We start from the raw sequence: 57,671 nt of genomic DNA on the forward strand, positions 1-57,671 counted from the left end.
ATGGACGGCCTGAATATCGATTTTGATAGCGCTCAACCAAATTCTGTTCTAACCTTTGGTTTCGAAGATCAGTGGATGTACTCTGCAGGTTTGACTTATGTCTATTCTGATCAGTTAACGCTCCGAACTGGTGTGGCTATGGATAATTCTCCTGTAACCGATAAATACCGCTCAGCACGTACACCTGATGGCGATCGTAAGTGGATATCCGTTGGTGCGACGTATGACTTTAATGATATGACATCGGCTACGTTCGCTTTTACTCATGTGATGATCGACGATGTGTCAGTTAGTCGAGATGGTACTGGTGAGGACCGCGCTCGTGGTAAGTTAAGTGCTGATTATAGTTCCTCTGCGAATGTTGTTTCTGTTGCGATGAACATGGCGTTCTAGCGTTTTCAGTTCACTCATTTGATTTGATTCAAAAGCCAGTGTTCTATTATGAATGCTGGCTTTTTTGTGTCTGAATTAAGAAAGGCATAGATAAACGGAAAAGGACTGATGGCGTCAGTATACCATGCGAAGTTCTTTTGCTTTGGCATTATCTTTGGCTGTCCAATCCGACATTGGTGACGGTTTGGCGAAGTAGTAGCCTTGCAGTGTATTGCAGCCGAGTGCAGCAAGAAGGTTGGCCTGCTCTTTGGTTTCTATGCCTTCAGCAATAACGGTCATACCAAGAGACTCTGCGAGCTGAATGGTGGATTTTACAATATCAACATGGCGCTGATCTCCAGGTAGTGGAGAAACAAAGCGACGATCTATTTTGAGTATGTTGGCAGGGATATCAACAAGCTGGCCTAAAGACGCTTGGCCAGTGCCAAAGTCATCTATGGCTATTGAGTAACCATATTGTGACAAACTCCTTAGGCGTTTGTGGATAAGTGGATGCGTCATAACAGAACTGGTCTCTGTTATTTCTAACTCCAACATGTCTTTTAGCCAAGGATTATCGGCAACTAGCGTCATTAACAGTGCAAAAAAAGCATCGTTCATCAATTCTTGACCGGCTAGGTTAAAAGCAATCGGAGTGTAAATGTGTTCTTTGTGCCATGAAGATAGTGTGTTAACGAGTTCTCGAACGAGATTTTCCGCAAGCAGTGGTAATAATCCCAATTTTTCGGCAATTTTAATAAAGGTGGTCGGGGGGATAAATTGCCCATCATTTTGCCAGCGAGCCAGTGCTTCAAATGAGCAAATTTGCCCGTTTGGCCTTACTTGAGGTTGCAACCATATACTAATTTGTTTGTTCTTAATGGCCGTACTAAGTTTTAGGCCGAGTTTGTGTTCTTCTATGAGCTTGTTTTCTAGGTTGCGGTTGTAATAGGAGAAACGCTCAGAGCTACTGGAGTATTCTAATGCCATTTCACAGTGTTCTAGTAGTTCCTCAGCTGTTTTACCATCCGTTTGATAGTAGGCAATGCCTACTTGGTAGTCCATATTCAATCTATTGCCGTCAACGGTTATCTGGCTAGGCAGAACAGAATGAATGAGAGCGGAGAGGTTTTTTTGAATGAGGTAAGCCTGACTCAGTGGCACGAAGCACGAAAACTTAACGCCACGTAGTCGACCAATAATGGTGTGTTCTGAGAGCTTTTTTTGCAGCATTTTGGCAAAATTGAGAATGACTTTGTTAGCATTGTCTTTACCATATTGTTTATTAAGCAGTTTGAACTGACTAATGCGTATAATGAACATGGCGCCAGTTAGATGTCGGTCTTGTTCATTAATACGTTGATTGGTTTGACTGCAAAAATGCCTGTAATTAGGCAAGAGAGTGAGTAAATCAAAATGGGCGAGGCGACTATTGGTTTGTTGTGTGCTTTCGAGTTGTTGCTGTATGGCTTTTAGTTGCGTGGTGTTTTGTAAGTGCAAAACATAGTAACCATGTTGTGTTAATGAGGCTCGACGTACCTCAATATGAACGTTGTTTTTTTGTTTTAGGGTGCATTCTACGATGTTAGATTGCCAAAAAAATTTTCCCGCTTCGCCTGTTGGAGATAGCCAATTCGCGATAGTGGAGTTGGTAACAGTATTTTCTTCCGAATCAGATAATAGCTCTCGAGCGAGTTGATTGGCTTTTAGTATTTTTCCGCGCTGGTCACAAAGTAAGGTTGGTGTGCCTGTATTCTCAAAGAACTCTTCATATAGCGCATAATTGTCATTGAGTTTTTGGTAAAGCTGTTGCATGTGCGAAGCGTTGTCTTCAAGAGTCTGAATAATACGAGAAACGGCAAGTGGCAAGCCAATATTGAGTGTGACAAAGGTGAGCAGTTGAAAGTAAAAAGACGCGGTAAGATCGGTTTGTAGGCTGCTAAGGTTGTCTGTTGTGATCAAATAAAAAGGGTATATATTGATCACCATTGCTACCAGCGAGGCTCTAAAACTAAAGAGCAGTCGTGTGATCAAGGGTAACGAATAAAGAGAGATTAGAGCGTACTTTTCAGCGTTAAATTCGTTACTTAGAGTCAACAACAAAAAGCTGCTAGTAATTAATGTAAGCAGAAATAAGATGGCGGTGAGTTGAGTGTACTTTCTACTAAAGTACAGTAAGCCAGTGAGTAAGCAGAGGTAGCCTGCGTTTATCGTTAGAAAAGACGTATCGTTAATAAAATAAAGAGTGTGCAGCTCAGAAACAGCAAAGATAAAGATAGTAAGGGCGAGTAAAATCCTTAACGCGCTTTGCTGGAAGACTTTTTCGTGTCCTTCAGCCGCTGAGTCAGAATTAAGTAAAAAATATCGCTTTAGAAAATGAATAAACATTAATCAACTTCATAATGTCAAAAAAGAAGCCGCAGTTATTTGCGGCTCTAAAATAGACATTACCTAAAAAATATAAATTTCACCATGTTAGTTTTTAATTTTTGATGAAAATTTATATATTAATGTGCCTAAAGTGGTTATCCCACTGGATGTTGGTATGATTTTTGACCATTTTACTGGTGTTTTGTACTGGGTTGCTTTTTAGTTGTGCCCCAGTGCCACTGGTTAATAGAAACTCATGGGCATTGCTTGTTGCCACAAGGCCGCAAACATCACGGCAATTTTCAACGCCTAAGAAGGTTTTCGTATCCACATGCCAATAGGCGACTAAGCCACCTCTGGGGGTACTGATAGCCAAGATATCACCAGACTTATCGAAACAAACGCTTCCACAGTACTGCTTAAAACGAATTCTAATGTCGTCCGGCATAGAAAGGTAATCCAGTTCGGGGTGCTCTAGTCGAGATAAAGCCACCAATGGAACTTGATCCCATATATCGCCTTGATACTGAAAACCCAGTGCAACCGTACCTTTTGCGTTCACATCAAGATGCCGAATACTCAATTGGTGTAATTCGTCACGATGGGAAGCTTGATTTAAAATACGACCATCTTTCAAGGAAAGGTAAGTGACATTGGGTTGCATGGTATCAAGGTTTAAAATATCTCTGTCTTCTCTTGGGTGGGTCATGAAGTCCACCGTTGGCGATAATCAACACTTGGTCATTTAAAAAAACAGACTCATGGGGGCCTATTCCATTGCTGTTGAACGATTGTAAAATGTTTCCACTTGGCCAATCCCGTATAAAGATCCTTCCTTCGCCAGTTGGATAGTAATTTTCCTGTGTGATTAGCTGAGTCCCATCAGCGGAAAACAGTGCATGACCATAGAAATGATGGTCTTTACTTGGTTCAATACGTTTTATTCTCTGGTTGCTTGATACGTCAAAGAAATCTATAAAAAAACCTGGTCGTCTACCGACAATACCAACGATGCTCTGGTTAGGGTGGACAACTGGCGCATGGGACCGATGCGGCAATGGTGCTGTCCAAAGGATCGTACCTTCATCGTTAAATAAGCCAAAAAAATGCGTATTTTTGTCGAGTGAGTAGGCTGAAGCGTATAGTGTATCGCCTGTTTTTTGCTGACTAAGAGCCGCCCACGATGATGTAGTTATAAGAGCGCCACTCAACAGTAAAAATGATCGTCTCGATAACATGCTTAATCTCCGTCCCTACTGTTAAAACCAATTTGAAAGCCAAGTTTCGTTACGAGACTGGATAAATAAGATTGGCTGTTTGAGATGGATTTTACGAGAGGTTGTGCAAGATCAAAGCGTTGCTCTTTTGTGTAGTTACCGTGAAAAAAGTCATCGGGCAACTGTAGCGCTAATTTGGTGTTTTCCGTTAACTGCTGCTCTAATTGCTCGGCCAGATTTGCATCGCTTTGTTTGGCAAGGTCAAACAAAGAAGGCGAACCCGTGTGATAAATTTCTCGGTAGGTCTGCACGTTTTTTTGTATAGCTTTCAAAGAAAGGTCGCTACGATAAAATTCAGCAAGTTTGAGATTTTCTCGGCTATTATAACCAATAGGAGTTTCAAGCTTAGCGTCTTTTACTGCCGACATGTGTTCTAGCCATTGTTGTAAAAATTGCTCTAATGCTACTTTTTCTGGATCAAAGCCCATGCCTTCTTCGTCGAATACCCAGTCTTGTGCCTTACCTTCTTGCCATTGTTTAAATACAGCTTCAGCGCTCTTTGCGTGATGTGCTGTGATTTTCTCAAGTAGCAGGCAATGGCTGGTTGATTGTACTGGCGTAAAATCAGGATGATAAAGTAGGCTTTCGATGGCTGTTAAACCTCTTACCGCTATGCTAGCGGATGTCCAAAATTTTGGCGCATCCATGACAGATGGATCTCCTTGTGCCAGCGCTCTTAACTGACGTTGAGTAACCCCTTTTTTATCTGGCCAATATTCGAAGGCGTAATAGCGCATGAAATACGTAACAGGACCGAAATTCAGCCACTGTACCTGCTGCCAGTCTTGAGCGTTGATTTTAAAGGCGGTCTTTGCTGCTTCTAATGTTTGTGCTGATGGCGAAGCACACAAGGCGCTACTAAGATCTTGTAATGACTTTGAGGACGCTGAGTAGGCTTGATAACCTTGGGTAATAACCTGAGACGTGATGCCAGTAAGAGGGCCTTCCCACGTACCGGCTGAGGCAAACAAAGGTGTAATTGTACTAATGGTGAATGCCATTAGTTTTGACAGGTGTTTCATTAGAGAGACTCCAGAAAATAAATGAGTTTGTTGCGATGCTCTTTGTGTAAGCTTTTATAAAATTCTTGACTGTCTTTGGCTTCACCGCCATGCCATAAAATGGCTTCTTCAATATTTCTCGCTCGACCATCATGAAGAAAGCCCACTCTGCCGGACACTTTTTCAGACAAGCCGATTCCCCATAAAGGTGCTGTGCGCCATTCTCTCGGACTGGCTGAAAAGCTAGGAAACCCGCTAGCAAGACCTTCTCCCATATCGTGCAGTAGCATGTCCGTAAAAGGGTAAAAGGTACGGTGGTTGAGCACAGCAAAGCTTGAATAGCCTCCAGTTTGCATTTTGGGAATATGGCAGCTGGCACAGCCACCGTCGTCAAAAAGACGTTTCCCATCTAAAAAGTCTGTGCTGGTTAGGTTTCTCATTGCAGGGGGGAGGAGAGGGAAATGAAAAGATCAACGAGTCTGGCTTGTTGCTTGTCAACTTCTAGGTTGTCTAAATGTATGCTATTACCGTTTGCGCTAGTCATGCAGTCTGTTTGGAATTCGGTACAGTCACCTGAGGCTGACGGATTTAGTGGTGTTGATAGTCCCAAATCGGTATTAAAAGCGGACTGGTTTTGCGCGCTGATATTGGCCACAGACGCCTTATAGCCAAAACGACCAATCACTTTTTCTTGGTTATTAGAGATCCAACTTACTCGGCCACTAATACCATCGTTATTTTTATCATCAGGATCAGCATTTGCCATAATCGTTTCGTCTGGAATGTTATTCAATAATCCCATTCCAACGAGGGCTGGTGATACCAACATAGTAAACCCCGTATCGGTTTCGAAATCGCCATAGTGAAGCGTATTCCAGTGCAGGTTAGGTTGTCTCAGTGTGACTTGGGTGCCATCTTTTAATGTTTCAATATGCGTGCTGTAGGTAAGAGAATAATCACCTTCAGCTAAAACGCCAAGGGTGCTTTGGCTTTGAAACTGATGGCCGTAACGTTTGTCGCCTACGTGGGGATAGATCGTGTTTTCATCCAATACGGGATAGCTCTTGCCTAGTCTAATTAAAAAAGACGGTACGGATAGGCCGCTAATATTCGCTTCTGGGGCGTGTCCTCGACCATTGTTGATGTGACAATTGTTGCAAGAACGAGTATTGAATAGAGGACCTAATCCATCGCTGGCTGTTGTCGAAGATGGGGCGGGCACCCAAAATTTTGAAAAACACCTTCACCTATATGAAATTCAAATTTGTCTTCTACTCGAATACCTGACAACGGCGTGGAATAATCACTGGCCATTGCCAGGTTCTGAAAGCTAAAAAAAGCCAGCGCACGCGCCAGCAACGAAAAACACACAAGCCTTGAAATTTGCTGTCATAAACAGACGAATACCACAACTTAATATACAGAGACCTTTACCTTACGGCAGTAAAGGTCTCATATTACACATTTTATTCATCCATGTTTTAAATGCAGAGCCGTTTTTATTGCAAGCGCATAATTAATTGCCAAAGACAGCACTTGGGTTATCCAAGCTGTCTGAACCTTCTAGTGCAATGCCTTCAAGGTTGAGTAGGTGGATAATGTCTTCGGTAGTGCGAGTTTCATCGACCAATGAATCGACAAAATTTTGCACAAGTTGGTTGCCTTTGGTGTTGTTCATGGCAATCAAGACATCAAAGGTTTGGCCTTTTTCTGCGGCATCAACCATTGCTTGTGCTGCGGCCTCAGTATCATTAAGTTTTTGCTTCATTTCGTTGTCGAGCTGTTTGTTTTGCTTAGCAACGAGGTTAGACAAAGACGCGCCTTTCACCCAGCTACCGTCGACACGCTGATATTCGCCTAAGTACGCATTTTTGATGCCTTTTGCATCATAGTAATGTGACCAATGTGTGTTATCAGAAAAACAATCGTGCTCTTCTTCAGGGTCGTGTAGCATCAAACCAAGTTTCGTTCTTTCGCCGCCCAACTCACCGTACGCAAGGCTTCCCATACCAGTAAGAATAGTCGCAAGGCCTTGCTCTGGCGTTTGCTCTAATAAAGCAACACGAGCAGCACCACCTTGTTTCCAATTGTTTGCCATTTCTTCTAAGTCTGAAATAAGCAAATCGGTAGCCGCCACTAAATAATCTCGGCGACGATCGCAGTTGCCATTTGTGCAGTTATTTACATCAAAATCCGTTGCAGGGCGTTCGCCAGCGCCTGGATTGGTGCCGTTTAGATCTTGCCCCCACAGTAAAAACTCAATAGCGTGGTAACCGCTAGCAACGTTGGCTTCTACACCATCGGCTTCCTGTAAGCTTTCGGCAATAAGCTCAGGAGTAATATTAGTGGTGTCTACTTTTACGCCACCAATGACTAGGCTAGTGGATGCGATAACATTGGCTGCGTAAAGCGGGTTTAAGTCGGATTCTGTGCCGTAGCTATCAGCTGCTACATAATCAATCAAGCCTTCGTCTAGAGGCCAAGCATTCACCTTGCCTTCCCAGTCATCTACGATCGGATTACCGAAACGGTAAACTTCACTTTGCTGATAAGGTACACGAGCAGCAACCCATGCCGTACGCGCCGCTTTTAGGTTTGCTTCATTAGGGTTGGCTAATAAGGTGTCGATAGCAGTACGCAGAGTCTGCGCTGTTGTGAGTGAATCGGTGTAAACCGCTTCGGCAATGTCTGCATAATGAACAACAACAGAATTGGCAGTAACAGTCGCAGATTCATTTTTTAGGGCAGCAGGACTGCAAGCTGTGAGCATCGCACCAGTCACACAAATTGCGATAGGGGTTAACAATCGTTTCATCTTGGAGGCTCCAATATTTTTATGTGCCAACATAGTATTAGAAATGAAAACGATTATCAACTGTGATATTTGCGCATTTTTTACAATTTATTGATTGTTTGTCATGGCACAGTCTTCAGTGGCACTGATATTGAAAGGTATTGCCAGCAGAGCTTGCTAAATCATATTCACAAGCTTTGTAGCGCATTAAGCTTTGTCCTTCCCACGAGACACTCATACTAACAGGTGACTTATTTTTGTAGCTCGGAATAAAACGATAGGCCGCGATAACTTCGATTGTGCTGTTTGGGCCTAGTTGTACAGATTGGCCGATAAGTCTCTGACGTGTTTCAGTGTTATAGAGAGTGTAGTCAGTGGTGTATTCTTGGTCGCCGTTTTCATGAGAAAAGTTTAACCAGATTTTGCGATAAGTTTGTGGTTTTTGCGTTGGATTACTAAAGCGTAACTTTGTGTAGATAATCTGTGCCCGAGACAAACTCGTTTGTGCGTTTTGGCTGACTTTGACGTAAGAGGTGCTGTCTTCTTGCCAAGGCATGTTGGTGCCAAACGATGCATCCACAATTTGAATTGTCTCTTTTGCAAAAACGGATTCTGTATATTTTAGTAGGTCTTTCACGGGGGCGTATAAAGCCAATGCAACAACACCAAATAGTGCAATTTTATGAATAGTATGAGTGGGGCTTAGTAGCTTGATCATATACACATCCTTTAAGCTATCTTTACTGTTTATTTATACAGTACTGTATATCCGAACAGTATAAGCTTACAAGTTATTTTTTCAAAAATAGTTTGCATTTTTTAAAAAAATTACTGGGATTTTGCGAATCGGCGCTTTTTTAAATTATTGAAAATAATGTTTGATTTTATATAGTTGATTGAATTTAAAGGGAATATTCATGATTCCCACAGCCTTCTTAACGGTTTCTGTGGACAAGATTTTAATTTTCTTTTTCCTAAGGATCGTTAACCAGCATTTGATGGTAATTAAAGAATCAGACACTATAATGCAGCCACTAATAAGTGATGAGGTAGGTTGTGGATAAAGTGGATGTGATCGTCATTGGTGCTGGTGCGTCAGGCTTAATGTGTGCGGCAACGGCAGGTTATCGTGGTAAAAAAGTGATGGTATTGGATCACGCGAATAAAGCAGGGAAAAAAATTCTCATGTCAGGTGGTGGTCGCTGTAACTTTACCAACATGGATGCATCCCCCAAGCATTTTCTATCTGACAATCCATATTTTTGCATTTCTGCACTACGTCGTTTTTCACCACAAGATTTTGTTGATCTCGTTGATCGTCATGGCTTGGATTATGTTGAAAAAACGCCTGGACAATTATTTTGCGAGCATTCTGCAAAAGACTTGCTTGATATATTACTGACAGAGCTTGAATGGTCCGGCGCAGAGTTAAAGTTAAACACCAAAATTCACCATATTGATTTTCAAGACGGACAGACTGTCCTTAAAACCAATCAAGGGGATTTTGCTTGCGAATCTCTTGTTATAGCAACGGGTGGTTTGTCAATTCCAACCATGGGTGCGACAGGTTTTGGCTACGACATCGCCAAGCAAGTCGGTCATGACATATTACCGACTCGTGCTAGTCTCGTTCCTATTACCATTCAGCCTGATCGGAAAGCACAGCTTGCTGAACTCTCTGGTATTGCTTGTGAGATAGCAGCAACAGCAGGGGGCGTCACTTTCCAAGAACCAATGTTGTTTACTCATCGCGGTGTCAGCGGCCCTTCCATTTTGCAAATTACCAATTTTTGGCAACCAGGCGAAATGCTTGCCATTAATATTGCACCGACCTTATCACTAGACGACTTACTCGACGTTCGACAAAGCACTCCGAAAAAAAGCTATGAAGGTGTTTTATCTCATCTCCTACCAAAACGCTTAGTAGAACTGATTAAAATAGAGTTCCCTTGGCTCAGCGAACGCAGCGCACAAACATCCAATGAACAGATCGACAGTTTGTTTCACTACCTGTCTCATTTTGATATAAAACCCAATGGCACAGAAGGGTACCGAACCGCGGAAGTGACGCTTGGCGGCGTAAACACCAATGAAGTGTCTTCGAAAACCTTCGAATCACAAAAACAAAAAGGGCTTTATTTTATTGGTGAAGTGCTCGATGTGACCGGTTGGCTCGGCGGCTACAACTTCCAATGGGCGTGGGCCAGTGGTTATTGTGCTGGGCAGTATGTCTGATCGAGTTAATTACATAAGCGTTTACTGAACCTATATTGGTGCTACTGCGTACAATCAATAACGATTACGAGGATGGTGCTGATGAAAGGGTTTTTGTGGTTAATGTTATGTGTTTGGTCTGCCGTCAGTTGGGCGGACGCTGCGGCTTGGCAGGCGTGGCGAGATGGCAAGGCGGTGCTGATTATGCGTCATGCTTTGGCTCCAGGTGTTGGTGATCCTGTGGGCTTTGTGCTTGAAGACTGCAACACACAACGCAATCTAAATGACGTAGGGCGGTCGCAATCGTTGGCTTGGGGCAAACACATACGTGAACAGTATTCTGGCTCCATTGAGGTTTACAGCAGTCAATGGTGTCGTTGTTTGGAAACAGCGAGATTATTGTCTGGAGATGATGTAACGCCTTTGCCGATATTAAATTCATTTTTTGCCGGTCAGGGAGATCGTGTAGAACAAACTCAATCACTATTGCAAATGTTTTCTCAGCAATCGGTCACTAAGCCAACCCTATTGGTAACACACCAAGTTAATTTTACCGCCCTCACACAGGTGTATCCAAGCTCAGCGGAAGCCGCTATTTTATCTCTGCCTTTGACTCTGCCAGCAAAGATACTGGCGCGCATTCAGTTAGAGTAAAAAGCGCGTATTTAAACAACAAAAAAACCAAGGCTCATGAAGGTATTTTCATGAGCCTTGGTTTTTTGAGCATTCAAGGGTTGTGGCTATTATTGATGAAGCATATTGCGCAATACGTATTGTAATATGCCGCCGTGTTTGTAGTAGTCCCATTCTTTCGGGGTATCAATACGCAGATCGACGCGGGTGTTGATTGTTTCCCCATTGTCTTTTATTGCGACTAAGGTGACTTCAGTCACTTTGTCTTGCAAGCCATCGATAGAAAATATTTCCTGTCCGGTTAATCCTAGAGACTCATGGCTTTCCCCATCTTTAAATTGCAATGGCAAGATACCCATTCCGATCAAATTGGAGCGGTGAATTCGCTCATAACTTTGCGCAATAACGGCCTTGACGCCCAGTAGTAACGAGCCTTTTGCGGCCCAGTCGCGAGATGAGCCAGTACCATATTCTTTGCCCGCCAAAATAATTAGTGGAGTGTTTTGATTTTGATAGCTCATGGCGGCGTCATAAATGCTAGCGAGATTGTTATCTGGTTGGGTGCGTGTCACGCCGCCTTCTGTACCGGGTGCGAGAAGGTTTTTTAAACGTATGTTGGCAAAGGTGCCTCGCACCATGACATCGTGATTACCACGACGAGAGCCATAAGAGTTAAATTGCGATTTTTCAACACCATTCTCCTGTAAATACAGGCCTGCGGGTGAATCTGTTTTAATCGCCCCCGCTGGAGAAATGTGATCGGTCGTGACAGAATCGCCGAGTTTCGCCAAGCAACGGGCGCCTTTTATGCTTGGTATGCCGGGAGGATCGATCGTCATCGTATCAAAGAAGGAGGCTTTTTTAATATAGGTTGAGGTGTCATTCCAGTCATACAGTTTGCCATCGGGTACTTGGATTTGTTGCCAGCGATGGTCGCCTTGATAGACATTGGCATAGTTTTTTTCAAACATGCTTTTGGTGACGGTGTTTTTAACCAAGTCGCTGACTTCCTTAACACTTGGCCAAATGTCTTTTAGATAAATGTCATTACCTTGTTTATCTTGCGTTAATGGCTCTTTGTAGACATCAATATCGGTTCGACCGGCAATGGCATACGCCACGACAAGGGGCGGTGAGGCCAACAGATTCATTTTTACATCTTGGTGAATACGGCCTTCAAAGTTTCGGTTACCTGACAAAATAGAACTGACAATGAGTTGATGTTTTTGAATCGCGTCTGATATTTCGCTTGCCAATGGGCCAGAGTTGCCGATGCACGTAGTACAACCGTAACCCACTAAGTTAAAGCCAAGGTCGTTTAAATCGTCCATCACACCGGCTTTTTGCAAATAATCAGTGACGACTTTAGAGCCAGGGGCGAGGAGGTTTTCACCCAAGGTTTAACATTAATTCCAAGTTGCTTGGCTTTTTTTGCCACCAAACCTGCTGCCAAGATAACGCTTGGGTTAGAGGTGTTGGTACAACTTGTGATCGCAGCAATCACGCAAGCGCCGTCGGTTAGCTCAAATTCTTGTCCTTGAAATGTCACATTGGCAGCGCCTTTAAATGAGGCTTCATTAAATTGCTCGTCGGTATCAGTGACTGGGCCTTCACTCTCGATAACCACTTGCTGCTGATCGCTTTTCTCGCGGCGCTCAATGCGCTCGTTTTGAAACGCTTTTAGATGCTTGCGTAACACGTCGCCAGCTTGATCAAGGGCAATTCGGTCTTGCGGTCGTTTTGGTCCTGCTAGGCTAGGCACCACATCGCCTAATTTTAACTCAAGATAATCCGTGTAGTCGGCTTCGTCGCCATGATTACGCCACAAGCCTTGATGTTTGGCATAGGCTTCCACAAGGTTAAGTTGTTCTTCATCGCGATTGGTTAGGCGTAGATAATTGATGGTTTCGTCATCAATGGGGAAAAGGCCGCAGGTCGCACCGTATTCTGGCGCCATATTGGCAATGGTGGCTCTGTCGGCCAGTGGTAAATCAGCAAGGCCATCACCATAAAATTCGACAAACTTCCCAACGACACCGTGTTTTCGCAGCATTTCAGTCACGGTAAGCACCAAATCGGTTGCGGTTGTGCCTTCTGGTAATCGGCCACTTAATTTTACCCCAACCACCTGCGGTATAAGCAAACTAATCGGTTGGCCTAACATAACGGCTTCGGCTTCAATACCACCGACGCCCCAGCCAAGAACCCCTAAACCGTTAATCATGGTGGTATGAGAGTCGGTCCCCACTAGTGTGTCAGGATAGGCGAATTTTTTGCCATGACTGTCTTTATGAAAAACAACACGCGCCAAGTACTCTAAATTTACTTGGTGCACAATACCTGTTGCCGGCGGCACGACTTTCAAATTATCAAATGCGGTCTGTCCCCAGCGCAAAAACTCGTAACGCTCTTTGTTACGGTCGTACTCCAGCTTAGCGTTTAAATCAAATGCCCCATCATTACCGTAACCATCCACTTGTACTGAATGGTCGATAACAAGCTCAACGGGGGAAAGTGGGTTTATTTTCGCTGGGTCGCCACCCAGTCTTTCCATGGCATCGCGCATGGCGGCTAAATCTACAATGGCTGGTACGCCCGTAAAATCTTGCATGACGACACGGGCCAGGGTGAAGGCGACTTCTATGGTGGGTTTGGCTTGAGGATGCCAATCGAGTAAAGCCTGAATGTCTTCTGTCTTAACATTGACACCGTCTTCATGACGAAGCAAATTTTCAAGTAAAATTTTCAAAGAAAAGGGCAGTCGTCTTGCCTTGTTACCAAGCTCTTTTAAGGAATGAATATGAAACGCTTCGCCATTCACAGTGAGTGGTTGATGGGTGTTGAAACTGTTGTTCATTATGTCCTCCTGCCGTATTGATAAGGATGATTAAGGCCTCTTCAAAAAATTAAGTATAGATTATCTTAACCTGTTCAGACGGTCGTGAAGCATGGGAAGTGGTCAAATCTAATTGGCTGGACTTTATTTCCTTATTCTATAAGGGGGTTTCATAATACAGTTGATTCAAATTACTTAAGTGACCATTAAGAGAAACACAAGGTTTTCTCTTAATGGTCTTGTAGAAATTACTTTATCACTTTATAAACGGCGGCCATGTCTTCCTCTCCGAAGCCTGCTTTGATCGCTTGTTTAAAGGCTTCGTTAGCAATAGCGGCGGTTGGAAGAGGCTGGTCAAGCTGATCACCCAGTGCGACGGCCAAACGCATATCTTTTTGCATATGTTTGAGCGGGAAGCTGGTGGTGTAGTTTTCATTTAATAGCATCGCGCCTTTGCCTTTAAACATCGGATTCGACATGGCGCCAGCGTCAACAATGTCTAAAATCTGCTGACCGTCTAAACCGGCTTTTTGCCCCAGAGACAGGCCTTCGCTGAAAATGCTCAACATGCCACCCATCATCATATTTACGACCAGCTTCATATTGGCGCCTTGACCTACATCGCCAAGGTAAGGTGACATCTTACCCATCACCTCAAAAGCAGGTTTGACATCGTCATAAAGGGATGGATCGCCCGCAGCGAGAATAATCAACGTACCGTCTTCAGCGGGCTTCTTAGTACCAGAAACGGGCGCTTCCAAAAAACGTCCGCCAGCTTGGGTGATTAATCCCGCAATGGTTTTAGAGGTTATGTCGTCCACGGTGGACATATCCACATAACCACGGCCAGTACCAATGCCTGCTGCAACACCATCTGGGCCTTGGCAAAGGGCGAGGGCGGCTTCGGGATCGGACACCATGGCAAAAGTAATATCGCAATGTGCCGCCACGTCTTTGGGTGTCGCTCCTTGGCGAGCGCCCAGCGCGACTAACTCAGCGCATTTTGCTGCATTACGATTCCAGACCGTCACATCAAATCCCGCTTTTATTAAATTCGCAGCCATGGCTTTGCCCATGATGCCTAACCCTAAAAATCCAATACTTTTCATAAATTACTCTCTTAATCGGTGTTATTTTCTATATGTGAATGGCAGCAGTTATAGCAGATAAAAATGGCAATATCGTAGCGCTCGTTTTAACCATAGAGATGGTTATGGCAGCAGCTTCACCACAATAAAACCAGTGAATAAAGCGATGCTTACTGAAAATAGTGAGCTTCAGCATGACGTATTCGGTGAATTTTCTATCGTGGGCTTCCCGTAGATCCCCCATGCGGAAAATGGATTTCGCTGCGAGTACAAAGCCGACTGCGGTGTATTGGCCGTTTAGTATAAAGGTCAGCACTAAGACGCGTTCAAGGTAGCCCAAATACTGGCCGGCATTCGGTAAGGATTGAGCTTTCTTGTTTTGTGAGTCGCACACATCGGCTTCCAAGTCCGCCGACCATTTAGATAAAATTTCACCGATGATAATAGACGCCGGTTTGAGCATCATCACATACGCCAGAGTGACGAGGAGAGGCGCGCTGTAATCTATGTCATTGATGAGCGTTTTGATTTGTTCTATCGCGGTATCAAAGAGATAAAACCATAAAAATAGGATGCTTAGGACATGAAGTAACTGGTCGATAATAAACCACAAAAAGCCTTGTCCAACTTTCACTTTTGCATAATCGATTAGGCTATGAATAACGGCGAATAGTAAGCCGATAAAGAGCGAGACTAACAAGCTGGCGGCGGTTGCGAAACTAATAATCACTAAGACAATGGCGCCATGAACCAGCCCATGATAATACAAAGCGCTCGAACGGCCTTGGTGCGTATTTTTGTCTTTCACCCATGAGTTTGGCTGTAAAAAGAAATCGCCAATCACATGTCCGAGTAACAACATAAGCAACACAGGCAAACCATCGAGCTGAAACATCACGACATACTCCTTATTAACGTGGTTTCTAATGCATCCAAGGTGTCTAGTATCAAGCTGGCATTTGCCCGTTGCAAGCGTGAGGCTAACGAACGGCGATGAATCCCGGTCTTAGCTGATAGCGCATCTTGCGTTAATTCAGGGTAGAGTAGGCGAGGGAACAACACCTCAGCCTGTTTTTCACTGAGGCCTGTCATCATAAAATCTAAGTGACGAATCAATAAATCACGGCTGGGGTTGGCTTCAACTGTATCTTGCAAAGACAGCTTAAGGCGTTCTTCATCCATGTCTTTTAAAGCGCGCCCAGAGAGTTGAAAAGCTTCACCTTTGGCGGTTTTTCTCAGCTCAGTCTCGATCTGTTTATACTTGCCAATACCAACAGACACCCGAGCATCCGCGCCTTTTACACACTTCATCAGCGCGAGCCTTAGCAGCACAGCACAGCGTAGAGCGTCTTTCGGGTTGGGCACAAACACCTGAAACTCGTCACCACGGAACACATCGCCCTGAGCATGGAATTCATCTTGGAAAATGGCAATGGCTTGCTCAACCTGCTGTAAACAGGCTTGATGCTCAGCATCCGACAAAGCACTGGAGTTGACAATGTCTCCAGTGATAACACCGCCTGTATTCATATCATTAGCGACATTATTAATAGATGTCATTGAATTATCCTCCTTCACCACAACATACGGCTTTCATATATGATATCAAAGCATAATTTATTGACCAAAGCTAATTTGGTCAATAAAAAGTGACCATTTTATGTTTGGTCAGTATTTTAAATCATGCTTTTTCGTGAGAGAGTTAATACTGTAAGACGGTTTGCTTGTGCAATTTGTTGGTACAGACAATATTTTATCGACTTCAGCAAACAATGATTCATTAAATATAAACCAACCTTCCTTAGCTGATACCGAATTTACAAGTAAACGACGTAAAACTCGTAAAGAACTTTTTCTTGGTCATATGAATGAGTTGATTCCATGGCAGTAGCTTGAAGTACAGATTGAGCCTTTTTGTCTCAAGCTAGGTAACGTCTGTTGTCCCCAGCGGCTTGGTACTATGTTTCGCCTTCATGGTTTTACCACCACAATTGCCACTATTTATTTCGCGATAATCAGTGCGGCTAAAGATACGCCACCAGTTCCCAAACTAAAAAAACCAGCCACTTTTTAGAGGGGCTGGTTTTGGTTTAGCACAAATACTGAAGGGATCAGTTTTTATTCAGTGCTGTATTGTTGAGGCTTTGATCTACGCTGTAAATAGTCCAGCGTTGGTTGGCAAACTGTTGTTTGGCGAACACTTCAGCAACGACTCGGCGGTTTTCTTTTCTACCGTCTTCAGTTTCATTGCTGGCGACAGGACGAGTTGCGCCATAGCCTATACCTTTTACTCGATCTGGAGCAATCCTGAAACTGTCTACCAAAACATTAGCGATAGCGGTTGCCCGTTGTTGAGAGAGTTCTTGGTTTAATTCCGCTGAACCTTGACTGTCAGTGTGGCCTTCGATAACTACATTGCTAGTTGGGTTATCTTGTAAAAATTTAGCAAGTTCTTTTAGTTCAGTGTAGAAGCGGGGTTTGATATCCGCTTTGCCCGTATCAAATAAGACGTTAAGTTCGACGGACAGCAACTTTGATGTTTGGTCAGGGCAGCCATAGTTATCTACTGCTGCTCCTTCCGATGTATCTGGGCAAAGATCTCGAGCATCAATGACGCCATCTCTGTCTGCATCCGCTAGGCGAGACTGTATATTTGTTGCATACAAGCTTTCTGCAAAAACAGAATGGCTAGAGGCCAATAATGCCCCAATCAAGCCTATGGTGCTTATAACAGTCTTCATGACACTATTGCCGCCCTTTTTAGCTCTATGATGTTCACAGCTTAGAAAAAATTAGCCAATACTACTATTGGCTTTTTGTAGCGTTGTTTAATCAAATGAATGTTTTGTAATGAAATGTAACTACCAGCTGCCGACATTTTCCATAGAAGCCCATGGTTCTACGATTTCAAGAGAGCCGTCTTTTTGTAGAAGTTCGATTGAAATACCATTAGGGTCTTTAATAAATGCCATGTGACCGTCGCGTGGTGGACGCAATATGGTGACACCTAAAGATTGCAGTTTTTCACACACTTGATAAATATTTTCTACTTCAAATGCCAAATGGCCAAACTGATCACCACCTGTATAGGTTCGATCGCTCCAGTTATGGGTTAGTTCGACTTCTGGGGCGCCTTTTTCAGTAGCGTAGTAGATAAGAGAAAACTGACCTTTTTCACTGTCCATACGTCTGGTTTGGATGAGTTCCTAGACCTTCTGTGTAAAAGGTATGACTTTCTTCTGGTTTGTCTGTTCTTATCATGGCGTGTAGGTATCGAATAGACATGATAACTCCCTAATCTGGTGAATAAATGTAGTGGCATTATTACAGGATCAGAGAGGTAATTCAAAGCGAACGCAAAAGACTCACTTTAGATTCTTATTCTTCCCATACCCAGCGAATAGGGTCGCCAAAGTCATCATAGATGATTTTTTTCTTAGGGCGTTTTTTAGGTGAGGATGTGATTGCTGGAGATTTGCTGTGTTTTCGCTGTTGAATAGCCGCAACAACGTGATTTAATGGTGTGCGATCTTGTTTTGGCTCGTTAAAGCCTATGTGGCTCGTGTTATACTTGCCATCGACCAAACCAGATTCACCCATGTCGACTTGTTGGATGGTTCCATTCTGCTTGATAAATTGATCTACCAGAGACTCCAGTTCTTTTCGCGTGTCTCTCTTTGTGGTTTTGGGTTTTATCATAGTGTTTTGGTTTGGGAAGATCCTATACTAGTAAATGGGTTAAAAAATGATCGTAATCGTCCATAATAAACGTAAGAGGTAGCCGGTGTCTATTAGCAACTTAATTGTGCATGAGATTCAAAAGCATGAAGGTGAGCGTAAAGCGATACTGATTGCACGTCCAAATGAAAATCCAGTTGACGGTCAAGCTGAAGCCTTGTCTGCTCAGGTTACGAATCTCTTTAACCGTTCTGGAATGAACACCGGACGTTTTGTGAACCCTCAGGGAAGCGAAGAGGGGGCACAATTACCAGCCTTGCTGTTTAAGCATTTTAAAAACGATACTTTTGTGGATTTTGCCAGTTTTACAAAAGAGTGTGCAGCTGAATATCTTAAGTATTTAGAGCAAGTGGAAGAAGCGGAAGGCGGTCTGTTGTGGTTCAATCATTATGAGCTTCATGATACGCATTTTTTGTACATAGTGATGTTAAAACGTAAAAAAGGCATTGGTCTTGGTGCGGATCTTAGTTTGTCGCAAATCGAGCAAATTGAGATGGAAAAGTTACACATGTCGTTGCGTATTAATTTGACCGCGTGGCAAGCTGGCGATGAAGGGCGTTATATTTCGTTTCGCTTTGGGCGTGCACCCAAATCTGAAAGTGAATATTTTACGCAGTTTATTGGTTGTGATGAACCGAAGGTGGCAGCCAAGGAAACCCGCAAGTTGGTGGATTTGACGTCTGCTTTTTGCCAGTCCGAAGGTTTGCCGTCTAAACAAGCGAATGAATTTAAGAAAGTCGTATCCGAGCACTGCCAAGCGAAAGCGCAAGATCGTGAACCTTTAGCCATTAAGGATATTGCCTCTCAAGTTGAATCTCGGTTCTCTATCGAGCAAGCGAATAAGTTTTTAGAAATCGCTGACTCTGACAGTTTTAAGATGGAAAAAGAGATTTTCGTCGAAAAAGCCGCGCTGAAAAAGCTGACTCGCTTATCTGGAAGTTCTCGTGCGTTGACAATTAGTTTTGACAGTGACTTACTTGGAGAGTCCGTTGTGTTTGATGCAGACTCTGGCACGCTGACCATAAAGGAGTTGCCTAAGAGCCTGCTAAAACAGCTGCAATCTATGTCTAATTAGAGAGTTGCGTGCTCTCTATCTATAACTAGAAGGCTTGTTAAATGCCTAGTAAGTCTTCTAGTTCTTTCATTGTTTTGAAGCACTCTGTTGCACCTGCAGCCAGTTGCATGTTGGCATCGAGTGTTTCGCTGAAAGCGAGAACCCGCATTCCAGCGGCTCGCCCTGCTGTGATACCTGCAATAGAATCTTCAATAACCAAACAATCTTTGGGGGCAACATTCAGCGCTTTGGCGGCAGTTAAATAAAGGTCTGGCGCGGGTTTGCCATTTTCTACGTCTTCGACACAGAAACGAGTAGAGAATCGGGCAGACAATTGAATTTTGTCTAATTTGAAGTTCATTTCTTGGCGTCGTGCATTCGTCGCCATGGCAATAGGTACGGAAATCTTATTGAGTAAGTCACGAACACCAGCAATAGGTTCAAGGTCTGCTTCGATAATCGCGTGAAAACGCCGTCTGTAATCTTCATCAAAAGTAGCGGGTAACGGCTTACCAAGAAGTTTTTCTGCGTTAATTAGGTTTTCTTTGTTCGTGAACCCGGTAAATTTCGCGTGTAATGTCTCATTATCGAGTTCAAGACCGCATTCACTTAACATGGATTTTAAAATGGAATTAGAGATGTTTTCTGTATCGACAATAACGCCATCGCAATCAAAGATTATTGCTTTGTAAGAATAGGACATAAATAAAATAGTTTCGTTGTGAATGAAGGTTGATCATAACGAATTTTGAGGAGGTTAAGGAAGGGAGGGAGGTTTTATTATTTTTCTCCCCTTAAAAAAACTAACACTTTACGCTATACTAGCACCCCATTGTTGTGGGGGTTATTCTTTTTGCACTTAGTTACTTGCTTGACTAAGTTGCTGTGGGCGAGCGCTTTCTTTTTTGATCGCTTTGAATGCGTTTTTGAAGAAAGTGACAACGGCTTTGATGCGACGAGCACGTCTTTGACGGCGAGCGTGATCTTCAACAGTTGTGTCGGCATAGCCCCATTTTGCTAGTAATGCTTCGTATTGTTGTTGAGAGTCCATAGTATTCTCCAAGTTGGTTATTTAAGAAATGTTGTTTTATTACAACAATACTAATATTAGAGAAGCTTGACCGATTGAACAAACGATCCTTTTTCACTTGTTAGGTTAGTTTTTTTCATCATTTGATTTGTTGGCGTTTTCATTCACTAAAGGACACTTCCTTGTACCAATCGTTAGAACATTTTTCAAAAAATTGGATTTTTAAACGTAACGATCCAAAAGTAGAGCCAGAAGATTTACAGGCTATTCGCTTGCTAAGTGAGCAGCGTGCAGGGCAGATTTGGCGAGATTACATTAGTGATGAACAAGTGCATCCAGATCATTTTACCGAGCGCGATTGGTTGAAAAAAACCACGTCACAGCTGCCTGTGACTAAGCTTCAATGGGAAAAAGCGTGGGACAGTGATCGGGCTGAATTACCTGATGAGCTTTTAGTGCATTTCTCTGCTTGGGGTGACGATACCACGGTGTATTTTTGCTGTCATAATGAGTTGGTGTTTGAACTTTCTTGGGGCGTATTTAAGCGGACTTGGAAGGCGTTTTTGTTTTTGGATAATGGGCCGATTTTAGTCGGTAAAAAGAAAAAGCAAGCCGCACAGTTTTATTCAAATGGTTGGGTGAATCTACTTTTCAGAGAATCTTGATGTCGATTGAAATAAAAAAATCTCGTCATTGCGTTTTAGATTTGGGCGTTTCCGCCACGTTGTCGACTGATCAGGCAGTGCTGGTTAAACGCTTTATAATAGTTGAGTAGTTGTTGGCTGTGTTCTTTGTGCCCTAATGTGTCCAAGAGCATGGCTGTTACCTCCGCTGTGGCAAATTGCATTTCATGACTGGAGTGTCGAACAAGAAAAGAGCGTTGTGCTTCACTGTTAATTTCAAAGTGTGGAATGTTTTTTAGCCAATTGCTTTGGTGAAACATTTTGCTAGCTTGTTTCCAGTGTTCCGTCCAAGATAATAAAAGTGTGCTTGTCATCGCCCTTGGCGCTTGATGGGATCACGCTTCGAAACGGTCTTTTCTGTTCTTTTGCTTTTTCCGTGTTGGGGAACAATATTGTGCAATTGCCTTGCTTGTTTGCTATGTGATCAAGCAATGTTTGTTGCGGCTCAGTTCTACTCCAAAGATAAGCTTGAGTGTCATCTGGGAATAAATCGGCAATGAGCCGACCGCTGTTGGTCGGTTTGTGAATTTCGTCGCGATGGATAAGCAAAATAAATTCTACAGGAGAAGTTTGGTTCTCCCTTAAGTGGCAAAAACAAGCAAACTCTGTCATTAGACAGTGGGGGCAGCGAGCCGCCCTTGAACCTCTTGCTGTGAAGGGGCGAATCGATTCTGTTTTACATAGCTCACGTAACAAATCGACACAATGCTTGTTGGGTGATGTTTTCATGGATAAGATCTTTTATTCTGACGGCGCGCTATTATCGATTTTTTGCTTTGGATGTCTAGGTAAACTTTTTCGGGTTTTGTTCGGTGGCGCCATGATAGGGAATAGGGCAGATTGATGACGAATAGTGGCTTAATTGTTTAAATTTGTAACTAAGGATTGCTAATCTTTAGTCTTTGTTGGCGAAAAGTTTACGGAAAATATGCAAATACAAAGGAATGCGTTGAAACAGGCTTGTTGCTTCTGTTCGTTGTCATCAAGTCGCGATATGGTGTGAGATATTATTTTTCCGTTATGAGCTGTCTATGAGTCGTTATATCTCTCCGGTCTTATACATTCTTCTCATGCTAGTAGGGTGTGTTGCATTTATCTCCATTGCCGGTGTTCGTGTTGGAATTTTTGAACCAATAACGGGCTTTTCCATGTTGCGAAAAAGTGTGGTTGCTTCGTTACTTTTATCCTTGCTTGCGGCTTTATCGTTGGGCGCTTGTCGTAAAGAGTGTAATCTCGCTAGTCGACGTTTTTTTATTCTCGTACTCCTCGTTTCGCTGGTTTACAGTCTTATGTGGATTGGCTTTTATTTACAGCGTGCCAGCCTACCCGATATCAATGACATCACAACTGATACAGAAGTTCCTCCTACTTTTCTTAACGTGAATTTTATCCGCAGCTCCCAAGAGAATGAATTAAGCTACAACAGTGAATGGGCACCGATTCAAGCCAAATATTATCCCAATGTTCAACCTTTGTTTTCTTCAAAAGAAAAATCAGTGGTTTACAGTGCTGCGGCAACGTTAGTGGATGAGCGTGGTTGGGATGTTGTTGCTGTGTATGCTGGAGCAGGCATTATTGAAGCGACGGCCCGTACGCCAATTTTTGGGTTTCGTGATGATGTTGTTATTCGTATTACTCAGGTAGAAAATGGACTGGTTCGTGTCGATATGCGCTCTTGCTCAAGAGTTGGAAGTGGTGATTTTGGCGTGAATGCTGAGCGTATTGAATCTTTCATGAAAGACCTGTCCGATGCTTTGAATAAACCCAGTATGCCTAGTGTGAATTCCTTGCGCTAACGTTTCATATAGTAAATTGCACTCGTCATTGAAAATCAGACAGGCTAGACTCTCCTAACTTCTTACTTGGGGGAACGTGAAAGTGAGTCTTCGTCAACAACAAAAAGCCAATACCCGATCCAAAATCAAAACCATTGCTAAGCAAGCATTTCTAACCCAAGGCATTGAAGCCACCAGTACGCGTTACTTAAGTGATCAGGCTGGTATTGCTGTAGGTACCTTGTTTGTTCATTTCCCAGATAAATTGGCGTTGGTAAAAGATATTTTTTTTGATGAGATGGATGCGGCGCTGCGTGCGGCAGTGGTTGCTCAAAAAGCCAGTGCTTCCCCAATTGATTACCTGTTGCAAATGGCACAAGTGTTGTTTGATTTTTACGATCAGTATACAGAATTTACACGACTGGTGCTTTTAGATAGCTTGGCTAAAGGTGGATTTCACACCAAGCAGATGACGGTGATTTCAGACGGTATTATCAAGCGATTTAAGCAAGTTGGCGTGGACGACAAGACGGCAAGTATTTTTGCAGACAATATGATTGCTAATTATTGGTTTGTTTTATTAAACGCTGTGCCGAAAGGTATTTTGGGGCAGGAGGCCATTGAGCATTTGAAAAAATTGAACTTACCCTTTGAGATGTCTTATCGAAGCGCCTTAAAAATCGCGGTTAATTATGTTTTAATTGAGATGGTTGGCTTTGCGATATGGACCTTGATAATCAAACAGCCTTTCAGTGACTTGCCAATGTTGTGTTTGTTTTTTAGCGATTACAAAGTCGGGTATTGGTAAGTAAGGTAAAAAGCGTTCTACCTCTTCAAGCGTTTCAAACTCAATAGATTGGCTGCCATTGGCTATTCTGCGTGCAAAGACATCATTAAACATTTTTCGTGACTTTTTAAAGTTAAAACGAAATGTTTCCGATAGAGTTAAGCCGTCTTCATCATGGTAGGTGATTTTAAGACTCTTATCTTTGCTGTCTATTTTGGGTGTGATGCCAGCACAGCGCAGTACTTTGTTGTCTTTTAAGTTGAGCGCGCTTCTGAGTATGTCGTCGGCGTCGATCAGTTTTTCAGCGCAATGTTGACACTGTCGTGCGGCGATATCATTTTCTTCATTGCAATAGGGGCAGCGCTTAAATCGAAAGTGGTAGGTGCACTGTTCTTCTATACCGTCCACTTCGATTAAGCCATGGCAGCGGCGCCCAAAATGTTCAAGGATGTTGCCTTCAGCGTCTTTTCTCCCCAGAAGGTGTTGGCAAAATCGCAGGCAGGACAGTGAATTTGTACCGCAACGGAATCTTGAGTGGGACGCTTTTCGCCAATTTCAGGCTGAAAAATATTGTAGCCGTTGTTCGTGTAATCCAAGACGAGACAGTCTGTTTTATCTGGGCTTAAGCGTAGCCCTCGGCCAACGATCTGTTGAAATAGGCTGATGGATTGTGTTGGACGTAAAATAGCAATAACGTCCACATGTGGCGCGTCAAATCCAGTGGTTAATACCGATACATTGACGAGGAATTTAATCTCTTTGGCTTTAAATGCTGAGATCAAGGTGTCCCGTTGCTTTAGCTTGGTTTTGCCTGTCACGAGCGCGGTTTTGTCGGCAGGTAGGTACCCGGCAATTTCTTTCGCATGATCAATCGTCGCGGCAAAAATCATCACACCTTGTCGATCGGTACTAAGCTGAAGGATCTGTTCGGTGACGGCTTGTGTCACACGTGGGTGTTTGTGAATAAGTTCATTTAACGCGATATCGTCGGTATTTTGCTCACCATCCAGGCTTTCTGTTAGAAGGCTAAAATCATAATGAGCGATGGCCGCGTCATAATGAATTGGCGGTGTTAAATAGCCTTTCTTCACCATGTGTTGCAAGGGGAGTTCAAAAATGCATTTTTTGAAAAATCCATCAGGGCAATGTCGAGTGTAGCCATGGTAATGATGTTGGTAGATCCATCCGCTGCCTAAGCGGTAAGGTGTGGCGGTTAAGCCAAGAATTTTTACTTGTGGATTCAGTGTGCGAAAATGCTCGATGGTCTTGAGGTATTGACCTTCGTCTTCTATGCCAACGCGATGACATTCGTCGATAATAATTAAGCTGGCTGGAGCGTTGAAATCAGAGAGATTGGCAGATAAGGATTGAATGCTGGCGAAAGTGGTTTTTTCTGTGCTGTTTTTGTGTCTTAGCCCGGCTGAAAAAATGCCCGCCGACGTGCCTGTTGCGACAAATTTTGCGTGATTCTGTTCGACAAGTTCTTTGACATGAGCCAAACAAATGACACGACCTTTTGCCAATCTACTGAGTTCTGCTATGACCAAACTTTTTCCTGCGCCAGTAGGAAGTACAATAACTGCAGGATCATTAGTATGACGAAAATGCGCCAAACAGGCGTCTACGGCTTGTATCTGATAGTCGCGTAATTGAAAGGTTTGGGTCATAAAAGGGCGAAATCTTGGTGTTTTGTGTGTGTGGCTACAGTATCATAACAGCCTACGTTATTTTGCCTTTTTAGAAGTGATTAATCTATCTATGTCTACCCATGTGTTTCCAGCCCCCCATCTTTATGTTGAGAATTCTATTCCTGCTTTTAGCCGTGAAGAACCGTTTGAAAATCTATTGATGGATTTGCAAACGAAAGGTTGGAGTGTTCAAGATGAATTTTTTTCTACTAACTTCACCCAAGCGCTTATGGATGAAGCAGAAAGCATACAAAATGCTTTTATGCTTCAAGCGGGTGTGGGTCGAAAACAAGACCATCAAATTGTCTTGGATGCGCGCCGTGATTACATTCAATGGATTGATCCTGATAAGCCAATCCGTAAAGATTTTTTAAAAATGATGGCGGAATTGCGTGTCGCGCTCAATCGTCGTTTGTTTCTTGGGTTGTTTGATTATGAGGCGCATTTTGCTCGTTACGAAGAGGGTGCGTTTTATGAAAAGCACATTGACGCGTTTAAAGGCGAGAGTAATCGTATTTTATCTACGGTGTTGTATTTGAACGAGGAGTGGCAAGAAGGCGATGGTGGTGAGCTGGTGATTTACGACGAAAATGACCCATCCATTGAAGTCGGACGGTTTTTTCCAAAGAAAGGCCGCTTGGCGGTGTTTCTCAGTGAGTGCTTTTATCATGAGGTAAAAGTGGCTAAACGTACTCGACACAGTATTGCTGGCTGGTTCCGCGTGAACAATACCACGGGTACGGTGTTAGATCCGGATCAATAGAGTCTTGCTTTAAGCTATTTATGTATTTTTCCTCGAAAATTGCTCTATAAATCTCTATAATGCGCGCCGTGTTTAATTGCTCTGGTTTTACGTTCCAGATCGCATAGGAGAAAAATATGTCAAAAGTCGTAGTGTGTGCCTTGTATAAGTTCGTTGAATTGCCGAACTTTGAATCCCTTCGTGCTCCCTTACAAAAGACCCTAGAAGATAATGGTATCCGTGGTACTTTGTTGCTTGCCAGTGAAGGTATTAATGGTACGGTTGCGGGGAGCTCGTGAAGGTATTGATGCCATGTTAGCTTGGTTGGATCAACAGCCTGGTCTTAAAAACATTGTTAGTAAAGAATCTTACGATGACGAAATGCCGTTCTACCGTACTAAGGTAAAACTGAAGAAAGAAATTGTTACCATGGGTGTAGAGGGCATTGACCCGAAACGCGTGGTCGGCACCTACGTAAAACCAAAAGACTGGAATGCGCTGATTTCTGATCCAGATGTCGTATTGGTCGACACACGAAACGATTACGAAGTGCAAATCGGTACGTTTAAAAACGCCATTAATCCAAAGACAGAAACCTTCCGTGAGTTTCCATCCTATGTGAAAGAGAACATGGATCCGACTAAACATAAGAAAGTCGCTATGTTTTGTACTGGTGGTATCCGTTGTGAAAAATCCACCGCTTATATGCTAGAGCAAGGTTTCGAAGAGGTGTATCACCTCGAAGGTGGAATCTTAAAGTACTTGGAAGAAGTTCCAAAAGAAGAAACCCTATGGGAAGGTGAGTGCTTTGTTTTTGATAATCGTGTGTCTGTCAATCACGATCTGAAAAAAGGTGAGTACGACCAATGTCATGCGTGTCGTATGCCAATCACAGAAGCAGAAAAACAAGATGAACGTTATGTTCAAGGCGTAAGCTGTGTGCATTGCTTTGATAAATTCACGGACGAACAACGCCAACGTTTTATTGAGCGTGAGCGTCAGGTTCAACTTGCTCGTGCGCGAGGCGAAGAGCATATTGGGGCTGAAGTACTGGATGCCGTTGAGAAGCATCGTCTAGAAAAAGCCCTAGAAAAAGAGCGTCAGCGCAAAGTGCGTGAAGCAAAAGCAAATTAGAGATGTTAAACATTTTGCCTGACGTGGTCGGGCAAAATGGTTTCTAAATCCAAGCTGTTGATCTTTATAGTGAAGTTTTTTTGGTTATTTGTCTCGATTACCTGTCATCCTGTGCATCAAGAGTGGTTTCGAAATTGCTCGGACTGCCGTACAATAAAAAATCGCTTTTTATTAGCCAGTATCCATCATGAGTTATCAAGTTTTAGCACGTAAATGGCGCCCACAGACGTTCCTTGAAATGGCTGGGCAAGACCATGTACTCCAAGCGTTGGTGAATGCTTTACGCCAACAGCGTTTACATCATGCCTATTTGTTTACCGGAACTCGCGGCGTCGGTAAAACCACGATCGCGCGTATTTTCGCTAAATGCTTGAACTGTGAAACCAATGGCATTTCGCCAGAGCCTTGTGGCACCTGTGATAGCTGTAGAGAAATCGCTGAAGGTCGTTTTGTCGATCTAATTGAAGTGGATGCGGCATCACGCACAAAGGTAGAAGATACTCGTGAATTGCTTGAGAACGTGCAATATGCACCGACTCGCGGTCGCTTTAAAGTCTACCTGATAGACGAGGTGCACATGTTATCTACGCACTCGTTTAATGCCTTGCTAAAAACCCTTGAAGAACCACCCGCTCACGTTAAGTTCTTGCTGGCGACGACCGATCCTCAGAAGCTTCCTGTTACTATTTTGTCTCGTTGTTTGCAGTTCAATTTGAAGAACATGTCTGCGCAACGCGTGGTGGATTATTTACAAACCGTCTTGACCACCGAGCAGGTTAATTTTGATCAACCTGCATTGTGGCAGATTGGTCAGGCTGCCAATGGCAGTATGCGTGATGCATTGAGTTTGACAGATCAAGCCATTGCTTTTGGTAACGGTACGATTACCGAATCGGGCGTCACCGCCATGTTAGGCTTGGTTAATCAGGCGCAAGTCTTGGATTTGCTAGAAAGTGTGGCGTCTAAAAATGCGGCACAAGTTTTGACTCGAATAGAACAGCTTGCCGATTACCAGCCCGATTTTACAGCGATTTGTGGCAGTTTATTGGATGTGTTGCACCGTGTGGCGATAGAGCAGCAAGTGCCAGGCGCATTAATGGATCAGCTGGGTGATTTGGCTCGGATTCAGGGTATTGCCGCCAGTGTTAGCTCTGAAGAAATACAAATCATGTATCAGAGCTTATTAATTGGTCGCCGTGATTTGCATTTGGCGCATTCTGCCCGTGCAGGCTTCGAAATGCTGATGTTAAGATTGATCGCCTTTCGACCTGCGCCACCTATGGTGGTCAGTCATGAAGTGCCACCAGTGGTTTCTTCAGCGACAACGCGCTCGCCAGACACAATGAGTTCAACGTCAGAACCCGACTCTACGGCGGCGTCGAAGGCAGAAAAAAACATCGGCCGTTGACATTGAAGTCCCAGCGGTAAAGTCTACTGAGTCTATTCCTGAACAAGTGTCTTCAAAGCCGATGTCCGCGGCGGAACGCCCGCCGTGGGAAGCGTCGCCAGAAGAAATGGCCATATCTGACGATGTACTGGATACCGAGGTTGAGAGCGCTATCACGGATCAGGAAAGTGTCTATAATGATGAGATGGCGCAAGCGGTTGTTACAGAAGAAGTTGAGTCGTTTCATACAGCGGATGTTGATCCTCAGCATGATGCGCCACTAGATCAGAACGAGCCATCTGAATCGATGTCCGTTGCTGCGCAGCAGATTAAGGCAGACAAGGAGAGTCAGCCAGAGCCTAAACCTTTTGTCATCGCAGACGATTCATTCTTAGCATCTGACGATGTGATGGAAGATGAAGACGATGATGAGGAAGCCGAAGAGCGTGCTATTGCGGATGTCATTGATCCATTTAACCCCGCAGCAGATTTAGTGGACGCTTTAGGTGTGGAACCAATCGAGTCACCTGCCGTCGAAGCAAGCAAAGAGCCGGATACACGTTTGTCAAAATTGCCTGATACCATTGCCCAGCCCGCATTAGGTATGCCTTTGCCCGAGTTAAACCACTATAATCAGCTGACGATGAAGCTTTGGTGGTTGGTGGCACCGCGATTGCCTTTGACAGGCTTGGTACAGAATATTTTAATGAATTCCAGTTTGGTGGATGCCAGCGATCAAGGCATACGTCTTGAAGTGCCTTTAGAGTATGGGCACATGCTGAACCAAGTACGTTACGAACAAATACAAGGTGCCCTGAGCGATTTCTTTGCCATGACGGTGCCTTTGATAATAGACACAGTGGAAGATACCACAGGCGTGACTGCAGAAGAATTTGCCGCCAGTAAGCGCGCAGAGGCCCTGCAGGTAGCCATTGAATATTTGAATACACATCCGGTTGTACAAGCCTTATCGACAACGATGGGTGCACAATTGGTTTACGATACAGTTAAAGTTAAAGCTTAATTTGGAGAGCAAAGATATGTTTAAAGGTGGAATGGGTAACATGATGCGTCAAGCGCAGCAGATGCAAGAGAACATGCAGAAGGCGCAGGAAGAAATCGCCAACATGGAAGTCGAAGGTCAAGCGGGTGCTGGCTTGGTGAAAATTCTGATGACAGGTCGTCATGATGTGAAACGTGTTTCTATTGATGATTCTTTGTTTGGTGATGATAAAGAAATGTTAGAAGACTTGATTGCCGCCGCCGTTAATGATGCTGTGCGTAATATTGAAGTCACTCAAAAAGAAAAAATGGCCGCAGCGACAGCGGGCATGTCTTTGCCACCAGGCTTTAAGATGCCTTTCTAGGAGCAAGCTTTGTTTAGTCCCTTAATTAAAGAATTGATTGAATCGTTGCGTTGCTTGTCGGGTGTCGGTCCAAGATCAGCGCAAAAGATGGCGTTGTATTTATTAGAGCGTGATCATCAAGGGGCGGATAGACTGGCAAATGCATTGCGAGAGGCGTTAGATAAAGTGGGGCGCTGTTCCAGCTGCCGCACTTTGACGGAAGAGTCAGAGTGCGGTATCTGCAAAGACACTGAACGCGATGCCAAGCGCTTGTGTATTGTTGAGACACCAGCCGATGTGATCGCCATTGAGTCAGCAGGCACCTATACTGGCCGCTATTTTGTTCTCTTGGGACATCTGTCGCCAATTGATGGCATAGGTCCAGAAGAGTTAGGCTTGGATCGTTTAGAAAGTTTGGTACAGCATAACGAAGTGGACGAAGCCATTATTGCCACGAACTCAACGGTGGAAGGTGAGGCTACTTGCCATTATATCGCTGAAAAATTAAAAACATTGAACATCAACGTCAGTCGTATTGCCCATGGCGTGCCCATGGGTGGGGAACTGGAATACGTTGATGGTAACACTCTGGCTTTAGCGCTAGAGGGACGGAAGAAGCTCTAGTATGAATGATCAAGATGATGCTCTGAATATTGTTTGGGTGGCGGATAACGAATCGTTGGCAAGTTGGTGCGATTACTGAGCTCAATTGCCTGTAATCGCCGTTGACACAGAATTTATCCGACGTTCTACCTATTTTCCGATTACGGGGTTGATTCAAGTGAGTGAGGGTGAAAAGGCTGTGCTTATTGATCCATTAACGATTGATGAGTGGCAACCGCTTCGTGACTTAATGGTAAACCCATCTGTGATGAAGGTTTTTCATGCTTGTTCTGAAGATATGGATGTTTTTGATCGTTTATTGGGGGTACTGCCAACGCCTTTTTATGATACGCAGATCGGTGAAGCCTATGCCAGTGCACAATGGTCACTGAGCTATGTGAAGCTGATCCACGAATACCTGCAAATTGAAGTGGCTAAAGACGAAACACGTTCAGATTGGATTCAGCGACCATTGACTGACGCCCAGAAGCGATATGCAGCGCTGGACGTGGTGTATTTGGCGAAAGTGTATCCGTTGCAAATAGCGCGTTTAAACGCCAAAAATATGCTCGACTGGGCCATGGAAGACTGTGAATCGCTGAAATGGCAGTACCAAATGAACGCCGACCCAGAGCAAAACTGGGATGGCATCAAAACCGCTTGGCGTTTGTCTCCTGAGAGCTTAACTCTTTTGCGTTTGTTGTTTATTTGGCGTGATGAGCAAGCTCGAAAAGAAGATGTTCCAAAAGGGCAAATTTTAAAAGATAGAACGCTTTGGTCGCTAGCGAAAACATTGCCGTCTCACCACAAAGCCATCTCTGAAGCAGAAGAAATAACGGGGCGTCAGCATCGTTTGTATGGTGAGGTAATTCTGCAAAACGTAGCGTTAGTAAAGGAATTATCACCGGATGAGTATCAATTGCCGTTAGAAATTCCCCTGCCATCTCAAGCGGGAGAGCTAACGAAAGCCGTTAAAGCTTTTGTACGTGAACGAGCAGAAGCTTTAAATATAGCACCAGAGGCCATGATGAAGCGCAAACTGCTTGATCCATTAGTACGTCATTTGTTTGATGGTACTGAGATTGATTGGCAGAACCCAGCACTAACGGGCTGGCGCCGTGAAGAAATAGTCAACCCTGTGTTAGAAAAATTTAAAAAGTCCTAATATGGCGTGATATCGCCAAGAGAAAATTATGAAGCAACATTTAATTGTCGAAGTATTTCGTTCATCCAAGCACGATGGTATGTACTTGTATGTGGAAAAAGCAAAGGACTGAAAGACATTCCAGAAGCGCTTATGGAGCGTTTTGGTAAAGGCATTAGTGCCATGACAATGCTGTTGACGAACGAGAGCAAACTGGCTCGGGCAACACCCGAGAAAGTAGCCAGTGAGATTCGAGAAAAAGGCTTTTACCTACAATTGCCGCCAGTCAAAGATGATTATTTGCTGGATTTGTATAAAACGCCGACGCAAGCCGTGTACTAATTAGTTGGACTCAGAGAATGATTGCCAAGCGTTACGAACCTTTTTGGAAAACCACTGCGTTGGAGCAAATGTCACCTGCGGAGTGGGAGTCTATTTGCGATGGTTGTGGAAAATGCTGCCTGCAAAAATTGCAAGATGATGATACGGAAGAGGTTTATTATACTAATCTTTCTTGTCATCAACTCAATATCGCGACTTGTCAGTGTAAAGTGTATGAGACTCGACAAGAAAAAGTGGCAAGCTGTATAACGCTTACGCCAAACCAAATAGATGATTTTCAATGGTTGCCTGATACGTGTAGTTATCGTGTACTGCATGAAACCAAAACTTTGCCTAATTGGCATCCGTTGGTAGTAGGAAGCGATAAAGAAATGCTTCGTCAAGGTTTAACGGTTCGACATTATGCGGTCAATGAGCATAATGTTGAAGAAGAGGAATGGGAAACTCATATTATAAAATGGGTACATGGAATGCCGGAACCGTATGATCTAACGTGATAGCGGTTGCTAATTTCAACAAAGTAAATTGTTCAAGGAGTTCGCAGACGTGAAATGGTTGAAAATAAATACTGTGTTGTTATCAGCTGCCCTGTCTCTTTGAAACCTACTTAGTCAAGCGGATACCCAATTTCGTGTTATTGTGGATGCCTCTGGTAGTATGCTGATCAGTGATCCTGATAAGCTGACATCGGAGGCGTTGCGCCTCATGTCGAACCTCGCTCCTGAAGAGCAAGCAACGCTAGGTATCTGGCTATTTGGCGAAGAGCCTCGCGTATTGTTGCCAGAAGCGAATGTTAATAAAGTCACTAAAGCGAAACTGGCTAGCTATGTCGACAGTTATGTTACCCAAGACGTCGAAACCGATTTAGAAGCCATTATTAAGTTGTTGTTAGAAACACCAGATTCGGGTGATTTGGCGTCGGGTTTCAATCGTCATTGGATATTGGTGACGGATGGCATGGTAGATATCAGCTTAGATGAAGCAATTAATAAAGCTTCCCGTGATCGTATTCTCAATGAGTTGACCGCCAAATTAGAAGAACGTGGGATTCACCTTCACACTATTTCCATGACGGGTTACACAGACAAAGCGCTGTTGGAATCATTGTCCCTAAGAACAAATGCCATTCATACAGAGGTTGCCCTTCCTGAAGACCTATTGGATGTTTTTGAGCGTATTTTTACGCAAGCGGCGCCAGTGGATGAGCTACCCTTTGATGGCAATCGCTTCTTAGTGGATGATGCTATCAAAGAACTGACGCTCGTTGTCTTTCATGAAAGCAATGTAAAACCACTCATTACCAAGCCTGATGCCAGCACCTTGTCCTTGCTTAATGCTCAGAATGTATCCGTTTCCACATCCGATCATTATACCTTAATTACTGTTCGCGATCCTGATGCAGGGGAGTGGCAGGTCAGTAATGTTGATTTAGAGCGTAGTAGTGTCAGAGTTATCACGGATTTAAGCGCACAAGCCACAAAAGTGGCCCCCGTTATTTTTGTGAATGAACCTATTTATTCAACGATCGGATTGTTTCAGAGCGATGTCATGATCAAAGATGATGACGTGCTGAATCTGCTAAAGGTAACTCAAACTTTAAAACAATTAAGTGGCGAAACAGAAGAGTCCATCTATAGCAATGAATTGGCCCGAACAAATGGTCAGTTCAAACAGCGTATGGTAGGTATTACTGAGCCAGGCAATTATGAGTTGGTGACCTTGGTGGATGGCAAAACCTTTTCACGTCAGCTGAGTCAGTATTTTACAGTTCATCCAGCGATTGAATTTACCGGTGGCGAGTCAAGGTGACGATTTGGTCGTTTTTACCGCCAAACCCGTTAATCTAAAACTCAATGTATTACGCTCCAATATCAAATTAGAGTTTTCCTATGGGAATGGCACCATTGAGACAGAAGAAATGCCATTAATCGGACAAGGTTACTGGGAAAAAGTGATCCCCGTATCCGTTGGTGATAACGTAAAAGTCCGAGCAAAGTTGGTGGGCATGACGCAAACTGGTTTGCGATTTGATTACAGAACGCCTTCTTGGAGTCTCTCTCGAGAAGCAGGGCATCCTGCCGTCGTGACCTTAGAAAACAACGCTTTGGAAGCGGACACGCTAATGACGCCATTCTCTTCTGAACAAGAGGTTGCCCCTGTATCGTTTGCACCTGCCGTTTCTGTGGTAGAGGAGGCGCAAGAAATTGAAGACCCTACAGAAAATGCGGATACCAATGTTGTTGAGACGTCTCAAATGGAAAAATCCGTGACAAAGCAAACAGCATTACCACTCGAGATTGGATTATGTACGGTGCTTTAAATCTCGGCGGCATTCTGATCATTGGTAGTGGTGTTTTATTGTATCGCCGGATGAAAAGCCGTAAATCTACTAAGAGAGATAATCCAGACGATGTGTGAGTTATTGGGCATAGAGTGCCAATGTGCCAACAGACATATGTTTCAGCTTCTCGGGCCTGCGTGCTCGTGGTGGGCGCACGGGGCCGCATAAAGATGGCTGGGGCATGGCCATGTACCGTGATGGTTACGTATGGGCGATTCATGACCCTAGACCAAGCGCCGATTCAGATATGGCCGAAGTGATGAGCAAGACATCACTGAAATGTGACATCGTCATTAGTCATATTCGTCAAGCCAATGTCGGGGCCGTGAGTCTGTTAAATACTCATCCATTTCACCGTTTGCTTTGGGGGAAAACCTGGACTTACGCGCACAATGGTCAATTAGAGTCATCTGGCTCGTTACCCATAGCGCATCACCATCCATTGGGTAGCACTGATTCGGAGAGAGCGTTTTGCTGGATTATCGAGCGCCTACAGGCCTGCTTTGGTGAGTGCGAACCAGAGTTGAATGCATTATCGTCAAAACTGGCTGAACTGGCTTTGCAGTTAAAATCCATGGGCGTCTTCAATATGATGCTGTCCGATGGCATACGCTTATACCGTTTTTGCACCACCAATTGCACTGGATCACCCGCCGAGCGCCGCTTAAAAGCCACTTTATCGGATGAAGATGTCATAGTCGACTTCAAAGAAGTCACCACAGACAAAGACGTTGTCACTGTTATCGCTACACAACCCTTAACCCACGACGAAACATGGCAGCAAATGGAATCAGGTGAGTTGTGTGTTTTTGATGCCGGCGAAGTGATTTGTCAGATCGAGCCAACGGCTTGGTAGCAGCGCTATAACTTATTATGGCTTAATATATTTTGTCCCCAAGAGATTTTATGACAGTAAAACTAGATGACATAGAATGGGCTATTGAGTTTGCTTCCTCTGGTTGCGGAGACAGCGAGGCTTACCTTGATACTGAAAGTGGTGCTATATATTACATCGGTGATGCGGTTGAAGAACCAATACCAGATGATTTGTATGACAGTGATAAGTATTTGCAAATACCGGATAAACGCGAATTAGATTTAGGCAAGCATCTGGTAATTCGTTTTACATCAGAGAAGATTCCAGAGCATCTCGACACTGTTTATGACATGCTGCGTAAGCAAGGAGCATACTCTCGCTTAAAAGATTTATTAGGATCATTAGAGTTACTAGATGCTTGGTATACCTACGAAGAGTTAGCGTTAAAGCAAGCGACAATAGATTGGTGCAAAGCAAACAATATCAATTTTAGCAGCGACATTTAACAAACCAATCAAGGCACTCGCTCCGCTGGGCTATGAAAAGAAAGAAATGGCAGTCTCGCGAGTTCGTTTTTACCACAAAGGTAAAGATGCCATGCAATTGCTACATAAACCTCACCCTAAGAATGAGCTGAAAGGCGGCGCTTTAAAATCGGTGAAGCTGCATTTGATACAAGAAGGTTGGTTATGACTTATCTGCGATATAAAGATTATTTAGGCACTATTGAACCGGAGCTGGAAAGCAATATCGCTTTTTGGCAAGCTTGCTTTCATTCGTGACACAGTAACCTACGAAGCGACGACGTTGAAAGAGCTTGAAGTTGAGTTTCGTCGTTCGGTAGATGAATACCTTTTATCCTGTGAAGAGCTTGGGCGTGAGGCTCAAAAGCCTTGTAAAGGCTCATTTAATATTAGAACTGGTGAGGCGTTGCATCGAGAAGCCGTTATTGCAGCTGAAGGTCAAAGTTTAAATGCTTTTGTTTGTGATGCTATCCGAGAGAAAATAGCAAAGACGAATCAGTACAGATTGGGTTAGCTACGTCTCGTTTTTATCATGCTTCAAAACTGTTATCCTGACGTCATTATTGATGTAACAGAGTAGAACGAATGATTAATGAAAATGATGTAATTGACACCCTTGATGAGCTTGAGACGTTTTTGCGTTTAATAGAAGCGGGTGGTTTGGGATTGAATAATGTATCGGGCGTGGCGTTGGCAACAAACAATGCCAATGGTCGTCCGTTTGTGGCGGTGCTGGATGATAATCAGCAGCTATTGTTAGGGCGCTGGGTAACCCCTTATGTTTTTGAGAATGGCAAAGACATGGTGCGTTATGGTACGAAGAAACCGCATTAATTGGGTAAAAAGTGACCCTCCCCTAACCCTCCCCTTGGAAGACATAAGGGGAGGGAAGCCGTTTGCTCCTCCCCCTTACTAAGGGGGAGGTCGGGAGGGGGTTATCAATGTTAATGATTACTGAACCAATTCGTTGTCGGCAATTCACCTTCAAACAAAGCGGTTGATAGGTAACGCTCGCCTGAGTCTGGCAAAACCACGACGATTTTCTTGTCTTTAAATTCGGCCAATTGGCTCGCGCGTTCTGCGGCAACCACGGCAGCACCACAAGAAATGCCGCACAAGATGCCTTCTTCACGCATTAAACGTTTTGCCATAGCAATGGCGTCTTCGTTTGTCACTTGCTCTACACGGTCAACCATCGAAAGGTCTAGATTTTTTGGTACAAAGCCTGCACCGATGCCTTGGATTTTGTGTGGTGACGGTGTTGGGTCTTCGCCGTTTAGGGTTTGTGTAATAACAGGCGAGCTGGTGGGTTCTACCGCCACACTGATGATGGCCTTGCCTTGAGTGTTTTTAATGTAACGACTCACGCCTGTGATAGTACTCGCCAGTGCCAACGCCAGCAACAAATACATCAATTTCGCCATTAGTGTCTTGCCAAATTTCTGGGCCAGTGGTTTTTTCATGAATTTCAGGGTTGGCTGGATTGTTGAATTGTTGCAGTAAAACGAAGTTTTCGTCTTGAGCAATTTCTTCGGCTTTAGCAATTGCGCCTTTCATGCCTTTTGCGGGTTCCGTTAGGACGATCGTCGCACCAAGCGCTTTCATGACTTGGCGGCGTTCAATACTCATGCTGGATGGCATAGTGATGGTAATCGGATAACCACGAGACGCGGCAACGAAACACAAGGCAATGCCTGTGTTACCACTCGACGCTTCCACAATGGATTTGCCTTTTGTCAGAATGCCTTTCTTTTCTGCATCCCACACCATGTTGGCGCCAATGCGGCATTTTACTGAAAAAGCAGGGTTACGAGATTCGAGCTTGGCCCAAATATTGCCATTGCCAATACGGTTTAAACGTACAAGTGGCGTGTTGCCAATGGTAAGAGAGTTATCTTCGAATACTTGATGAGACATACCATTTCCTTTTTTATTGGTCTGTTGAGGGTGAAAACAACGTATTAGATACGTTGCTAATGTTGATCACTATAACCCTTACCTTGGGATTGATGTTAGAATTTACAACTATATCGATAGAGGTTTTCTTACCACCACTAAGCTGGTTGTTTGCCATTTAGTGCCAAGCCCTCTAATACCAACGGCGCGTTACTTATCATTACTGTTTTCTCTGCGCCAAGTTAAAGGATACAAATTTACTTATCATGTCGACAAATGCCGTAATGACGCGCGATCGTCATCTTATTGATCAAAAACAAGCACAGCTTACCAAGCGTCAAAAAGACGGTTTGCCTTTTGACAAAATGCAGTCTGAGTTGAATGCGCTCATTGAACAGTCTGAGACCTTATATCAAACGCGTTTGTGTCGCTTGCCAAAAATCACTTACGACGAAAGCTTGCCTGTGGCCGCTCGTGCCGATGAAATCATCAAGGCGATTCAAGAAAACCAAGTGGTGATTATTGCGGGTGAAACGGAACCGGGTAAAACCACGCAGATTGCCTAAGATGTGTTTGCAAGCAGGTCGCGGTATCGCAGGTCTTATTGGACACACACAACCAAGGCGAATTGCGGCGCGTAGCGTGGCGGAACGCATCAGCGATGAGTTACAAGTTAAGCTGGGTGAGCAAGTAGGTTTTCAGGTGCGTTTCAGTGATGAAAGCAACGAAGAAACGCTTATCAAGCTGATGACAGATGGTATTTTGCTGGCCGAGATCCAACAAGATAAGCGTTTGTATAAGTACGACACCATTATTATTGACGAAGCCCATGAGCGCAGCTTGAACATAGACTTCTTACTGGGCTATTTGAAGCAAGTGTTGGCGGTTCGACCCGATCTAAAAGTCATTGTTACCTCAGCGACTATTGATGTTGAACGTTTCTCTAAGCACTTTGATAATGCGCCCATTATTGAGGTGTCTGGCCGTACGTATCCGGTAGAAGTGCGTTATCAGCCCTTGATGAGCAAGTCGGATTCTGAAGAGCTAGACGAAGACCAAAGCATGGAGCAAGGCATTCTTGATGCGGTAGAGCTGTTGATTGCCGAAGAGCGTCAATCTGGCTATCGCGGTGCAGGGGATATTTTGGTGTTTTTGCCAGGGAGCGAGAAATTCGCGAAACCGCTGAGATCTTGCGTCGTGCCGAGTTGCGCAATACCGAAGTGTTGCCGCTTTATGCTCGATTGAGCTCCAGTGAGCAACAACGTATTTTCAAATCCCACTCTGGGCGTCGTATTGTCTTGTCGACCAACGTGGCAGAAACGTCATTGACAGTACCAGGGATTCGCTACGTCATTGACCCAGGTTTAGCGCGCATTAGTCGTTACAGTGTACGTTCAAAAGTTCAGCAACTGCCCATTGAAAAAATCAGCCAAGCCAGCGCCAACCAAAGGGCGGGGCGATGTGGTCGTGTGGCGGACGGTATTTGTATTCGACTCTATGACGAAGCGGATTTCAACAACCGTGCCGAGTTTACCGACCCAGAAATTTTCCGTACCAACTTAGCGTCGGTTATTTTGCAGATGGCCAATCTAAAGTTGGGCGCGGTAGAAAAATTCCCTTTGTTGAAATGCCAGACAAGCGCATGATCAACGATGGTTATCGCGCCTTGACGGAGTTGGGGGCGTTGCATAAAGAGCGACTGACGCCGATTGGTCGTCAGCTGGCTAAGTTACCTATTGACCCGAAATTAGGGCGAATCTTGATCGCCGCCGAGCAGCACAGTGTGCTCAAAGAAGTAGCGATTATTGTTAGCGCCTTGTCCATTCCGGACCCTCGTGAGCGTCCCCAAGATAAGAAAACCCAGTCTGATCAAGCCCACGCGGTCGATAAAGACGAAGACTCTGATTTCGCCGTATTCTTGAATTTATGGGAGCGGTTTGAAGAACAGCGTCAAGCGCTATCGCAGAACCAGTTACGTCAATATTGCCGTAAGCAATTTTTGAACTTCATGCGTATGCGCGAGTGGCGCGATATTCATCGCCAAATCATGATTGCCTGTAAGCAGCTAGGCTTTAAAGAAGTGCACCATGAAGAGCGTCATTACGAAGCGATACATCGCGCTTTGTTGGCGGGTATGTTTACGCAAGTGGCCAATAAAATAGAAGACAGCAAAGAAATGCTGGGTTGTCGCTCGCGTAAATTGGCGATTTTTCCAGGTTCCATGTTATTCAAAAAACCGCCTCAGTGGATTATGGCGGCCGAGCTGGTGGAGACCAGTAAGCTCTATGCGCGTGTGACGGCTCGTATTGATCCCGCTTGGATCGAAGAATACGCCGCTCCGTTTGTAAAACGTCAATACTTTGATCCGCATTTTGAGCGTAATCAAGGCCGCATCATGGCCCATGAGCAAGTGTCGCTTTATGGTTTGGTGATTGTGGCAAAACGCCGAATTGATTATGGACACGTCAATCCAGAAGAAGCTCGAGAGATTTTCATTCGTTCTGGGCTGGTGGAAGGTGAGCTGCGCACCAAACAGGCCTATTATCGCAAGAACCAAGCGCTAATTGAGTCCCTAGAAACCCAAGAAGCCAAGCTTAGAAAACGGGATATTCTGGTCGATGACGAAACGGTTTTCGCTTTCTACAATCAGCGTTTGCCTAGTCATGTGCACAATACCAAAAGCTTAGAGCATTTTGTTAAAACCTCCCCCGATGCTTTATTAATGACTCGGGATGACTTGGTAAATCAAGATGTGAAAGTCGATGACATGGCCTTTCCCGATTCGTTTGGATTGAATGGCGTCGCCTTACCGATTGATTATAAATTTGAACCTGGTCAAGAATCTGATGGTGCGACTCTAAAAGTCCCCGTTGGCTTGTTGCGTCAGCTGAATCTAGAGGATTTAGGTTGGGCGGTGCCCGGTTTATCAAAGAGCGCTGCGAAGCCTTGCTGCGTGCTTTACCCAAAGCGTTACGTCGCCGCTTTGTACCAATTCCGCAGTTTGTAGATCGTGTTTATCCCAACTTGTCGAAAGAAAAAGGCGATTTACTTGAGCAGTTGAGCTTGCAAATCAAGCGCGAGACCTTGATTGATATTCCGCTCAATGAATGGAATGCGGAAAAACTAGACTCTCATTTAACCTTGAATTTAGAAGTGGTGGATGAACGAGGAAAAGTGCTTGGTGTAGGGAAAAACTTAGCACAACTTCAAACTCAGTTTAGCGATTTGGTTGAAGAAAGCTTCGCGAAGTTTGGTACTAAACAGCATGAACAAGAAGGCTTAACAACATGGCCAGAGCAGGGCATTCCAGAGCGTCAAGAGATCAAACAAGCGGGCATTAAGGTAACGGCGTTTCCTGCGCTGGTGTCGCAAGGCGATCATGTGTCATTGAAAATGTTTGATGACCAAAATACCGCTGTGGAAACTCATCGAAAAGGCGTGATCACATTACTCAAGTTAACCTTGAGTAAAGAAATGCGCTACTTGCAAAAGAACCTACCGCACTTAAAAGAATCCATGTTAATTTTTTCGCCATTAGGTCAAAAAGAAGCGTTATTGGATGATCTTCTGAATGCGGTGCTAGATAAAGTCTTCTTAGATGGGCGGACTTTGCCACGGACAAAAGCCGATTTTGAAAGCTGTGTGGTCAGTCATAAATCACAATTAGTCAGTGTCGCGAATGACATGGCAGAGCAGCTTTATCGAGTATTATCTTCTTATCAAGCCGTTGCTAAGAGAATGAAAGGCAGTATTCCTTTACCATGGACGCGTATCTACGGTGATATTAAAGTGCAGTTAGAACACTTAATTTATCCAGGGTTTATTGGTAATACGCCGTTGTTTTGGTTGGGGCAATTACCGCGCTATTTCAAAGGAATTGAAGTACGCTTGGAACGTTTTCAAAATCATTTGAACAAAGAGAATCAGTACGTGTCTGAGTTGGAAGGTCTTTGGCAGACCTATATTCGTCAGAAAAAAGCCCATGATGAAAAAGCGCTTTATGACCCTGAGTTGATTAAGTATCGCTGGATGCTAGAAGAATATCGTATTTCCTTGTTTGCTCAATCGGTTGGTACGCTAGAGCCTATCTCAGATAAACGCTTAAATAAGCAATGGCAAGAAGTGAAAAAATTGGTTTGATGTTATAGATAAGGTTTTGTTTTTTTTAGTCAGACGCTGTGTGAAGTCTTATACGTTAAGGGTACTGAAAATGTTGAAAGCAATAGGAACGTTACTTTTTGGCTCTTTGTTGTTGCTTGTGCAATCTTGTGCGCAGGTGCCAGTAGAAACCAAAGAAGATCCATGGGAGGGTTTTAACCGTTCTATGTTTACTTTTAATGATGCGGTAGATGGTGCTGTTTTAAAGCCTATTGCTGAAGGGTATAAGGCCGTTACCCCGAATCCTGTTCAGAAGGGCGTAAGTAATTTTTTCTCTAACTTAGGTGAAATCGGTAATATTGTTAACAACCTTCTACAAGGAAAGTGGGACGCGACAGCTTCATCCAGTTTTCGTTTTTTGATTAACAGCACAGCAGGCTGGTTTGGGATTTTTGATGTTGCCAGTGAAATGGGGTTGAAGAAATACGATGAAGACTTTGGACAAACCCTAGGTTACTGGGGGGTGTCTTCTGGTCCTTATCTTGTACTACCTTTTTTTGGTCCTTCTACTGTGCGTGATGGTTCAGGTTTAGCCATTAAATATACCTACCTTGATGAAACAAGTATCCTCGACTTAAATGATGATGAGGAGCTTGGTTTATTAGCCTTAGATGTTGTGCAAACGCGCGCGCGTTTGCTCAGCGCCGAATCCATGATCATTGGCGATCGATATAGCTTCATTCGTGATGTTTACTTGCAAAGTCGAGCTTACGATGTGTATGACGGCAATCCGCCGAAGAAAAATAAAGCGATTGAAACCCCTGATCCCGCTAACGATAGCTGGGGTGAAGACGCAGCAGGAGATAGTTGGGGTGATGAAGCATCGAGTGACAGTTGGGGAGATGGCTCATCTACCAGCGAAGAGACGGATGTTTTATCAGAGGGTGATTTTTCCACGGACTCGAGTTGGTCTGAATAACGTAATATATGGTATGGAATGAATAAACAACTGTCGACATCGCATTGGTTTAATGAAGCCCTTTTTAATGACGCTCTAGTGAAAGGTTTTTTGCTGGTTATTGGAACGGCTTGCTCAGTGCTAATAGTGGTGAATCTATCGATGGCGAAATATCAGCTGGCATTGATTGAAATCGTTTTGCTGATGTTGACCATTTTTTTGTGGTTCAGTTCTAAAGAGTCACGCTTTTATAAATGGAGCATATTTATTTATGTCGCGTTTATTTTTGCGTGTATTTTGACCGGCATAAGCTATTCACCACTGCACTCTGGACGACAAGTCTGGGTGTTGATCTTCCCAATGACTTCCTACTTGATGTTAGGTAAGCAAGCTGGTGTTTGGTTAAGTGGTGTTTGCTTATGTCTAGTGAGCAGTATTCTCTATCTGCGGTTCTACAGTGATTTTGGAAAAGAGTTGATCAGTGTGGTGATCAATTTGAGCTTCGCTTATGTCTTCTTGTGGGGATTAACACACGGGGCTGAGCGAGTTCACAAAAAGATGTTATATACATTAAAGAAAATAGCGTCTACGGATCCGCTAACGGGGCTTGCTAATCGCCGTAATATTAGCCAGCATTATCAATTTCAGCTGCAGCAAGCGGTGGGCCTTAGCCCTTGTTTTGATTGATTTAGACAACTTTAAAAAGATTAATGATACCCATGGGCACGATGTGGGCGACGCTGTATTGGTAGACTTTGCTGAGCGTCTTAGAGCACATGTCGATGACCATGATCAGCTTTTTCGCTTAGGTGGAGAAGAGTTCTGTGTATTGATGCCCGCTGGGATTAGTAAAGACTGGTCAACCTCTTTTTGCAAATACGTGCAAGATACAGTGTTTCATCTGGATGACCTAGCTATTCATTACACGATCAGCATTGGTGTATCTTACAGTCTTGAAGATGAGGGGGATTTTAAGTCTCTGTATAGGCTCGCTGATCAACGCTTATATATGGCTAAAAATCTGGGTCGTAACCGTATTGTGTTAACCGATTAAAATTGTTCTATCAGTGTAATTTGTAGTGGTCTAATAGAGTCAGAGTGAGGAGCTTAATAGAGGCTCCTGACTCTGACTTTTTTCTTTTCTTTTTATGAGTGCTTAATGAACACTTAGCCCACTTTTTTGAGGCTACTTTCGATTGCTAATGTTATTTTTAAAAGTTTCCTGAGTCCGTACCGATGTACAGCGCTCCTGTGGAATCTTGTGCAATAGAGCGAAGGCGCTCATCGAGATCTTCCAAATAGCGAGTTTCGGTGCTGTCGCCATTTTGTTCAATTTTCACTTTATTTAAGTGCCGTAGTGCCAACGCTGTCGAGAGAAAATCCTCGTTCCAGTTAGAAAATAGCATACCTTTGTAACGCAATAAGCTGCTTGGCGCGATGGAAGGAATAAACACCTTGATAGGGTTGTCTATGCCGTCTTTTTCGACACCGTCACCCACGCTAACTGGTCCCCAATACTCTTTACCATGAGACACGATCGGCCAGCCGTAGTTAGCGCCGCGGCGAATAAGATTGATCTCATCACCACCTCTTGGACCATGTTCATTTGACCAAAGAGTGTGCGTATCCGTGTCATAGAAAAGGCCTTGAGGGTTACGATGACCATAACTCCAGATTTCATTGCGGATATTGGCATGTGTGACAAACGGATTATCCGCTGGCACACTACCGTCTAAATTAAGACGAATGATACTGCCAGCATGGTTGTTAAGATTCTGAGCGTTTTCACGCACGCCGCGGTCACCAATGGAGAAAAACACGTGTCCTTTATCGTCAAACGCTATGCGACCACCGAAGTGCTTTGAATCGGAACTGGCTGAGTCTGACACCAATAAATCCTGCCATTTAGTCAAATCATTATTGATCAGTTTGGCTCTGGCTAACGTGGTTTTTGCGCCTTCATCGGTCGGTTTTGAGTAAGTAAAATAGACCCATTTCTCCTCATCGAAAATAGGGGATTTGGCGACATCCAGCAGTCCACCTTGGCCTCGATTATCCACTTCAGGTAATCCATTTAGGGCTTGTTGTTTGCCATTGGCCAAATTTACCTTGTAAGCCACACCTTTTTTAACGGTGACAATAGCTTCTTGGTCATTCAATAGCGCAATGCCCCAAGGCGTGCCGTCAAACTGAGTGACTTCTTCAACATTAAGTGAACCGTCTACGATGGTTTTTGAGGCGTTCGCATCTAGTGCCAATAGACTGGCTAAAAATAGAATCCACGTTTTCATGAAGCAACCTCTTTAATTTGCTAATTTGACTGAAGTATATAGCAAATAATCGAAACAGGCGGGGAGAGCCGAGCATTTCCTTAGCAATTGCCAATTGCTTACCTAGTTGAATGAAGTATTCAGGTAAGCCGAAAATAAGGCTTTAACAAAGGACGTTTGCTAGGACTGTGCAAAAAAGTGCATTGGCGAGTGAGCGCATAAAAGCGTATCGATTGGTTATCCAAAGTAGCGTTCATTATCGGCGATGTGTCGAGTGACCACCGCATTCGCAGCGATAATAGCGTTATCGCCAATCTTAATGCCGGGGAGGATTTTTGCTCCGCCGCCAATCCAGACTTTGTTACCTATGGTAATAGGGCGCGCAAAGCATTCGCCAGAGGCGCGTTGTTCGGCGTCTCTTGGGTGATCTACCGTATAAAGATGCACGCCCGGCCCGATGAGTACATCGTCACCAATCTTGATCTTGGCGCTGTCGAGGAAAACACAGTGGAAATTAATAAAGACCCGTTCGCCAAGATGAATTTGCGAACCATAATCGCATTGAAAGCCCGGTTCAATCACCACACTACCAAATTCTGCAAACAAGCGGGTGACGTGACGAAGGTTGCCTTTGCTTGGATGTGCATTGAATTTAGCACAAGCAAGACGAGCGGCTTCTCTGCGTAGACGAAGATCTAGGTCGATCGCATTGAATGTTTCGCCATGGATCATTTTTTCAAATTCTGTTGTTTCGGTCATCTTTTGTTCTTCTGGTGAGAAATAAAAAACGCGACCGAGGTCGCGTTTTAACGTACTTGCTTCTATTTTATAGCATAGACGCTAGCGTCACTTCTAACTTACGCTGATCCGCTGCGAAGTTACGAATGCCTTCAGACAATTTTTCTGTCGCCATGGCGTCTTCGTTCATTGCCCAACGGAATGCCGCTTCTGTGATCGCAGCAGGTGCCGCTTTCACACTGGTCGCTGGAACCAATTTACGCTCAAGTTTGCCTTCGTCTTTTTTCAATTCTTCAAGCAGGTTAGGGCTGATAGTCAAACGGTCACAGCCAGCAAGCTGCTCGATTTCGCCGATGTTACGGAAACTCGCGCCCATTACAACGGTCTTGTAACCGTGTTGTTTGTAGTAGTTGTAGATTTCAGTCACAGATACAACACCTGGATCAGTCTCAGCTGTGTACTCTTGGCCAGTCGATTTTTTGTACCAATCAAGGATACGACCAACGAATGGAGAAATCAGGTAAACGCCAGCTTCAGCACAGGCTTGTGCTTGAGCAAAAGAGAACAACAAGGTTAGGTTGCAGTTGATGCCTTCTTTTTCTAGTTCTTCTGCGGCTTTGATGCCTTCCCAAGTAGACGCTGCTTTAATCAACACGCGGTCACGAGACACGCCAGCTTCTTCATATAGCGCAATCAGTTTACGTGCTTTCGCTAGTGTCGCTTCTTTGTCAAAAGACAAACGTGCATCCACTTCAGTCGAAATACGACCAGGAATGTACTTTAGGATTTCGGTACCAACAATCACGGCCAACTTGTCGCCAGCGTCTAGAATTTGCTGATCTTTGTCGTTGCTTTGTGTTTTAGCCCAAGCGATGGCTTGATCTATAAAAGGAGCGTATTCAGGGATTTGTGCGGCTTTAAGCATCAAAGATGGGTTAGTAGTCGCATCTTGTGGTAGAAAATCTTTGATCGCCGTGATATCGCCCGTGTCGGCCACAATGGTCGTGAACTCTTTCAATTGAGATAACTTATTGCTCATTGCTCTTATCCTTTGCGTTGATGATGTTTGACCAAATCAATGGCCTCTAATAATACATTTATCTGTGCGTCGGCTTTATGACCGTTTTCAGAAAGGTAGCGACGGAACTGTTTGCCGCCGGCTTCGCCTTGAAAGATACCCAAAATATGTCGGGTTAGGTGCATTAAGCGTTCGCCTTCTTGCAGCTTACGTTCAACATAAGGAACGAAAGCTTCTAGCGCCTCTGTAGCGATCATGAACCAACGGCTGACCGCCAAATAATACATTGTCGACTTGGCTCAATATCCAAGGGTTATGATAAGCCTCACGGCCCACCATCACACCATCGACATGCGCTAATTGTTCTTGGCATTCTTCTACTGTTTTTATGCCACCGTTTATAATGATTTCAAGCTCTGGGAAATCTTTCTTCAACTGATGCACATAATGGTATTTCAGCGGTGGTATTTCACGATTCTCTTTCGGACTTAAGCCCGCCAGAATCGCATTACGAGCGTGGACAATAAAGGTCTTCACACCAGTTGTCGCAATATCACCAACAAAATCTCGTACCACACTGTACTCTTCTTGGTCGTCTAAACCAATGCGATGCTTAATGGTCACAGGAATAGTACAGCTGTCCTGCATGGCACGCATGGCATCCTTCACCTTATCAGGGTGAGCCATCAAACACGCACCAATCAAACTGTTTTGAACTCTATCGCTCGGGCAGCCGACGTTAAGATTAACCTCATCAAAACCCGCTTGCTCCGCCATTTTTGCGCATTTACCCAACGCAATCGCATCAGACCCGCCTAATTGAAGAGCAATAGGGTGTTCGCAACCATCGTATCGTAGGAATCTTTCAGGATGATTGCCTTGCAGCAAAGCCCCCGTCGTCACCATCTCGGTATACAGCAGCGTATTTTTGCTAAGTGTTCTAACGAAAACTCGGTAGTCGCTTGTCGTCCACTCCATCATTGGGGCAATAGAAAATCGGCGATCAAGCTTAGTGCTTGAATTTACTGGGGTTACCCCATTATCTAATGGCATTGTGTACGTATCGAATAAGTTCAAAAAAGCGTCGCAACATAGGGAAATGACTTCCTGCGACAGATGCACAACATTATGTCATAAAATTACAAGATATCTAAGAGAGAAGAGGGTCTAGTTTTAAACTAATGGGAAAACAACTCCACGAGCAAAAACAACTTTCCGCCCCCACAGACAATCTAGCGCTAGCGGAAAAAGACAGCTATTCCCTCCAAGGAAGGCAACTGCTCAACAACATCGTCAAATCCATGCAGATACAAAGCGACCCCGTTGTCGTTCCATCAAAAGAACTCATCGACCTAATCCAAGCAGTTCGCACTTTCCTAACAAAAGAAGCAACAGCAAATAGCACGACTAGCTTTTTAATTCAGGTAAGCAGGCTGGGTAAACGACAACATCACCCGCGTCAAAGACTTCACCCAACGCAACTTTGTAGACTTCTAAGCCGCAAGCAGCTAAAGCCCAATGTGGGCTTTAGTTGTTGGTAGGTTGGATAAGTTGCTTTTAAAGTAAGGAAAGGATTGTATGACAGGTATGTCGTGAACGATAACATCTTGAGTTCATACATTTATTTTTAACCAGTATGAAGAAAATATGATGTATTTTCTTCTTTTGCTTAAGTGATTTTAAATGTCTAACAATAGAGCCTCTTCCAGAGATTATAACGGAGCTTTTTATACTACTGTCGATCAGGATACGATTGATAAAGAAAATAAAAGGTCGTTATTGCTTGCTGAACAAAGAACCCAAAAAGACAAGGATACATTGGAGCGTATTCTCGGTGCCAAACAAAAAGCAGAATCAAATAATGCCTTGATTATACCTGTTGTTAACATGGAGGCAGACCGAAGAGCGAGTATAATCTCAAACTCTCCGGCTATATTCGAAATCAATGAGAACCCTAGTGCAGATTCAAGTGAGCCTTTTTATTGAGATTGATTTTTTCGATGAGGTAGATGGGAAAGAAGAGTTGTATGATAGTGCTGGTGAAGAGATGGGTATCGATGCTGACTTTTTAAAAGCGATAGCCTATATGGAAACAACACACGGCTACTATGATTATTTAGGTGTTCTACCTGGCGTTAAAATTAGCTCATTCCGCCCAATGAATGTGAGATATGATGGTTGGCAAGAGCTTGCCCAATCTCTAAATTATTCAAAAGAAGATATCGAAAATAATACAGAGGCAAATATACGACTAGGTGCTTTGATTTTAAAGCGCATATGGGTAAGGGTTCAAAATCCAACTATTCGGAAAGTCTCGAGTATTTACAATTTTACTGGTGCTGAAAAAGTCAGAGATTACGGTGCTCGGGTAAATTATATTTATGTACATAAGTTATGGAAGAACGATTAATGACGCGCAAACGCTACTATATACCGTTGATTATATCTTTTCTTGTCACTTGTTTTGTGGCGATTGTGTTTGGGCTAAATAATCATGCAGGCGATTATTGCGTTAGTTCCATCACACTGGACCCAGATAACTGCCCTATAGATTATCCCTTACTATTAAAGACTTTGATTGTTCCTGTGTTTTTCTGGTTTACTGTTATTTCATATATGCCTGTCATTTTGTGGAAATTGATTCGTAAGTTATGGCGCTTTAGGACAGATAAAAAATAACCCTTTAACCACTTCAAACCCAAACATCTCCAAGCCCATCCCTGATGGGCTTTTTCGTTTCTGTCCTTCCATTTTTATCTAAGGAGTAATCATGCGTCAGATGATGTCGCTCGGTGGTTTTGTGTTTTCGCTGAGCGAAGGCACGCCATACGAGGGTTTGCAGCGCACTAGCGACGGCGGTTGGGTCGCGGTGGCGCGTTACGGTCAAACGACTTAATAAGACACCCATCGTAACTTGACAAACGACTTAATAAGACACCCATCGTAACTTGACGATTTTTCTTAATATTGTATATTTAACCAGTATTTTTCTTATGGAAGAGAGAGGTTTCGTCATGCCAATAGCCAGAAGTCAGCAAATTAGTTTACAAGATACGCCTTACTATCACTGTGTCTCACGCTGTGTTCGTAGCACGACTTAATAAGACACCCATCGTAACTTGACGATTTTTCTCAATACTGTATATTTAGCCAGTATTGTTTTTTCTCATGGAAGAGAGGTTTCGTCATGCCAAGAGCCAGAAGTCAGCAAGTTAGTTTACAAGATACGCCTTACTATCACTGTGTCTCTCGCTGTGTTCGTAGGGCGTTTTTGTGTGGAGAAGATCCTGTCTCTGGTGCAAGCTTTGAGCACCGTCGTGACTGGGTTGAAAAGCGTTTGTTATTTTTAGCCAGTGTCTTTGCTATCGATGTTTGTGCGTATGCGGTAATGAGTAACCATCTTCATGTGGTGTTGCATATCAATACAGAAAAAGCCTCGAAGTGGTCTACATTAGAGGTTTTGCAAAGGTGGCATAAGTTACATAAAGGCACCGTGTTTACTCAGCAATTTGTACGAGGTGAGTCATTGCCTGACTATGCTATGACGTTGGTGGAATCGTCTGCCGAAACCTTTAGAAATCGTCTTACAGACATTAGCTGGTTTATGAGGGAATTGAATGAACCTATTGCTCGCCAAGCGAATTTTGAAGACAAGTGCACAGGAAGGTTCTGGGAAGGGCGTTTTAAGTCCCAAGCCTTGCTGGATGAATCGGCATTAGTGGCTTGTATGGCCTACGTTGATCTTAATCCACTGAGAGCAAAAATAAGCCAGACACCAGAAACTTCAGAATTCACCAGTGTTAAAAAACGTGTGACCGCTGCAAGGCATCAAAAGCAACCAAAGTTGCTTTATCCTTTTGTTGGTAACCCCAGAGAAAGCATGCCAGATGGTCTACCTTTTGAATTGTCAGATTACCTTGAGTTGGTTGATATGACTGGGCTAATCATCCGAGAAGATAAACGAGGTGCGATAGACGCTTCATTGTTACCGATTCTTCAACGACTCAACATATCCTCAGAAAATTGGCTGTGTATTGCGACAGAATTTGGCGCAAGAACGGGGGCTGTTGTTGGTGCTGAACATTCCATTGCTCATTATTGTGATTCAAACAAACTAAATAGAAAACCAAGATCCAGTCATAACCGACTACTCGCCTAGCTTCATTCCATCCACCATTCATCGTCTTTCTTTACTAATCATATATTAGTAAATTCATTCGCCTAACAACCTAATAACCAGCCTTTTAGTAGTGAATTGCACCTTACCAAAACGATAAAAGATGAATTTCATATAAATATCATCTCTGGATAAGATCGTTTGGTATGGTGCGGCTGTTTTTAACATGGGGGTCTCATAAATTTGTCAGCTGTTTTTAACATGGGTGTCTCATAAATTTAGACAGCTTAGCGCTAGCGGAAAAAGACAGCTATTCCCTCCAAGGACGGCAACTGCTCAACAACATCGTCAAATCCATGCAGATACAAATCGACCCCGTCGTCGTTCCATCAAAAGAACTCATCGACCTAATCCAAACCGTCCGCACTTTCCTAACAAAAAACAACAGCAAATTGCCCAACTAGCTTTTAATTCAGGCAAGCAGACTGGGTAAACGACAACATCACCCGCGTCAAAGACTAGCCCAACGCAACTTTGTAGACTTCTAAGCAGCAAACAACTAAAGCCCAGATCTGGGCTTTAGTTGTTGTTTGTATTGGAGTAAAAAGATAAATTTCTTGTTGGTTAAATGAAAGTTATTAGTCGATTTACTTCATTCAGTGGGTTGTAGGGGCTAACACATATCTCATATTGCGGAGTAAGAATCTAAAAATGAAAAAACAAATCATCATTATATTAAGTGCATTACTTTTTCTAGCAGGTTGCGCACCACCTCATTATTCATTAAATAATGGACAATGGGTTCAGAGTTCACTTTCAGAAACCCAAGAAAAGAAGGTTTTTGAGGAGACTAATGGGGAGTTTACATTGGTTAAGTCTGTCTATCCTATATATCCAGTTAAGGCACGGAAAGAAGGTATTGAAGGCCGCGTAATTGTCAGTTTTTTAGTGAATAAAAAAGGAAAGCCGGAAGATATTCAGGTAACTAAATCCGCTGGAGAGCTATTAGATAAAGCATGTCTTGATGCTATTTCAAAGTGGCGCTTTTTACCAATATTGGATGGACAGGAACGACTTATTAAAAGATTGAATATGCTATTTGATTTTAAGCTTGAAGACTAAGTTGAGAGAACTTGGTAACGCTTAACAAGCCAGATTTTTTAAGGTTCTTAGCATATGTACTATTAAACAGCTATTTACAGAATCGCTTTTTAACAGGATAACCATCTTTCAAACCCAGTCATAGAAAAGATTCTATGCGTTGAGCTATTGCATTGGGATCAGATGAAAATTAACCCTTAATTCCTTAAAAACTAAACTACCCCCCACAAGCCCATCCTTCCGATGGGCTTTTTTGAACTTAATGAGACACCCATTGTAGCTTATCTTTGGGAGTCAGGAATAATATGGGAGAGTGCTAAGTAATATTTTTTGAGAGTTTGAGATTGATGAAAAGTAGAACTGAATCTTCATCGATCTCAAAAAGCTCCGCTAAAGCTACGACAACCTAACCACCGCCCAACAAGCCAGCCAAGACGATCTCATCAAAAGCCAACGCCAAGGCACCAGCGTCACACTCGACGCCCTTATTGACTAGATACGGGCAACCCAACTCGTCGCAGAAGGCATCCTCACCCCAAACGACACCTTCCCACCAGAAATGAAAGGCAACTGGTCCATCGACAAAGTCACCGCACGAGGCGACAGCAAAGCAGGGTATCGGTGAACCGTGGTGGCGAGTGAGGTTGCTTGATTTAAAAATGGTTTACGGTGAAAAATGAAAGTGGTTGGGATCGGGCTTTAAGGGCAGGAAAGGGAAATTATAGGCATTAAAAAAGCCACCATTTGGCAGCTTTAATGAAATCGATTATTTTGCGGAAAGAGGGACGTTAATGAGACACCCATCGTAACTGAGGTATTTAATATGGGTCTCATAAATCGCTAATGGGGTTGGTAAAGTGAGCCAAAAAGTGGAAAGCTTAGTTTGCTGGCTGTTTCCAAATGTCGATGCCAGATATACTGCTTTTTTTAAGTCACCAGATGGATGAAGTATGAAAGGGCGATGGCAGCACAGTAATAAACTAATAGTAAAAGGGTATGTGTTTGCTTTAACGTCGGTACTGGTTTGGACGGGTTTTATTTTGATATCGCGCGCTGGTGCGCTGGCTGCTTTGTCTTTGCCCGATATGATGATGGTGCGTTTTGGTACAGCATTTTTGGTGTTTTTTCCGTTCATTTGGATTCACCGTAAGGCGATTTTTCAAGTGCGAATGATGTTGCTAGGGTCTATTGGTGGCTTGGCTTATTCGCTTTCTGTTTTTAACGGTTTTCAATCAGCGCCCGCGACTCATGCGGCTTTGTTATTGCCTGGTTTAATGCCAATTATGATTGCCGTGCTTGCCTATTTTTGGGCTGGAGAGAGGCATTCTCGATTTGCTTGGATGGGGATTGGCATTAGTAGCCTGGGCATTTTTGCGTTATTACTAGAAACGCTATTATCTGGCGTGTCATATTGGGTTGGTGATGTTAGCTTTGTCGTTGCCTGCCTATTTTGGGGGATATTTACTGTATTATTAAGGCGTTGGAAGTTTCCACCGTGGCACGCCACTTTGGGGGTGATCACTGCAACCACTTTACTATTTACTCCTTATTACCTCACTCGGTTATCCCATGCTTTTAACGATGTTTCTCATAGCATGATTGCCTTGCAGGCTTTTTATCAGGCTATTATGGCGATTGCAGTGCAATTTGTTTGTTACGGAAAAGCGGTACATATTCTAGGTGCGACAAAAATGGGAGCGCTTATGGCGTTGGTTCCTTTGTTGGCTAGTATGTTTGCTGTCCCATTATTTGGCGAGCCTGTGACAAGTGGTCTGCTTATCGCTTTGGTATGCATTTGTGTGGGAACGATAGTCGGGAACGTGTTGCCGCTTAGACGGCCATTTTAGAATTCAAAGGGCAGAGTCGTTGATTTCAGCTTTTTAGTTCAATCAAGTAGGCTGTAGGCTGGGTTACGCGCCAGCATCATCCATCACTAATATTTTATAAACACTGACTTGCCCAGATCTTATCCACAAACTCAGGGTGATCGATAAAGGGATTTCGGTTGCCTTGCAGCTTTTGTACTCGGTCGTTACGGCGTTTTTCGAAGTCGGTTACTGGGAATTCTTCGTTCCATCTAACCAGCGTACATAAGTCGCCAATGGTCGGCTCTCCGCTTTGTTTTTCGTTGCCTTTGACGATGCGTAGGTCTGGCATGTTTTCCGGTGGGGCGTTGTCGCCAATTTCGTAGCGTGTCGCCATGTAGAAGATCATGCGGGCGATTTGGCCTTTGGCTCGGTCGGTGGGTTCGAAGGATTCATTGGTTTTGTCCACATAAGTGCCGCTGTAGACTTTGCTGCCATCGCCTAAGGTGTCGTAAAACGGTGTGCCACCCACGGCGTACCCATAGTTGCTGTGCGCGCCGTTTATGTTCCGGTCAGCGGGACGCAAGTGGTGCAGGTCGGTGTAACCGTCTTGGCTTTGTTTGGCAAAGCCACGCGACTTTGGCCAAACATGTTCTCTGTCCCATGAGTCGTCATTGCTTTTACCTCGGTTCGCTTGGTCAATGTGCCTTACATCATCAAGGTAAAGCATTTGCACAAGGCCGCATTTGGGTTGCTCGCTGGGGCAGGCTGAGTCGGTATAAACCAAGGCTTCCCACACGTCTATATCTTTACCATCGTACCAATCGGTATTGCCGCTTTGGGTGTACTTAAGCGGCTGTTGACCATCGATGATACTGTGTAATTTGGATTTCAATGCATCGCCGCTAAGGCCTTCCGTTCCATCGTAGTAACTTGCTGATACACATACCGAGAACAACATAAGCAACACAAAAAAACAGTGACGCATGGCCCATTTCCTGAGGAGTAAATTCGGCTGGATTGTAGGACTTCTTCGATGTCAGGAATGCGTCGAGATTTGCAGTGTTTTGTGAGTAAGTGTATGAGTTCTATGAGGGTTGTGTGATGGTTTGTTCGACGCTCTTTTTCTTTAAGAATAAACACCTAATGTCCAGTAAATATGCAAGTTGATTGTTTGGGGTGTTATCTGGTGGCTATGTCCTTATAGTTAAAAGTAAGACTTGATAAGGCGATGGCGGTGTTAAGTTAGGGTCATTTCCTTGGGACTTAAAGGAGGCAAGCTATGAACAAGACATTAGTTATTGGTGCAAGTGGCCAAATTGGTCAGTTAATCACAAAAGCATTGGTGGAAACGAGCGAGCCAGTTCGAGCTTTGGTACGAGACAAGAGTAAATTGGCGCACCTTAAAAGTGATGAACTCGAGGTCATGGAAGCGGATTTAGAAGGGGATTTCAGTCTCGCTTTTGCTGGTGTGAGTAATGTTATTTTTGTGGCAGGCTCAGGAGGTGCGACGGGTGCAGATAAAACGTTGTTAATTGATTTATGGGCTGCCAAAAAAGCGGTGGATTACGCAAAAGACAATCAAGTTAAGCAGTTTATTATGCTAAGCAGCATTGGTGCCGATAATCCTGATTCCATTGAGTCGGATATCAAGCCTTATTTGGTCGCCAAATACATGGCAGATAAATATTTAATGGTGTCTGGCGTGCCTTATACCATTGTTCGTCCAGGTCCATTAACGAATGACGAGGGTGAGGGAAAAATCACCGTAAAACGACCCAATAGTCGTGAAGAAATGGCGATTCCGCGTGCCGATGTGGCTAAGTCAATACTGTTTATCCTAACCAAGGATAATTTGGACGGTAAGATATTTGAGCTGTTTAACGGTACTTATGATGTGGATAATGTGCTTGTTTAAATAATAGACTAAATAAATGACAGTGTTTTGTTGAGAAGTGAGCCCCCAATACCAGTTTTTTGCTTTGGTTGGGGCTGCCACTTCGCATTTTTAGGTGTTTATCAACACAGATTAGGCGGGTTGTGATTTGCCGTTCTGATCTTGATCATTTTCTTGTGATTCAGCGGCTCGAATGCGCTGATAAATTTCTTCACGATGCACACTGATTTTTTTAGGTGCTTTGATGCCAACCCGAACTTGGCTGCCTTGTATTCCTAGAATGGTGACTTCCGTGTCGTCCCCGATGTGAATGGTTTCACCAGGGCGTCGAGTGAGAATTAACATAATTTCTATCCTTTGATTGTTATCGACACAGTCAAAATACAGTTTATGCTGTATGCGCGTCAACAGTTAATATTGTTTTTGTTATTTTATACAGAAATGTCACGCTAAATTGCTGGGTGCTTTTGCAAGCGATTTAGAACAACACTCGAGCTTGTGTCACCACACCAATAATGACTAAGCCTTCGGAGACTTCAATGGGGCGGTAGTTCGAATTTAACGGTTTTAGGTAGGTATGCCCAGTGTCTATGACCAATTTTTTGAACGTCACTTCATTGTGGGTAATTATTTTCGCCACCACTAAATCGCCGTTTTTAGCCGTACGATCTGGCTCCACCAGTATCAAATAGCCCTCGGGGATGCTGATACCTGAGGTTGATGTCATGCTATCGCCAATAACCTTTAACCAAAATGCAGAGGGGGAGGTATCTGGCGGCGTGTCTAAATAAGCCTGCGGCTCGATGGCCTGTGAATGGTTAGACCATTGCGCCGCTTGAAAGACGCTAATAATAGGTCTTTGGTGTTGGCTCAGTGAGGTAGGTGGTGCGCTGTCGTTACTGTAATGTGAGCTACTTTCTCTGACTTCTGTTGTGGTTCCAAGCTGTAGCCATTCTGGGCTGCAGTTTAGCTCTTTGGCCAAATTCAGTAATTTGCGTGGGTTTTGTGTTCTGCCGTCTTCGATTTTTTGCAGAGATTGCTGTGTGATGCCAACACGCTTCGCTAACTCGGCTTGAGTTAGTCTATGTTGGGTTCTTTTTTGTCTAACGCGATCTGCAATACTCATGATGGGAATGATTACAACTTTATCTGTATTTGACAAACAATAAAAACTGTCATTAGATACAGTAAAGGTTGTTAAGGGAGGTTATATGTCAGCCATCGCTAAAGCGGTCGAAATTGTAGGGAGTCAAACGGCGCTCGCTAAAATGCTAGGAGTGAAACAAGCTCATGTTTGGAATTGGTTGCATGTTCATAAGCGCTCTCCAGCAAAATACATCCGGCGCATCTCGCAAGCAACGAATGGTCAGGTCACAGAAAGTGATTTGCTGAAAGATCATGAGGGTAAATAGTCTGTTAGTGATCCGGTTTAATCGCATCGTTCTGATGCCCTGTAATGAGCCTAATGACTAAAGAGTGGATTAAAACAGAGACTAGAAGGGGTCTTAAAGACCATAAAAAACGCCTTTTACTACACTGTAGTAAAAGGCGTTTTGGCTATCCGGCCCAGTGGTTTACCGTCACCTTAGAGTCTTTCTAAGGTGACGCTCTCGTCACCCGTCGCTCGGTTGTTCACCCGGTGGTATTTGAACGTGGCCTTTTGTTTCATTGTCTAAATCTTTGTTGCCAGCCAATGGACGAATGTGGCCGTTGTCGCGGTAGAAGCCGATGTCTTTTAAGTAGTGATCGTCAAGCTGACGAAAAGCTTGGTTAGTGCGACGAGCTTCGAAATACTCTTTAGCGGCGTTGAATAGGGCGATGATGCTCATAAGTTTTCTCCAAAATTAACATTTAATAGTGTGTTTTGGCGGAACTTACGGGGTGTTTCTTACAGAGGTGACCGCGTAAATTCCGCGGTCAATGGTGTATTACACAGGCATTGAACGCGTGGACAAAGTTTTACGTACTCGATTATTAATTCGAGTAGCGATGGAGGAAGTAGAATGATGTAGCGTGTAAATAGTCATTGTGCTTCTCCTTAACTTTGGGTTGT

At 43.8% G+C, this 57,671-nt stretch carries 56 protein-coding genes and 8 pseudogenes (1 of these 64 cut by a window edge); 34 read left to right on the forward strand and 30 right to left on the reverse strand.

The features are described 5' to 3' along the window. Window positions 1-393 carry the end of an OmpP1/FadL family transporter gene (locus tag ONZ52_RS22870; RefSeq protein ID WP_265220887.1) on the forward strand. The gene continues 912 nt to the left of window position 1, outside the view, so 393 of the gene's 1,305 nt are visible here — the last part of the coding sequence; its start codon lies off the left edge, out of view; it ends in the stop codon at window positions 391-393. Window positions 394-507: 114 nt separating this feature from the next. Here ONZ52_RS22870 and ONZ52_RS22875 read toward each other — a convergent pair whose 3' ends face one another. The 8 genes from ONZ52_RS22875 to ONZ52_RS22910 form a co-directional block, all read right to left on the reverse strand. Next, a complete protein-coding gene (locus ONZ52_RS22875; RefSeq protein WP_265220888.1) occupies window positions 508-2,760 on the reverse strand; it encodes a GGDEF domain-containing phosphodiesterase in 2,253 nt (750 codons plus the stop codon). Window positions 2,761-2,872: 112 nt separating this feature from the next. Next, complete coding sequence (locus ONZ52_RS22880) at window positions 2,873-3,451, reverse strand: DUF1513 domain-containing protein (RefSeq protein WP_265220889.1); 579 nt, start codon at window positions 3,449-3,451, stop codon at window positions 2,873-2,875. Then, window positions 3,411-3,980 carry a DUF1513 domain-containing protein gene (locus tag ONZ52_RS22885; RefSeq protein ID WP_265220890.1) on the reverse strand — a complete coding sequence of 190 codons (570 nt, stop codon included), beginning with the start codon at window positions 3,978-3,980 and terminating at the stop codon, window positions 3,411-3,413. The genes ONZ52_RS22880 and ONZ52_RS22885 overlap by 41 nt, the downstream gene beginning before the upstream one ends. A 2-nt stretch (window positions 3,981-3,982) precedes the next feature. Continuing rightward, entirely contained in the window at window positions 3,983-5,041 is a 1,059-nt protein-coding gene (locus tag ONZ52_RS22890) for an imelysin family protein (protein ID WP_265220891.1), read from the reverse strand. After that, window positions 5,041-5,460 carry a di-heme oxidoredictase family protein gene (locus tag ONZ52_RS22895; RefSeq protein WP_265220892.1) on the reverse strand — a complete coding sequence of 140 codons (420 nt, stop codon included), beginning with the start codon at window positions 5,458-5,460 and terminating at the stop codon, window positions 5,041-5,043. The genes ONZ52_RS22890 and ONZ52_RS22895 overlap by 1 nt, the downstream gene beginning before the upstream one ends. Next, window positions 5,457-6,242, reverse strand: coding sequence for a di-heme oxidoredictase family protein (locus tag ONZ52_RS22900; protein WP_265220893.1), 786 nt, complete (start codon window positions 6,240-6,242; stop codon window positions 5,457-5,459). Before ONZ52_RS22900 ends, ONZ52_RS22895 begins: the two co-directional genes overlap by 4 nt. Window positions 6,243-6,536: 294 nt before the next feature. After that, a complete protein-coding gene (locus ONZ52_RS22905; RefSeq protein ID WP_265220894.1) occupies window positions 6,537-7,835 on the reverse strand; it encodes an imelysin family protein in 1,299 nt (432 codons plus the stop codon). Window positions 7,836-7,950: 115 nt separating this feature from the next. Further along, a complete protein-coding gene (locus tag ONZ52_RS22910; RefSeq protein WP_265220895.1) occupies window positions 7,951-8,532 on the reverse strand; it encodes a hypothetical protein in 582 nt (193 codons plus the stop codon). A gap of 338 nt (window positions 8,533-8,870) precedes the next feature. On the opposite strand from ONZ52_RS22910, the gene ONZ52_RS22915 reads away from it, so the two are divergent. Then, a complete protein-coding gene (locus ONZ52_RS22915; protein ID WP_265220896.1) occupies window positions 8,871-10,049 on the forward strand; it encodes a BaiN/RdsA family NAD(P)/FAD-dependent oxidoreductase in 1,179 nt (392 codons plus the stop codon). Window positions 10,050-10,130: 81 nt separating this feature from the next. Continuing rightward, the gene (locus tag ONZ52_RS22920) at window positions 10,131-10,682 is read left to right on the forward strand and encodes a histidine phosphatase family protein (RefSeq protein ID WP_265220897.1); all 552 of its coding nucleotides are present in this window, start codon (window positions 10,131-10,133) and stop codon (window positions 10,680-10,682) included. A gap of 89 nt (window positions 10,683-10,771) precedes the next feature. Here the strand turns inward: ONZ52_RS22920 and acnA are convergent. The 7 genes and pseudogenes from acnA to ONZ52_RS22960 all read right to left on the reverse strand — a co-directional run bounded on the left by acnA (window position 10,772) and on the right by ONZ52_RS22960 (window position 18,284). After that, window positions 10,772-13,518: pseudogene (gene acnA / locus ONZ52_RS22925) on the reverse strand (aconitate hydratase AcnA). A gap of 227 nt (window positions 13,519-13,745) precedes the next feature. Further along, complete coding sequence (locus tag ONZ52_RS22930) at window positions 13,746-14,606, reverse strand: NAD(P)-dependent oxidoreductase (protein WP_265220898.1); 861 nt, start codon at window positions 14,604-14,606, stop codon at window positions 13,746-13,748. A 28-nt stretch (window positions 14,607-14,634) separates the two neighbouring features. Then, on the reverse strand, window positions 14,635-15,480 hold the full coding sequence (locus ONZ52_RS22935) for a DUF3307 domain-containing protein (protein ID WP_265221154.1): 846 nt from the start codon (window positions 15,478-15,480) through the stop codon (window positions 14,635-14,637). Continuing rightward, entirely contained in the window at window positions 15,480-16,145 is a 666-nt protein-coding gene (locus ONZ52_RS22940) for a SatD family protein (protein WP_265220899.1), read from the reverse strand. The genes ONZ52_RS22935 and ONZ52_RS22940 overlap by 1 nt, the downstream gene beginning before the upstream one ends. Window positions 16,146-16,696: 551 nt before the next feature. After that, a complete protein-coding gene (locus tag ONZ52_RS22950; protein WP_265220900.1) occupies window positions 16,697-17,326 on the reverse strand; it encodes an OmpA family protein in 630 nt (209 codons plus the stop codon). A gap of 120 nt (window positions 17,327-17,446) precedes the next feature. Then, window positions 17,447-17,870 (reverse strand): annotated as a pseudogene (locus ONZ52_RS22955) (VOC family protein). Window positions 17,871-17,963: 93 nt separating this feature from the next. Next, a complete protein-coding gene (locus ONZ52_RS22960) occupies window positions 17,964-18,284 on the reverse strand; it encodes a hypothetical protein (RefSeq protein WP_265220901.1) in 321 nt (106 codons plus the stop codon). An 85-nt stretch (window positions 18,285-18,369) separates the two neighbouring features. Between ONZ52_RS22960 and ONZ52_RS22965 the strand changes: the two genes are divergently transcribed. After that, window positions 18,370-19,398 carry a nucleoid-associated protein gene (locus tag ONZ52_RS22965; protein ID WP_265220902.1) on the forward strand — a complete coding sequence of 343 codons (1,029 nt, stop codon included), beginning with the start codon at window positions 18,370-18,372 and terminating at the stop codon, window positions 19,396-19,398. 37 nt (window positions 19,399-19,435) lie between these two features. Here the strand turns inward: ONZ52_RS22965 and ONZ52_RS22970 are convergent, their stop codons facing one another. Together ONZ52_RS22970 and ONZ52_RS22975 are read right to left on the reverse strand one after the other, a co-directional pair. Beyond that, entirely contained in the window at window positions 19,436-20,080 is a 645-nt protein-coding gene (locus ONZ52_RS22970; RefSeq protein WP_265220903.1) for an HAD family hydrolase, read from the reverse strand. A gap of 156 nt (window positions 20,081-20,236) precedes the next feature. Then, complete coding sequence (locus ONZ52_RS22975) at window positions 20,237-20,428, reverse strand: hypothetical protein (RefSeq protein ID WP_265220904.1); 192 nt, start codon at window positions 20,426-20,428, stop codon at window positions 20,237-20,239. Window positions 20,429-20,589: 161 nt separating this feature from the next. Between ONZ52_RS22975 and ONZ52_RS22980 the strand changes: the two genes are divergently transcribed. Further along, window positions 20,590-21,072, forward strand: coding sequence for a DUF2947 family protein (locus ONZ52_RS22980; protein WP_265220905.1), 483 nt, complete (start codon window positions 20,590-20,592; stop codon window positions 21,070-21,072). Window positions 21,073-21,107: 35 nt separating this feature from the next. On the opposite strand, the gene ONZ52_RS22985 is transcribed toward ONZ52_RS22980, so the two are convergent. After that, window positions 21,108-21,350, reverse strand: coding sequence for a DTW domain-containing protein (locus tag ONZ52_RS22985; protein WP_265220906.1), 243 nt, complete (start codon window positions 21,348-21,350; stop codon window positions 21,108-21,110). 4 nt (window positions 21,351-21,354) lie between these two features. Then, entirely contained in the window at window positions 21,355-21,819 is a 465-nt protein-coding gene (locus ONZ52_RS22990; protein WP_265220907.1) for a DTW domain-containing protein, read from the reverse strand. A 302-nt stretch (window positions 21,820-22,121) separates the two neighbouring features. Here ONZ52_RS22990 and ONZ52_RS22995 point away from each other — a divergent pair, with 302 nt between their 5' ends. Both ONZ52_RS22995 and ONZ52_RS23000 read left to right on the forward strand, forming a co-directional pair. After that, window positions 22,122-22,886, forward strand: a complete 765-nt coding sequence (locus ONZ52_RS22995; protein ID WP_265220908.1) for a DUF1499 domain-containing protein — start codon at window positions 22,122-22,124, stop codon at window positions 22,884-22,886. A gap of 82 nt (window positions 22,887-22,968) precedes the next feature. Beyond that, window positions 22,969-23,673, forward strand: a complete 705-nt coding sequence (locus ONZ52_RS23000) for a TetR/AcrR family transcriptional regulator (RefSeq protein WP_265220909.1) — start codon at window positions 22,969-22,971, stop codon at window positions 23,671-23,673. Here the strand turns inward: ONZ52_RS23000 and ONZ52_RS25635 are convergent. Together ONZ52_RS25635 and ONZ52_RS23005 are read right to left on the reverse strand one after the other, a co-directional pair. Beyond that, the gene (locus ONZ52_RS25635) at window positions 23,563-24,060 is read right to left on the reverse strand and encodes a hypothetical protein (RefSeq protein WP_487349007.1); all 498 of its coding nucleotides are present in this window, start codon (window positions 24,058-24,060) and stop codon (window positions 23,563-23,565) included. The genes ONZ52_RS23000 and ONZ52_RS25635 overlap by 111 nt on opposite strands. Before the next feature lie 51 nt (window positions 24,061-24,111). Beyond that, window positions 24,112-25,319: pseudogene (locus ONZ52_RS23005) on the reverse strand (DEAD/DEAH box helicase); the annotation flags it as partial. Window positions 25,320-25,347: 28 nt separating this feature from the next. Between ONZ52_RS23005 and ONZ52_RS23010 the strand changes: the two are divergent. The 15 genes and pseudogenes from ONZ52_RS23010 to ONZ52_RS23080 all read left to right on the forward strand — a co-directional run bounded on the left by ONZ52_RS23010 (window position 25,348) and on the right by ONZ52_RS23080 (window position 36,554). Further along, the gene (locus ONZ52_RS23010) at window positions 25,348-26,103 is read left to right on the forward strand and encodes a 2OG-Fe(II) oxygenase (RefSeq protein WP_265220910.1); all 756 of its coding nucleotides are present in this window, start codon (window positions 25,348-25,350) and stop codon (window positions 26,101-26,103) included. A 116-nt stretch (window positions 26,104-26,219) separates the two neighbouring features. After that, window positions 26,220-27,216 (forward strand): annotated as a pseudogene (trhO, locus tag ONZ52_RS23015) (oxygen-dependent tRNA uridine(34) hydroxylase TrhO). A gap of 187 nt (window positions 27,217-27,403) precedes the next feature. Further along, window positions 27,404-29,627, forward strand: a pseudogene (dnaX, locus tag ONZ52_RS25525) (DNA polymerase III subunit gamma/tau). 16 nt (window positions 29,628-29,643) lie between these two features. Then, window positions 29,644-29,970, forward strand: a complete 327-nt coding sequence (locus ONZ52_RS23025; RefSeq protein ID WP_012070231.1) for a YbaB/EbfC family nucleoid-associated protein — start codon at window positions 29,644-29,646, stop codon at window positions 29,968-29,970. A gap of 9 nt (window positions 29,971-29,979) precedes the next feature. After that, window positions 29,980-30,573 carry a recombination mediator RecR gene (gene recR / locus ONZ52_RS23030; protein ID WP_265220911.1) on the forward strand — a complete coding sequence of 198 codons (594 nt, stop codon included), beginning with the start codon at window positions 29,980-29,982 and terminating at the stop codon, window positions 30,571-30,573. 85 nt (window positions 30,574-30,658) lie between these two features. Then, a complete protein-coding gene (gene rnd / locus ONZ52_RS23035; RefSeq protein WP_265220912.1) occupies window positions 30,659-31,717 on the forward strand; it encodes a ribonuclease D in 1,059 nt (352 codons plus the stop codon). Between the two features lie 6 nt (window positions 31,718-31,723). Then, window positions 31,724-32,038, forward strand: a complete 315-nt coding sequence (locus ONZ52_RS23040; RefSeq protein WP_428981200.1) for a YcgL domain-containing protein — start codon at window positions 31,724-31,726, stop codon at window positions 32,036-32,038. Between the two features lie 17 nt (window positions 32,039-32,055). Beyond that, on the forward strand, window positions 32,056-32,535 hold the full coding sequence (locus ONZ52_RS23045) for a YcgN family cysteine cluster protein (protein ID WP_265220913.1): 480 nt from the start codon (window positions 32,056-32,058) through the stop codon (window positions 32,533-32,535). 142 nt (window positions 32,536-32,677) lie between these two features. Continuing rightward, a complete protein-coding gene (locus ONZ52_RS23050) occupies window positions 32,678-33,847 on the forward strand; it encodes a vWA domain-containing protein (RefSeq protein WP_265220914.1) in 1,170 nt (389 codons plus the stop codon). Further along, window positions 33,831-34,358 carry a hypothetical protein gene (locus ONZ52_RS23055; RefSeq protein ID WP_265220915.1) on the forward strand — a complete coding sequence of 176 codons (528 nt, stop codon included), beginning with the start codon at window positions 33,831-33,833 and terminating at the stop codon, window positions 34,356-34,358. The genes ONZ52_RS23050 and ONZ52_RS23055 overlap by 17 nt, the downstream gene beginning before the upstream one ends. Before the next feature lie 121 nt (window positions 34,359-34,479). Continuing rightward, a complete protein-coding gene (locus ONZ52_RS23060) occupies window positions 34,480-35,235 on the forward strand; it encodes a class II glutamine amidotransferase (protein ID WP_265220916.1) in 756 nt (251 codons plus the stop codon). A 50-nt stretch (window positions 35,236-35,285) separates the two neighbouring features. Beyond that, entirely contained in the window at window positions 35,286-35,702 is a 417-nt protein-coding gene (locus ONZ52_RS23065; protein ID WP_265220917.1) for a UPF0158 family protein, read from the forward strand. Between the two features lie 7 nt (window positions 35,703-35,709). After that, entirely contained in the window at window positions 35,710-35,889 is a 180-nt protein-coding gene (locus ONZ52_RS23070; RefSeq protein WP_265221155.1) for a type II toxin-antitoxin system HicA family toxin, read from the forward strand. Window positions 35,890-35,922: 33 nt separating this feature from the next. Further along, complete coding sequence (locus tag ONZ52_RS23075) at window positions 35,923-36,234, forward strand: type II toxin-antitoxin system HicB family antitoxin (RefSeq protein ID WP_265220918.1); 312 nt, start codon at window positions 35,923-35,925, stop codon at window positions 36,232-36,234. A gap of 71 nt (window positions 36,235-36,305) precedes the next feature. Continuing rightward, window positions 36,306-36,554: a hypothetical protein gene (locus ONZ52_RS23080; protein WP_111607345.1), complete on the forward strand. Its 249-nt coding sequence runs from the start codon at window positions 36,306-36,308 to the stop codon at window positions 36,552-36,554. A 117-nt stretch (window positions 36,555-36,671) separates the two neighbouring features. Here ONZ52_RS23080 and cysK read toward each other — a convergent pair. Further along, window positions 36,672-37,637 (reverse strand): annotated as a pseudogene (cysK, locus tag ONZ52_RS25530) (cysteine synthase A). Between the two features lie 245 nt (window positions 37,638-37,882). Between cysK and hrpA the strand changes: the two are divergent. The 4 genes and pseudogenes from hrpA (at window position 37,883) to ONZ52_RS23125 (ending at window position 43,726) form a co-directional block, all read left to right on the forward strand. Then, window positions 37,883-41,756, forward strand: a pseudogene (gene hrpA, locus ONZ52_RS25535) (ATP-dependent RNA helicase HrpA). Window positions 41,757-41,826: 70 nt separating this feature from the next. After that, window positions 41,827-42,693 carry an MlaA family lipoprotein gene (locus ONZ52_RS23115; protein WP_265220925.1) on the forward strand — a complete coding sequence of 289 codons (867 nt, stop codon included), beginning with the start codon at window positions 41,827-41,829 and terminating at the stop codon, window positions 42,691-42,693. An 18-nt stretch (window positions 42,694-42,711) separates the two neighbouring features. Further along, the gene (locus tag ONZ52_RS23120; protein ID WP_265220926.1) at window positions 42,712-43,359 is read left to right on the forward strand and encodes a hypothetical protein; all 648 of its coding nucleotides are present in this window, start codon (window positions 42,712-42,714) and stop codon (window positions 43,357-43,359) included. Then, complete coding sequence (locus ONZ52_RS23125) at window positions 43,352-43,726, forward strand: GGDEF domain-containing protein (protein WP_265220927.1); 375 nt, start codon at window positions 43,352-43,354, stop codon at window positions 43,724-43,726. The genes ONZ52_RS23120 and ONZ52_RS23125 overlap by 8 nt, the downstream gene beginning before the upstream one ends. A 157-nt stretch (window positions 43,727-43,883) precedes the next feature. Here ONZ52_RS23125 and ONZ52_RS23130 read toward each other — a convergent pair whose 3' ends face one another. The 4 genes and pseudogenes from ONZ52_RS23130 to dusA all read right to left on the reverse strand — a co-directional run bounded on the left by ONZ52_RS23130 (window position 43,884) and on the right by dusA (window position 47,751). Further along, window positions 43,884-44,963 (reverse strand): PQQ-dependent sugar dehydrogenase, encoded by a 1,080-nt coding sequence (locus tag ONZ52_RS23130; protein ID WP_265220928.1) that lies wholly within the window; start codon window positions 44,961-44,963, stop codon window positions 43,884-43,886. Window positions 44,964-45,179: 216 nt separating this feature from the next. Beyond that, window positions 45,180-45,701, reverse strand: a complete 522-nt coding sequence (locus tag ONZ52_RS23135; protein WP_265220929.1) for a sugar O-acetyltransferase — start codon at window positions 45,699-45,701, stop codon at window positions 45,180-45,182. Between the two features lie 67 nt (window positions 45,702-45,768). Beyond that, entirely contained in the window at window positions 45,769-46,719 is a 951-nt protein-coding gene (gene tal / locus ONZ52_RS23140; RefSeq protein WP_265220930.1) for a transaldolase, read from the reverse strand. Window positions 46,720-46,724: 5 nt separating this feature from the next. Continuing rightward, window positions 46,725-47,751: pseudogene (gene dusA / locus ONZ52_RS23145) on the reverse strand (tRNA dihydrouridine(20/20a) synthase DusA). Between the two features lie 128 nt (window positions 47,752-47,879). Between dusA and ONZ52_RS23150 the strand changes: the two are divergent. The 6 genes from ONZ52_RS23150 (at window position 47,880) to ONZ52_RS23175 (ending at window position 53,763) form a co-directional block, all read left to right on the forward strand. Further along, window positions 47,880-48,239: a hypothetical protein gene (locus ONZ52_RS23150; RefSeq protein WP_265220931.1), complete on the forward strand. Its 360-nt coding sequence runs from the start codon at window positions 47,880-47,882 to the stop codon at window positions 48,237-48,239. Between the two features lie 142 nt (window positions 48,240-48,381). Beyond that, on the forward strand, window positions 48,382-48,684 hold the full coding sequence (locus ONZ52_RS23155) for a hypothetical protein (protein WP_265220932.1): 303 nt from the start codon (window positions 48,382-48,384) through the stop codon (window positions 48,682-48,684). After that, window positions 48,656-49,108, forward strand: a complete 453-nt coding sequence (locus ONZ52_RS23160; RefSeq protein ID WP_265220933.1) for a hypothetical protein — start codon at window positions 48,656-48,658, stop codon at window positions 49,106-49,108. Before ONZ52_RS23155 ends, ONZ52_RS23160 begins: the two co-directional genes overlap by 29 nt. Window positions 49,109-49,885: 777 nt before the next feature. Further along, complete coding sequence (locus tag ONZ52_RS23165; protein ID WP_265220934.1) at window positions 49,886-50,857, forward strand: transposase; 972 nt, start codon at window positions 49,886-49,888, stop codon at window positions 50,855-50,857. Between the two features lie 669 nt (window positions 50,858-51,526). Then, window positions 51,527-51,937, forward strand: coding sequence for an energy transducer TonB (locus tag ONZ52_RS23170; protein WP_265220935.1), 411 nt, complete (start codon window positions 51,527-51,529; stop codon window positions 51,935-51,937). 929 nt (window positions 51,938-52,866) lie between these two features. Further along, a complete protein-coding gene (locus ONZ52_RS23175) occupies window positions 52,867-53,763 on the forward strand; it encodes a DMT family transporter (RefSeq protein WP_265220936.1) in 897 nt (298 codons plus the stop codon). A 94-nt stretch (window positions 53,764-53,857) separates the two neighbouring features. Here ONZ52_RS23175 and ONZ52_RS23180 read toward each other — a convergent pair whose 3' ends face one another. Then, window positions 53,858-54,709 (reverse strand): endonuclease I family protein, encoded by an 852-nt coding sequence (locus ONZ52_RS23180; RefSeq protein ID WP_265220937.1) that lies wholly within the window; start codon window positions 54,707-54,709, stop codon window positions 53,858-53,860. 294 nt (window positions 54,710-55,003) lie between these two features. On the opposite strand from ONZ52_RS23180, the gene ONZ52_RS23185 reads away from it, so the two are divergent. Further along, entirely contained in the window at window positions 55,004-55,639 is a 636-nt protein-coding gene (locus ONZ52_RS23185) for an SDR family oxidoreductase (RefSeq protein WP_265220938.1), read from the forward strand. A gap of 111 nt (window positions 55,640-55,750) precedes the next feature. Here ONZ52_RS23185 and csrA read toward each other — a convergent pair whose 3' ends face one another. Next, window positions 55,751-55,963 (reverse strand): carbon storage regulator CsrA, encoded by a 213-nt coding sequence (gene csrA / locus ONZ52_RS23190; RefSeq protein ID WP_265220939.1) that lies wholly within the window; start codon window positions 55,961-55,963, stop codon window positions 55,751-55,753. 133 nt (window positions 55,964-56,096) lie between these two features. Further along, the gene (locus tag ONZ52_RS23195; RefSeq protein ID WP_265220940.1) at window positions 56,097-56,744 is read right to left on the reverse strand and encodes a LexA family protein; all 648 of its coding nucleotides are present in this window, start codon (window positions 56,742-56,744) and stop codon (window positions 56,097-56,099) included. A gap of 85 nt (window positions 56,745-56,829) precedes the next feature. On the opposite strand from ONZ52_RS23195, the gene ONZ52_RS23200 reads away from it, so the two are divergent. After that, window positions 56,830-57,030: a helix-turn-helix domain-containing protein gene (locus tag ONZ52_RS23200; protein WP_111608825.1), complete on the forward strand. Its 201-nt coding sequence runs from the start codon at window positions 56,830-56,832 to the stop codon at window positions 57,028-57,030. A gap of 201 nt (window positions 57,031-57,231) precedes the next feature. Here ONZ52_RS23200 and ONZ52_RS23205 read toward each other — a convergent pair whose 3' ends face one another. After that, window positions 57,232-57,447 carry a DUF1127 domain-containing protein gene (locus ONZ52_RS23205; protein WP_111608824.1) on the reverse strand — a complete coding sequence of 72 codons (216 nt, stop codon included), beginning with the start codon at window positions 57,445-57,447 and terminating at the stop codon, window positions 57,232-57,234. Between the last annotated feature and the right edge of the window lie 224 nt (window positions 57,448-57,671).

This window comes from Marinomonas rhodophyticola (assembly GCF_026113935.1).
Classification (GTDB): Bacteria; Pseudomonadota; Gammaproteobacteria; order Pseudomonadales; family Marinomonadaceae; genus Marinomonas; species Marinomonas rhodophyticola.

Coding starts and splice junctions, on each gene's coding strand:
- ONZ52_RS22875 (WP_265220888.1), bottom strand. CDS start 2,760: ATGTTTATTCATTTTCTAAAGCGATATTTTTTACTTAATTCTGACTCA.
- ONZ52_RS22880 (WP_265220889.1), bottom strand. CDS start 3,451: ATGACCCACCCAAGAGAAGACAGAGATATTTTAAACCTTGATACCATG.
- ONZ52_RS22885 (WP_265220890.1), bottom strand. CDS start 3,980: ATGTTATCGAGACGATCATTTTTACTGTTGAGTGGCGCTCTTATAACT.
- ONZ52_RS22890 (WP_265220891.1), bottom strand. CDS start 5,041: ATGAAACACCTGTCAAAACTAATGGCATTCACCATTAGTACAATTACA.
- ONZ52_RS22895 (WP_265220892.1), bottom strand. CDS start 5,460: ATGAGAAACCTAACCAGCACAGACTTTTTAGATGGGAAACGTCTTTTT.
- ONZ52_RS22905 (WP_265220894.1), bottom strand. CDS start 7,835: ATGAAACGATTGTTAACCCCTATCGCAATTTGTGTGACTGGTGCGATG.
- ONZ52_RS22910 (WP_265220895.1), bottom strand. CDS start 8,532: ATGATCAAGCTACTAAGCCCCACTCATACTATTCATAAAATTGCACTA.
- ONZ52_RS22920 (WP_265220897.1), top strand. CDS start 10,131: ATGAAAGGGTTTTTGTGGTTAATGTTATGTGTTTGGTCTGCCGTCAGT.
- ONZ52_RS22930 (WP_265220898.1), bottom strand. CDS start 14,606: ATGAAAAGTATTGGATTTTTAGGGTTAGGCATCATGGGCAAAGCCATG.
- ONZ52_RS22935 (WP_265221154.1), bottom strand. CDS start 15,480: ATGTTTCAGCTCGATGGTTTGCCTGTGTTGCTTATGTTGTTACTCGGA.
- ONZ52_RS22940 (WP_265220899.1), bottom strand. CDS start 16,145: ATGACATCTATTAATAATGTCGCTAATGATATGAATACAGGCGGTGTT.
- ONZ52_RS22950 (WP_265220900.1), bottom strand. CDS start 17,326: ATGAAGACTGTTATAAGCACCATAGGCTTGATTGGGGCATTATTGGCC.
- ONZ52_RS22960 (WP_265220901.1), bottom strand. CDS start 18,284: ATGATAAAACCCAAAACCACAAAGAGAGACACGCGAAAAGAACTGGAG.
- ONZ52_RS22970 (WP_265220903.1), bottom strand. CDS start 20,080: ATGTCCTATTCTTACAAAGCAATAATCTTTGATTGCGATGGCGTTATT.
- ONZ52_RS22975 (WP_265220904.1), bottom strand. CDS start 20,428: ATGGACTCTCAACAACAATACGAAGCATTACTAGCAAAATGGGGCTAT.
- ONZ52_RS22985 (WP_265220906.1), bottom strand. CDS start 21,350: ATGTTTCACCAAAGCAATTGGCTAAAAAACATTCCACACTTTGAAATT.
- ONZ52_RS22990 (WP_265220907.1), bottom strand. CDS start 21,819: ATGAAAACATCACCCAACAAGCATTGTGTCGATTTGTTACGTGAGCTA.
- ONZ52_RS22995 (WP_265220908.1), top strand. CDS start 22,122: ATGAGTCGTTATATCTCTCCGGTCTTATACATTCTTCTCATGCTAGTA.
- ONZ52_RS23025 (WP_012070231.1), top strand. CDS start 29,644: ATGTTTAAAGGTGGAATGGGTAACATGATGCGTCAAGCGCAGCAGATG.
- ONZ52_RS23045 (WP_265220913.1), top strand. CDS start 32,056: ATGATTGCCAAGCGTTACGAACCTTTTTGGAAAACCACTGCGTTGGAG.
- ONZ52_RS23065 (WP_265220917.1), top strand. CDS start 35,286: ATGACAGTAAAACTAGATGACATAGAATGGGCTATTGAGTTTGCTTCC.
- ONZ52_RS23080 (WP_111607345.1), top strand. CDS start 36,306: ATGATTAATGAAAATGATGTAATTGACACCCTTGATGAGCTTGAGACG.
- ONZ52_RS23115 (WP_265220925.1), top strand. CDS start 41,827: ATGTTGAAAGCAATAGGAACGTTACTTTTTGGCTCTTTGTTGTTGCTT.
- ONZ52_RS23120 (WP_265220926.1), top strand. CDS start 42,712: ATGAATAAACAACTGTCGACATCGCATTGGTTTAATGAAGCCCTTTTT.
- ONZ52_RS23130 (WP_265220928.1), bottom strand. CDS start 44,963: ATGAAAACGTGGATTCTATTTTTAGCCAGTCTATTGGCACTAGATGCG.
- ONZ52_RS23135 (WP_265220929.1), bottom strand. CDS start 45,701: ATGACCGAAACAACAGAATTTGAAAAAATGATCCATGGCGAAACATTC.
- tal (WP_265220930.1), bottom strand. CDS start 46,719: ATGAGCAATAAGTTATCTCAATTGAAAGAGTTCACGACCATTGTGGCC.
- ONZ52_RS23150 (WP_265220931.1), top strand. CDS start 47,880: ATGGGAAAACAACTCCACGAGCAAAAACAACTTTCCGCCCCCACAGAC.
- ONZ52_RS23155 (WP_265220932.1), top strand. CDS start 48,382: ATGTCTAACAATAGAGCCTCTTCCAGAGATTATAACGGAGCTTTTTAT.
- ONZ52_RS23165 (WP_265220934.1), top strand. CDS start 49,886: ATGCCAAGAGCCAGAAGTCAGCAAGTTAGTTTACAAGATACGCCTTAC.
- ONZ52_RS23170 (WP_265220935.1), top strand. CDS start 51,527: ATGAAAAAACAAATCATCATTATATTAAGTGCATTACTTTTTCTAGCA.
- ONZ52_RS23175 (WP_265220936.1), top strand. CDS start 52,867: ATGAAAGGGCGATGGCAGCACAGTAATAAACTAATAGTAAAAGGGTAT.
- ONZ52_RS23180 (WP_265220937.1), bottom strand. CDS start 54,709: ATGCGTCACTGTTTTTTTGTGTTGCTTATGTTGTTCTCGGTATGTGTA.
- ONZ52_RS23185 (WP_265220938.1), top strand. CDS start 55,004: ATGAACAAGACATTAGTTATTGGTGCAAGTGGCCAAATTGGTCAGTTA.
- csrA (WP_265220939.1), bottom strand. CDS start 55,963: ATGTTAATTCTCACTCGACGCCCTGGTGAAACCATTCACATCGGGGAC.
- ONZ52_RS23195 (WP_265220940.1), bottom strand. CDS start 56,744: ATGAGTATTGCAGATCGCGTTAGACAAAAAAGAACCCAACATAGACTA.
- ONZ52_RS23200 (WP_111608825.1), top strand. CDS start 56,830: ATGTCAGCCATCGCTAAAGCGGTCGAAATTGTAGGGAGTCAAACGGCG.
- ONZ52_RS23205 (WP_111608824.1), bottom strand. CDS start 57,447: ATGAGCATCATCGCCCTATTCAACGCCGCTAAAGAGTATTTCGAAGCT.